The 57,671-nt window shown below is 50.5% G+C and carries 51 protein-coding genes (2 of these 51 only partly in view); 29 read left to right on the top strand and 22 right to left on the bottom strand.

Annotated elements, in window-relative coordinates:
* From PP769_RS09390 to PP769_RS09375, 4 genes are all read right to left on the bottom strand, one after another.
* A protein-coding gene (locus PP769_RS09390; RefSeq protein WP_312646853.1) for a DUF8371 domain-containing protein crosses the window boundary here: on the bottom strand, positions 1 to 1,122 show its 5' portion. 111 nt of this gene lie to the left of the window's left edge; 1,122 of the gene's 1,233 nt are visible here — the first part of the coding sequence; its start codon is at positions 1,120 to 1,122; its stop codon lies beyond the left edge, outside the window.
* 171 nt (positions 1,123 to 1,293) lie between these two features.
* The gene (locus PP769_RS09385) at positions 1,294 to 1,821 is read right to left on the bottom strand and encodes a hypothetical protein (RefSeq protein WP_312646851.1); all 528 of its coding nucleotides are present in this window, start codon (positions 1,819 to 1,821) and stop codon (positions 1,294 to 1,296) included.
* Between the two features lie 59 nt (positions 1,822 to 1,880).
* Entirely contained in the window at positions 1,881 to 2,354 is a 474-nt protein-coding gene (locus PP769_RS09380) for a hypothetical protein (RefSeq protein WP_312646850.1), read from the bottom strand.
* 105 nt (positions 2,355 to 2,459) lie between these two features.
* Positions 2,460 to 3,293, bottom strand: coding sequence for a sensor histidine kinase (locus tag PP769_RS09375; RefSeq protein ID WP_312646849.1), 834 nt, complete (start codon positions 3,291 to 3,293; stop codon positions 2,460 to 2,462).
* Positions 3,294 to 4,131: 838 nt separating this feature from the next.
* Between PP769_RS09375 and ychF the strand changes: the two genes are divergently transcribed.
* The 9 genes from ychF to rbp all read left to right on the top strand — a co-directional run bounded on the left by ychF (position 4,132) and on the right by rbp (position 14,789).
* Positions 4,132 to 5,202, top strand: a complete 1,071-nt coding sequence (gene ychF / locus PP769_RS09370; RefSeq protein ID WP_312646847.1) for a redox-regulated ATPase YchF — start codon at positions 4,132 to 4,134, stop codon at positions 5,200 to 5,202.
* 246 nt (positions 5,203 to 5,448) lie between these two features.
* The gene (locus PP769_RS09365; RefSeq protein WP_312646845.1) at positions 5,449 to 5,805 is read left to right on the top strand and encodes a PepSY domain-containing protein; all 357 of its coding nucleotides are present in this window, start codon (positions 5,449 to 5,451) and stop codon (positions 5,803 to 5,805) included.
* A gap of 103 nt (positions 5,806 to 5,908) precedes the next feature.
* Positions 5,909 to 6,163, top strand: coding sequence for a DUF2231 domain-containing protein (locus PP769_RS09360; RefSeq protein ID WP_312646844.1), 255 nt, complete (start codon positions 5,909 to 5,911; stop codon positions 6,161 to 6,163).
* 51 nt (positions 6,164 to 6,214) lie between these two features.
* A complete protein-coding gene (locus PP769_RS09355; RefSeq protein ID WP_312646843.1) occupies positions 6,215 to 6,892 on the top strand; it encodes a response regulator in 678 nt (225 codons plus the stop codon).
* Positions 6,893 to 6,895: 3 nt separating this feature from the next.
* Positions 6,896 to 8,329, top strand: coding sequence for a sensor histidine kinase (locus tag PP769_RS09350; RefSeq protein ID WP_312646842.1), 1,434 nt, complete (start codon positions 6,896 to 6,898; stop codon positions 8,327 to 8,329).
* A 52-nt stretch (positions 8,330 to 8,381) separates the two neighbouring features.
* Entirely contained in the window at positions 8,382 to 9,584 is a 1,203-nt protein-coding gene (locus PP769_RS09345) for an efflux RND transporter periplasmic adaptor subunit (RefSeq protein WP_312646840.1), read from the top strand.
* A 135-nt stretch (positions 9,585 to 9,719) separates the two neighbouring features.
* Positions 9,720 to 12,836: an efflux RND transporter permease subunit gene (locus PP769_RS09340; RefSeq protein ID WP_312646838.1), complete on the top strand. Its 3,117-nt coding sequence runs from the start codon at positions 9,720 to 9,722 to the stop codon at positions 12,834 to 12,836.
* Positions 12,837 to 12,870: 34 nt separating this feature from the next.
* Positions 12,871 to 14,133: a TolC family protein gene (locus PP769_RS09335; protein ID WP_312646837.1), complete on the top strand. Its 1,263-nt coding sequence runs from the start codon at positions 12,871 to 12,873 to the stop codon at positions 14,131 to 14,133.
* 311 nt (positions 14,134 to 14,444) lie between these two features.
* Positions 14,445 to 14,789 (top strand): RNA-binding regulator, encoded by a 345-nt coding sequence (rbp, locus tag PP769_RS09330; RefSeq protein WP_312646836.1) that lies wholly within the window; start codon positions 14,445 to 14,447, stop codon positions 14,787 to 14,789.
* A gap of 89 nt (positions 14,790 to 14,878) precedes the next feature.
* On the opposite strand, the gene PP769_RS09325 is transcribed toward rbp, so the two are convergent.
* From PP769_RS09325 to PP769_RS09310, 4 genes are all read right to left on the bottom strand, one after another.
* Positions 14,879 to 15,364, bottom strand: a complete 486-nt coding sequence (locus PP769_RS09325) for a hypothetical protein (protein ID WP_312646835.1) — start codon at positions 15,362 to 15,364, stop codon at positions 14,879 to 14,881.
* A 458-nt stretch (positions 15,365 to 15,822) separates the two neighbouring features.
* Positions 15,823 to 18,000: a response regulator gene (locus PP769_RS09320; RefSeq protein ID WP_312646834.1), complete on the bottom strand. Its 2,178-nt coding sequence runs from the start codon at positions 17,998 to 18,000 to the stop codon at positions 15,823 to 15,825.
* A gap of 379 nt (positions 18,001 to 18,379) precedes the next feature.
* Positions 18,380 to 18,574 (bottom strand): hypothetical protein, encoded by a 195-nt coding sequence (locus PP769_RS09315; RefSeq protein WP_312646833.1) that lies wholly within the window; start codon positions 18,572 to 18,574, stop codon positions 18,380 to 18,382.
* A gap of 2 nt (positions 18,575 to 18,576) precedes the next feature.
* Complete coding sequence (locus tag PP769_RS09310) at positions 18,577 to 18,768, bottom strand: cyclic nucleotide-binding domain-containing protein (RefSeq protein ID WP_312646832.1); 192 nt, start codon at positions 18,766 to 18,768, stop codon at positions 18,577 to 18,579.
* 608 nt (positions 18,769 to 19,376) lie between these two features.
* Between PP769_RS09310 and PP769_RS09305 the strand changes: the two genes are divergently transcribed.
* The 3 genes from PP769_RS09305 to PP769_RS09295 all read left to right on the top strand — a co-directional run bounded on the left by PP769_RS09305 (position 19,377) and on the right by PP769_RS09295 (position 22,925).
* A complete protein-coding gene (locus tag PP769_RS09305; protein WP_312646831.1) occupies positions 19,377 to 20,222 on the top strand; it encodes an LOG family protein in 846 nt (281 codons plus the stop codon).
* The gene (locus PP769_RS09300) at positions 20,219 to 21,616 is read left to right on the top strand and encodes an MBL fold metallo-hydrolase RNA specificity domain-containing protein (protein WP_312646830.1); all 1,398 of its coding nucleotides are present in this window, start codon (positions 20,219 to 20,221) and stop codon (positions 21,614 to 21,616) included. The genes PP769_RS09305 and PP769_RS09300 overlap by 4 nt, the downstream gene beginning before the upstream one ends.
* A 181-nt stretch (positions 21,617 to 21,797) precedes the next feature.
* Positions 21,798 to 22,925, top strand: a complete 1,128-nt coding sequence (locus tag PP769_RS09295) for a hypothetical protein (protein WP_312646828.1) — start codon at positions 21,798 to 21,800, stop codon at positions 22,923 to 22,925.
* 177 nt (positions 22,926 to 23,102) lie between these two features.
* On the opposite strand, the gene PP769_RS09290 is transcribed toward PP769_RS09295, so the two are convergent.
* Positions 23,103 to 23,489 (bottom strand): hypothetical protein, encoded by a 387-nt coding sequence (locus PP769_RS09290; protein WP_312646827.1) that lies wholly within the window; start codon positions 23,487 to 23,489, stop codon positions 23,103 to 23,105.
* Between the two features lie 358 nt (positions 23,490 to 23,847).
* On the opposite strand from PP769_RS09290, the gene PP769_RS09285 reads away from it, so the two are divergent.
* The 6 genes from PP769_RS09285 (at position 23,848) to PP769_RS09260 (ending at position 31,980) form a co-directional block, all read left to right on the top strand.
* Positions 23,848 to 25,014, top strand: a complete 1,167-nt coding sequence (locus tag PP769_RS09285) for a mechanosensitive ion channel family protein (protein ID WP_312646826.1) — start codon at positions 23,848 to 23,850, stop codon at positions 25,012 to 25,014.
* Between the two features lie 555 nt (positions 25,015 to 25,569).
* Positions 25,570 to 26,001, top strand: coding sequence for a response regulator (locus tag PP769_RS09280; protein WP_312646825.1), 432 nt, complete (start codon positions 25,570 to 25,572; stop codon positions 25,999 to 26,001).
* Between the two features lie 208 nt (positions 26,002 to 26,209).
* Entirely contained in the window at positions 26,210 to 27,271 is a 1,062-nt protein-coding gene (locus tag PP769_RS09275; protein WP_312646824.1) for a sensor histidine kinase, read from the top strand.
* A complete protein-coding gene (locus tag PP769_RS09270; RefSeq protein WP_312646823.1) occupies positions 27,258 to 29,729 on the top strand; it encodes an ATP-binding protein in 2,472 nt (823 codons plus the stop codon). The genes PP769_RS09275 and PP769_RS09270 overlap by 14 nt, the downstream gene beginning before the upstream one ends.
* A 104-nt stretch (positions 29,730 to 29,833) precedes the next feature.
* Entirely contained in the window at positions 29,834 to 30,328 is a 495-nt protein-coding gene (locus PP769_RS09265; protein ID WP_312646822.1) for a Tll0287-like domain-containing protein, read from the top strand.
* Between the two features lie 110 nt (positions 30,329 to 30,438).
* On the top strand, positions 30,439 to 31,980 hold the full coding sequence (locus PP769_RS09260; RefSeq protein ID WP_312646820.1) for a M28 family peptidase: 1,542 nt from the start codon (positions 30,439 to 30,441) through the stop codon (positions 31,978 to 31,980).
* A gap of 156 nt (positions 31,981 to 32,136) precedes the next feature.
* On the opposite strand, the gene PP769_RS09255 is transcribed toward PP769_RS09260, so the two are convergent.
* Both PP769_RS09255 and PP769_RS09250 read right to left on the bottom strand, forming a co-directional pair.
* Positions 32,137 to 32,775 (bottom strand): YceI family protein, encoded by a 639-nt coding sequence (locus PP769_RS09255; RefSeq protein ID WP_312646819.1) that lies wholly within the window; start codon positions 32,773 to 32,775, stop codon positions 32,137 to 32,139.
* A gap of 112 nt (positions 32,776 to 32,887) precedes the next feature.
* Positions 32,888 to 33,544: a DsbA family protein gene (locus tag PP769_RS09250; protein ID WP_312646818.1), complete on the bottom strand. Its 657-nt coding sequence runs from the start codon at positions 33,542 to 33,544 to the stop codon at positions 32,888 to 32,890.
* 311 nt (positions 33,545 to 33,855) lie between these two features.
* On the opposite strand from PP769_RS09250, the gene PP769_RS09245 reads away from it, so the two are divergent.
* The 3 genes from PP769_RS09245 to mddA all read left to right on the top strand — a co-directional run bounded on the left by PP769_RS09245 (position 33,856) and on the right by mddA (position 37,636).
* Entirely contained in the window at positions 33,856 to 35,793 is a 1,938-nt protein-coding gene (locus tag PP769_RS09245; protein ID WP_312646817.1) for a sigma-54 interaction domain-containing protein, read from the top strand.
* A gap of 419 nt (positions 35,794 to 36,212) precedes the next feature.
* Complete coding sequence (locus PP769_RS09240) at positions 36,213 to 36,782, top strand: OsmC family protein (RefSeq protein ID WP_312646812.1); 570 nt, start codon at positions 36,213 to 36,215, stop codon at positions 36,780 to 36,782.
* 80 nt (positions 36,783 to 36,862) lie between these two features.
* Complete coding sequence (gene mddA, locus PP769_RS09235; RefSeq protein WP_312646811.1) at positions 36,863 to 37,636, top strand: methanethiol S-methyltransferase; 774 nt, start codon at positions 36,863 to 36,865, stop codon at positions 37,634 to 37,636.
* A gap of 336 nt (positions 37,637 to 37,972) precedes the next feature.
* Here mddA and PP769_RS09230 read toward each other — a convergent pair whose 3' ends face one another.
* The gene (locus PP769_RS09230) at positions 37,973 to 38,299 is read right to left on the bottom strand and encodes a cupin domain-containing protein (protein ID WP_312646810.1); all 327 of its coding nucleotides are present in this window, start codon (positions 38,297 to 38,299) and stop codon (positions 37,973 to 37,975) included.
* A 358-nt stretch (positions 38,300 to 38,657) separates the two neighbouring features.
* Positions 38,658 to 39,599, bottom strand: coding sequence for an OmpA family protein (locus PP769_RS09225; RefSeq protein WP_312646809.1), 942 nt, complete (start codon positions 39,597 to 39,599; stop codon positions 38,658 to 38,660).
* A gap of 1,398 nt (positions 39,600 to 40,997) precedes the next feature.
* On the opposite strand from PP769_RS09225, the gene PP769_RS09220 reads away from it, so the two are divergent.
* Entirely contained in the window at positions 40,998 to 41,471 is a 474-nt protein-coding gene (locus PP769_RS09220; RefSeq protein ID WP_312646807.1) for a response regulator, read from the top strand.
* A gap of 314 nt (positions 41,472 to 41,785) precedes the next feature.
* Here the strand turns inward: PP769_RS09220 and PP769_RS09215 are convergent, their stop codons facing one another.
* Positions 41,786 to 42,052: a hypothetical protein gene (locus tag PP769_RS09215; protein ID WP_312646806.1), complete on the bottom strand. Its 267-nt coding sequence runs from the start codon at positions 42,050 to 42,052 to the stop codon at positions 41,786 to 41,788.
* 210 nt (positions 42,053 to 42,262) lie between these two features.
* On the opposite strand from PP769_RS09215, the gene PP769_RS09210 reads away from it, so the two are divergent.
* Positions 42,263 to 42,598 carry a hypothetical protein gene (locus tag PP769_RS09210; RefSeq protein WP_312646805.1) on the top strand — a complete coding sequence of 112 codons (336 nt, stop codon included), beginning with the start codon at positions 42,263 to 42,265 and terminating at the stop codon, positions 42,596 to 42,598.
* Between the two features lie 123 nt (positions 42,599 to 42,721).
* Here PP769_RS09210 and PP769_RS09205 read toward each other — a convergent pair whose 3' ends face one another.
* Together PP769_RS09205 and PP769_RS09200 are read right to left on the bottom strand one after the other, a co-directional pair.
* On the bottom strand, positions 42,722 to 45,376 hold the full coding sequence (locus PP769_RS09205) for a PAS domain-containing hybrid sensor histidine kinase/response regulator (RefSeq protein WP_312646803.1): 2,655 nt from the start codon (positions 45,374 to 45,376) through the stop codon (positions 42,722 to 42,724).
* Positions 45,351 to 46,139, bottom strand: a complete 789-nt coding sequence (locus PP769_RS09200) for a PAS domain-containing protein (protein ID WP_312646802.1) — start codon at positions 46,137 to 46,139, stop codon at positions 45,351 to 45,353. Before PP769_RS09200 ends, PP769_RS09205 begins: the two co-directional genes overlap by 26 nt.
* 247 nt (positions 46,140 to 46,386) lie before the next feature.
* Between PP769_RS09200 and thiD the strand changes: the two genes are divergently transcribed.
* The 5 genes from thiD to PP769_RS09175 all read left to right on the top strand — a co-directional run bounded on the left by thiD (position 46,387) and on the right by PP769_RS09175 (position 49,952).
* Complete coding sequence (gene thiD / locus PP769_RS09195) at positions 46,387 to 47,178, top strand: bifunctional hydroxymethylpyrimidine kinase/phosphomethylpyrimidine kinase (RefSeq protein WP_312646800.1); 792 nt, start codon at positions 46,387 to 46,389, stop codon at positions 47,176 to 47,178.
* On the top strand, positions 47,141 to 47,995 hold the full coding sequence (locus tag PP769_RS09190; RefSeq protein ID WP_312646799.1) for an alpha/beta hydrolase family protein: 855 nt from the start codon (positions 47,141 to 47,143) through the stop codon (positions 47,993 to 47,995). The genes thiD and PP769_RS09190 overlap by 38 nt, the downstream gene beginning before the upstream one ends.
* Positions 47,996 to 48,013: 18 nt before the next feature.
* Positions 48,014 to 48,490, top strand: a complete 477-nt coding sequence (locus PP769_RS09185; protein ID WP_312646798.1) for a hypothetical protein — start codon at positions 48,014 to 48,016, stop codon at positions 48,488 to 48,490.
* A 55-nt stretch (positions 48,491 to 48,545) separates the two neighbouring features.
* The gene (locus PP769_RS09180; RefSeq protein WP_312646797.1) at positions 48,546 to 49,064 is read left to right on the top strand and encodes a gamma carbonic anhydrase family protein; all 519 of its coding nucleotides are present in this window, start codon (positions 48,546 to 48,548) and stop codon (positions 49,062 to 49,064) included.
* A 90-nt stretch (positions 49,065 to 49,154) separates the two neighbouring features.
* Entirely contained in the window at positions 49,155 to 49,952 is a 798-nt protein-coding gene (locus PP769_RS09175; protein ID WP_312646796.1) for a Rossmann-fold NAD(P)-binding domain-containing protein, read from the top strand.
* Positions 49,953 to 49,986: 34 nt separating this feature from the next.
* On the opposite strand, the gene PP769_RS09170 is transcribed toward PP769_RS09175, so the two are convergent.
* Positions 49,987 to 51,447: a CPBP family intramembrane glutamic endopeptidase gene (locus tag PP769_RS09170; protein WP_312646795.1), complete on the bottom strand. Its 1,461-nt coding sequence runs from the start codon at positions 51,445 to 51,447 to the stop codon at positions 49,987 to 49,989.
* Between the two features lie 582 nt (positions 51,448 to 52,029).
* On the opposite strand from PP769_RS09170, the gene PP769_RS09165 reads away from it, so the two are divergent.
* The gene (locus tag PP769_RS09165) at positions 52,030 to 53,508 is read left to right on the top strand and encodes an NAD-dependent malic enzyme (protein ID WP_312647046.1); all 1,479 of its coding nucleotides are present in this window, start codon (positions 52,030 to 52,032) and stop codon (positions 53,506 to 53,508) included.
* 37 nt (positions 53,509 to 53,545) lie between these two features.
* On the opposite strand, the gene PP769_RS09160 is transcribed toward PP769_RS09165, so the two are convergent.
* The 5 genes from PP769_RS09160 to rfbB all read right to left on the bottom strand — a co-directional run.
* A complete protein-coding gene (locus PP769_RS09160; protein WP_312646794.1) occupies positions 53,546 to 54,355 on the bottom strand; it encodes an undecaprenyl-diphosphate phosphatase in 810 nt (269 codons plus the stop codon).
* Positions 54,356 to 54,423: 68 nt separating this feature from the next.
* Positions 54,424 to 55,260, bottom strand: a complete 837-nt coding sequence (gene rfbD, locus PP769_RS09155; protein ID WP_312646793.1) for a dTDP-4-dehydrorhamnose reductase — start codon at positions 55,258 to 55,260, stop codon at positions 54,424 to 54,426.
* Positions 55,257 to 55,811, bottom strand: a complete 555-nt coding sequence (rfbC, locus tag PP769_RS09150; RefSeq protein WP_312646792.1) for a dTDP-4-dehydrorhamnose 3,5-epimerase — start codon at positions 55,809 to 55,811, stop codon at positions 55,257 to 55,259. Before rfbC ends, rfbD begins: the two co-directional genes overlap by 4 nt.
* 6 nt (positions 55,812 to 55,817) lie before the next feature.
* Positions 55,818 to 56,693 (bottom strand): glucose-1-phosphate thymidylyltransferase RfbA, encoded by an 876-nt coding sequence (gene rfbA, locus PP769_RS09145; protein ID WP_312646791.1) that lies wholly within the window; start codon positions 56,691 to 56,693, stop codon positions 55,818 to 55,820.
* A gap of 72 nt (positions 56,694 to 56,765) precedes the next feature.
* Positions 56,766 to 57,671, bottom strand: the 3' portion of a protein-coding gene (gene rfbB / locus PP769_RS09140; RefSeq protein WP_312646790.1) for a dTDP-glucose 4,6-dehydratase. The gene runs 189 nt beyond the window's last position; 906 of the gene's 1,095 nt are visible here — the last part of the coding sequence; the start codon falls outside the window, past its right edge — the gene reads right to left on this strand; it ends in the stop codon at positions 56,766 to 56,768.

Below are 57,671 nucleotides of genomic sequence, written 5' to 3'. Positions count from 1 at the left end.
CTCCATTTTGGTGCGCCCCTGTGGCTTTTTAAAAACGCGGCCTTCCTCATCTTTAAACCACATTATCAAATATATACCGTGATTGGATTTATTGGCAGTAAGGTAGGCTGGCAATTGCTTCTCTAAACCGTGCTTAATATCTCCATGTGCCAATTTAAATTCAACCAGCACACATAGTGGGGTACCATCTTTTGTGGTGAATAAACATTTAAAATCAAGTGACCCAACCCCCTCGGCAGTTTCTCTTTCTACGTGGACTCCCAAGGGGTTCAATGAGATACAAAGCAATACTTGTAAGGTTGGTTGTATGGAAGGTTCCCTTTTTGGTTGTTTAGGGATAGATATCATTTTCCCTTTGATCTTAGTTTTATGTGGATCATTCCAAAAAGCCTGTATCCAGTTTCTATTTTCTATCTGATGCTTGATGATATCTATAATGACTTCCATTACGATTTCATGTAAATCAGCTTCGGTATTTATGTCTTCCCCTTCTTTTTTTCTCACAAATCCAGAAACATGGTTCCATAGGTCATCACCTAAGAATTCTTCGATACCTTCCTCAAAAGCATTTCTCGAATCTAGTAGGATGAGATGCTGATATAAATGGGCTTGAGAATGACCTTTCAGAAAATACGTTTCGACAAAATTCGTTACATCCTCGTATTCCAGGAGACGCACGTCTTTTGAATATTTTTCACTAGCAAATAATTTATTTAGTATTTCCAAAGCCAAAAGTTTGTCTTTGCTATATATGCCTGTTAAATTTTTTTGTTCTATCTTTTCTTGACTTGGATTCCGCCAATCATTCAATCGAAATGGAAACACTATCTGAGCAAAAAAGCAGGGATACTTACCTCGATTGTCTGAAAAAATAGAAAATGGCAAATTTTGAAGTTGCATATTTGCACCTAAAGAAAACATTTTTCCCCATTGAAATATTTGATCTTCAGATGCATCTTCTATTTGATAAAGCTTGATTTCAATAGGCGAATCCCAAGCAGCACTAGTAACAGAATAGGTCTCTGGCACGAATTCTTCCTCATCAAGAGGGAGCACAAAACGCATTACTGTGACGTAATCTTCATCTTTTCCATTTTCTAATACTTTAGAATCGCCTGCCATAGATTCAAAAGGACCTATAGTTATAATTGGAAGACGTAGTCCCCTTCTGTTCCTTCTAGCCATTCTTAGATTAACTCCGTGGAGTTGCCGATTTTATTCTTCTATTGTAAGGCACAACAATAATTAGATGGAAAAGCTAATGTGGTTAGCTTCTAAAGGCTTCACTACCATCTACTTGAGTGGCTGATGTCTGAAGAACTTTCCGGTCTCAGCCCTAATGAGGGTGCTCCTGCCTTCCGCCTGATCACTCACAATATTCCAATAGGCGCCCTGGCTTTTGGTGCCTTGGAGCATGGCGTGGAGGGTCATCATGGCTCTTTTCTTCCCTTTGAGCCCTTTCTTTTTCGCTTCTGCCATCGCCTGGGCACTGTCAATGAAGTCTCCATCCACCGCATCGGTGAAACTCGGCGACACTTCAAGTGTTTGGTCGATTTTGCTGTCCTTCACGTCCACCTTGTAACTCTTCTTGGCCTGAGGTGAATGGAAGAGAAAGCTCCATTTCTCCGCAGTGCCGTCCATATTTCCTGAGACGGTGATGATTTGGACCAGAACCGCGTCCGCCTGCCATTTAACCGCAGATGCTTGCGCTTTCCCGAGCCCGGCCTTTGCGGTTTCCCCACCCGCAAAGGCCGGGGACGAACCAAGGAACAAGGCGATGAGGGTCAGAAGCGGGAACAGGATGCATTGTTTCGATTTCATAGGAGTTTCTCCTTCAAGGGCCTTACTGAGAACACAAGTAAGACCTTCTCGCCATTCCCTCACACCATTGCTTGGGTCGAGCGCGGCCCCAATATCGCGTTGAAGCGTATACAAGTCGCTTCACAGGACGCCCGATGGTGACCCTCTGCGATATCTATCATCGTTCCATCCTGAATCGGCACGCGAGCGTAGAAGTATGGGGCACCCTCATCGTCAGTTGACTCGACCACTGTTGCAGGAGCGATGTCGGTTCGCGCCACAATTCTTTCTTTCTTACTAAACGGGAAGTGCCATGTAATGAAGTCATGTGAGCCGGATTGGAAGGTGACACGAAGGCAATGTTTGCTGTTGGAATATGCGGTGAAACCCACCGCACCAACCCAGAAGAGGGCCATCGCGCCAGTGACGATGATCGGAGAATAGCCGACTGGTGTTCCGTGGCGGATCAACACATATGTCATGGCCCCAACAAGCACCAGGAACATTGCCGAAAAGCCCCAAAGAAACGCGGCGACATTGTTGCGAAAGGTCATAAGCTAGGCTGACTCCCAACTCAAGCCTACACCTGTCTGGGCCACCCCCGTGAGCCGTGAAGGGAACTCATGCTGCGGGGGCCACGCCCAGCTCCGGCATTCGGGTCAGTCCCTGCGCTCCTTTCCCTCTTGCCGGCCTGACTGGGTCATCCCCGATCCATGCACGGCTTCCCGGTATTGTGGAAGACGAAAGGAGAAACAGGCCCCCTGACCAACCACGCTCTCACACCAAATCTGCCCCCCCACCTTCTCGATCAGTTCCTTCGCGACCGCCAAACCGTATCCCGTTGAAGACTCTCCTGCCGTGGGCCTCGGAGTGAGTTGAATCCCGGGTTGGAAGAGTTTGGCCTGGTCTTCCAAACTCAGGCCGGGGCCTTCATCGCGTACACGGCAAATCACCCAATCATCCTGAGGCTCCACTTCGACCCAGATCCGCCTCCCGGGTGGTGAGTACTTCACCGCGTTCGAAAATAAGTTATCCAGCGCAGCGGCCGTCGCCACCCGATCCGTCCACACCGAAGGAACATCCGCAGGGGCTACCGAGAGACACTGAATCTGTTTTTGATCCGCAATGCGTTGATAAAAGATGCGAAACCGCTGGGCCATGATCGGCAGTTCCACCTTTTCGAAGCGTAGCGTCGCATCCCGTCCTGTCTCGGCATTCACCATTTGGCTGACGGTGTGCATCATCAATTGAGTGGCATGCTGCAACGCTTCAAGCCCGGTGCGAACCTGGTCGTCCGGATGTTTCGCCAGCACTAATAAGAGCAATTCGACTGTGCCCCCGACCACGGTGAGAAAGTTATTCAATGCATGGGCGGCAAAATGAACTGCACTTTCACTGACGACCGGCAGTTTTTCCAGGTCATACAATACCTGTTCCAATTCCGCCCTGGCTTTGAGAATACCGGACACAATCTGGTTTTTCTCATTCTGCATGAAGTCTCCTTCCTGCCATGATGAACAATTTTTCCGGAATCAGAGAAACCCTAAGAAGTGTGAGCCTGATCCGCCTTTCCTGCGGAGTGGTGTTTTCCTCAATATCATCAGTTCCATTGGGATTTCATGATGAATGCAGTTGAACCTCTTGTGCAGGACGATAATGAATCAACGGTGCCGCGAGGCTTTTCCGCATTCATTCTCCTGCCCACATCTCAAATCGCAACGACTGCACAGCTTAATTAATTTTTCTTCAACCAACGAATTAAGTCAAGAAAAATCAAGCGGTTGGCTACGCGGCTTTGGAAAGGAGAAAGCCGAAAAGATCCGTTCCTCAATTCCTCATCAATTTCATGAACTGCCCGTTTTGAGGGGACGCTCTGTTCGAATCCGGAGCCGGATGGAAATTTCATGGGCAAACCTGCACCGCAACAGTTGGTTGGCTTACTGTTCATAAAGGACTATCATCCCCTCTCTTCACAGACCCCTTACCATGCGTGTTCTGGCTGGAAAACCCATTGTCCATACGGTCTTCCTAAGATCATGCCGTCCACTGGATCTCTGGACAAACGGCCTGAAGTGGAATTTCAAAAAACGCTATACACCTGTGGCTACATTCAAAAGTTGCCATTCTGAAATCACCGGAACATCCCGGTTTCTCCATGCCTGAATAGATCGGTATACAGTTTTCCGTTTCAACTTCTAGATAGGGTACGGAGAAACGGCAGAAAAATTATTCACCTTTCGAGAAATTTTATGACGAGAGCCCTGAGCGGGTACGTATAGGCCTTTTGGCTCAAGGACCTGCAGGCTTCTAATTTGATACCTTGCATTTCCTATGGAAATTGGCATCGTCGGTCTACCCAACGTCGGCAAATCTACGATTTTTAACGCGTTGACCTCTGGAAACGCGGCCGCATCGAACTATCCGTTTACGACTATCGAGCCCAACGTCGGCGTCGTGGCCGTTCCTGACGCGCGTCTTGGGCGCCTGACCGAGTTGGTCAAACCTAAGAAAACCGTGCCAACTTCCTGCCGTTTCGTCGATATCGCCGGTCTGGTTAAAGGCGCCTCTCAGGGCGAAGGGCTGGGAAATAAATTCCTTGCGAATATTCGGGAAGTCGACGCCATCCTCCACATGGTGCGACTCTTTCAGGATCCCGATGTGGTGCACACCATGGGCGGCGTGGACTATCGTCGTGATATCGAGGTGATTGAAACTGAACTAATGCTTGCGGACCTGGACAGTCTCACCAAACAGTACGACAAGGTCGCCGCCAAGGCGAGGTCCGGAGATAAGGCTTCGAAAGAGGCCCTTGTGGTGCTCGATATTCTGAAAAACGGCCTCGAAGCGGGTAAACCCGCGCGAGCGCTGGGCCTTGAGCCGGAAGTCCTCAAAAACTTTTTCCTGCTCACGACTATGCCCGTGCTCTATGTCGGGAATACCGATGAGAATCCGGATCCGGCCACCCTTGCGGATTTTCATGCCTTCGCAAAGGAGCGCGGCTCGGAATCGGTCGTGATCTGTGGCAAACTTGAAAGCGAAATCGCCCAGCTGTCCGGCGAAGACCGCGAAATTTTCATGAAAGATTTGGGCATGGAGCAGAGCGGCTTGGAGAAGGTCGTTGTTGCCGCTTATAAAACACTCGGGCTCTGCTCGTTCCTCACCTCCGGAGTGCAGGAGGTCCGAGCCTGGACCATTCCTATCGGAGCCAAGGCACCACAGGCCGCCGGCGTCATCCACACCGACTTTGAGAAGGGCTTTATCAAGGCCGACATTTACGCCTTTGCGGACATCGACAGATACAAGTCGGAAGCCGCCCTGCGTGAGAAGGGCCTGATCCGCTCAGAAGGCAAAGATTACATCGTCAAAGACGGCGACGTCTGCCATTTCAAGTTCAACGTCTAGGCCGGATTTTCCCTGCCGCCATATTGGCGCACACTTTCGGATTTAATCGACAACGCATGTTCCCCTGCCAATAGAGGCCTTTCCGCCTTTCCGCATAGGCCGACAGGGGCCTATTTTGGCTCATGTTATTCTCTCTAGATGAAGAATCTTTCATGTCCGCTTCATATGGCCTTCATGTAGACAATCTATGCTGTATTCATGAACAGCCGGTTGCTTCCATTAATTTTTCACCAAGGAGGATGTATCATGAAGCGGTTACACACAATCAGTTTATTGGGCGCCACAGCGTTGTTATTGACTTCCGTTGGATTGGCCATGAGTCAGGATGGCAAAGACAAAGCGGCCGCGGCCAACCTGAGCGCCTCGGTCACCATGGAAGAAGCCATCAAAACTGCGACGACTCAATTTCCAGGGAAGGTGCTGGAAGCCGAGCTGGAAAGTGAAGACGGGAAGGTAATGTATGAGGTCGAAATCGTCAACGCTTCCGGTGAGATTAGGGAGTTTGAGATTGACGCCCAATCGGGAAAAGTTTTGAGCTCTGAACTCGAGGACGAGGACGGGCACGAGAATGGCGCTTCTCACAAGGATCCCGAAAAATCCTAAGAAACCAGCAAGGCCCCATTCGCAAGAGGGCATGGGGCCTTCTCTCGTTTCACCACACTTTCGACATGCAGGGGAAATCATGTTTGAGTTGCCATGACAATCCATGTTAGTTCCTTTCCCCAACGCCTCGCTCTTCACCAGTATGCGATTGGATGCCGCAGGAGTCTGGCTCAAATGTGAGAATTTCCGTGACGGCCCCTTATGGCCTCTCATTCTCGGTTTTCTCGGAGGCGGGGCTGCCGCCATGGCCGGCCATCGGGCAGAGGAAGCGGCTGAGGCCGGAATTGCCGAATCGATGATTGAGACGCACGGGACGCATGCCTTCGTGACTTTGGGATTGTTGGGAGTTCTCCTATAATGTGCCGAAGGACACCCGCCCCTGCCGATTTTAATTTTCAGTGGGAAATCAATGCGTATTCTCTTAGTAGAAGATGATTCAAGTGTGTCCGGGTTTATTGTGAAAGGCTTGCGGGAGGAGCAATATGCTGTGGATCTCGCCACCGACGGTGAGATGGGATTGGCCATGGCCGAGACCACGCACTATGACGTGATCATTCTGGATATTATGCTCCCTAAAATGAACGGCATTGACGTCTGCCGCCGGCTTCGAGCGAAGCGCCACGCGACCCCGATCCTTCTCTTGACCGCACGGGAGGCCATTGAAGATCGAGTGACCGGCCTGGATACCGGCGCAGATGATTATTTGACGAAACCGTTTGCCTTTGCCGAATTATTGGCACGTCTCAGAGCGCTTCTCCGTCGTGGCAGTGGCCTCCCCACACCTCGCCTCACGATTGCGGACCTGGAGCTTGATCCGGTGACCCACCGTGTTTCACGGGCAGGCCAAACCATCATCCTGACCAACAAGGAATATTCACTTTTGGAATATCTCATGAGAAATGTGGGACGGGTATTAACCCGAACAGCCATTACCGAACACGTGTGGGACATTCACTATGAGTCCATCACTAATATTGTGGATGTGCACATTAAAACCTTGCGCAGCAAAATGGATCGGGATTTTTCTCCACAGCTGATCCATACTGTACGAGGGATCGGCTATGTCTTAAAAATACCGGACGCCTAAACTATGCAGGCCTTTCGCACGCGCATACGTCGTGTGGCCTTGGGTTTTATTGTGATCCTCCTAGGCCTCTTCAGCCTGATCCTGTATCTGGGCCTATCCACTATTTTACACCGCCATATCGATGGAGAACTGATGGCACTCGCACAGGAGGAAAGCCTCCGCGTGGACCTGGCGACCGACCATGTTCATGTGTCTCCTCACCGGCAACATGAAGAAGACGAATTGGAAGAATTTGATGACGAAGAAGAGCTACAGGAGGCTATCCGCTACAGTGCCATCCTGGATTCTACCGGCCGAATTCTCTGGCGTGGACAGAGCACGGAGAACCGCCTTCCTGTGACATCCCAACTTATCATGCAGGTCCTCAATGGAGAAACCGTTTTTGAAACCTTTCACAAACCGGATCATCCGCCCATTCGCCGAATCTCTATTCCGCTCGTCATTGAAGACCATGGACGGTTCATTTTACAAACGGAAAAATCCTTGCAATTTGTTCAGGAAACCCTTCAGTGGTTGGCCTGGCTACTCTGTGGCACCTTCGCGATTTCCCTTCTGTTTGCCTTATGGGGAAGCGGACGATTGGCCGATGAAGCCCTGGCTCCCGTCAACGCTTTAAGTCAGACAGCAGAAGCCGTATCCGGGCAGACGCTTTCCACACGCCTCACACTCAGCTCGCCCTACGCCGAATTTCAACGCCTGGCCCACACCTTTAACGGCATGTTGGACCGCTTGCAGCAGGTCTTCGAAGGACAACGTCGCTTCGTGGCCGATGCGGCCCATGAACTGAAAACCCCGTTAACGGCGATGAAAGGCAATTTTGAGGTCAGCTTGCAACGGGCTCGGTCGGCAGAGGAATACCGGGAGACCATTCTCTCCAACCTGGCTGAAGTCGACCGACTCAGCACCATGACCAAATCCCTCCTCACCCTGGCACAATTCGCCGGCGACCGCCCCCCACTCGTATTGCAAACCCTTGACCTCCCGCCTCTTGTTAAAGAAATCGTGACCGAGTTGTCGGTGTTAGCTCATGAAGGGGGTATCCATCTGCAGACCGAGTTTGCGCCTGTCCCTCCTCTCATGGGAGATGCTTCACAGCTCAAACAAGCCCTGATCAATCTCCTGGATAATGCGCTCCGGCATACACCTCCAGATGGAACCATCACCGTCCGAGTCTGGTCTCAGGATAGATCCATCCGGTTATCTGTGGAGGACACCGGGCCGGGAATTGATTCCCAACATCTTCCTCACCTTTTTGGGCGATTCTATCGAATCGACCAGGCACGGGATCGCCAATCAGGAGGAACAGGCCTGGGGTTGGCGATCGTCAAGGAGATTATCGAAGCCCACGGAGGAACTATTCATGCACAGAGTCAAGTAGGACACGGCACCACATTCACAATGACACTCCCAACCTGGGAGGAACCAGGACCGACATGAGCACCATGGTAGTATTTTGTCGTAGGAGATCTTTTGTCCACATGGATCATCCATGAAGAATCTGAATAACAGACACGGGAGTTGTCTTCTTGTTTTTTGTCTTATCGGGCTGTTCACGATGGGATGTTCCGACACCCAGCCACCAACTGACAGCCTACCGGACACAGACGCAACGGCTTCCTCCCCCGATCTCTCTCTTTCTCCTGGACAACCCCTTCACGCGGACCATGTCCCTGAACAAGCGCGGCAACGCATCCGAATTGAAGAAGTTAAAGAACGCCCGACCCCGCATTCGGTTTCGGCTCCGGGACATGTCGCCCTTGATCTCTCCCACGTGGCAAAAGTTTCCTCTCGCATCCCCGGGCAAGTGGATAAGGTTATGGTGCAATTAGGGGATCGGGTGAAAAAAGATCAGCCGCTCGCGGCGGTTGAAAGCATGCGCTTGGATGAATTAGTCCAGGAATACCTGGTGGCCAAATCCAAATTGGATGTGGCCTCCAGCAACTTTAAGCGAACCAAACAACTCCTGGCTGAAAACATTATTTCTCAACGTCGGTTTCTGGAAGACCGTGGACAGCAGATTGAAGCCCAGGCCGTCTATCAACACGTCCGGGAAAAGCTCCTGAACATGGGGCTCAGCCCACAGGAACTCCAACAAATGGAGCATGGGAGCCATTTGGAGGGCCACAAATATTTGCTCCGGGCCCCTCTTAGTGGAACCGTCGTGAATCAAAAAATCGTCCTGGGTCAGGGCGTAGCGGCAGGAGACGAGTTCTTTGAAATTGTGGATACCAGTCAGGTGTGGGTGTTTGCCAATCTGCCAATCGAACATGCCCGTCGTTTCAAGGAAGGCGATCAAGGCGAGGTCCTTCCCCGTGGTGGAGAGCCCATCACGGCCCGGCTCACCTATATTGCTCCGGTCGCAGATGCCACTACCCGCACCATTCGCGTGCGGTTCGACGTTGAGAATTCTAATGGCCGGCTTAAGCCCAATGAATATGTGGACGTGCGGTTGATCGATCAACAACAGCCCGTCTTATCCATTCCTCTATCGGCCTTGACGATGGTAGAGGGCGTGCGCGGCGTGTTCGTTCAACGAGGCGACGGATACGATTTTGTCTTTGTCGAAACCGGCCAGGAAGGCGGGGGACTTGTGGAAATCAAACGGGGCATAAAATTGGGAGAACACGTGGTCACCGAAGGTGTCTTCGACCTGAAAAACGCCATCATGAAACCCTCCGCTCATGAACATTAACCACCATCACCGTGGGTGAAAACGTGGAGCGGGCGCACAAATATGAGTGTTATCTATCAAGGCATGCCTGACGAATCAGGTTCTCTTCTTTCGTATTCCCCGCAAATAGTCAAATGATGGTAACCCTATAATTCCATGGAACGTCTTCTCACACTCTCACTTCGATATCGATTTTTTACCATCGTCGCCTTGCTTTTGGTCAGCGCCTCCGGAATGTGGTCGCTGACCAATCTCACCATCGATGCGGTTCCCGATCTCACCCCTGTCCAGGTGCAGATTCTCACCCGTTCCCCCGCGCTCGGTCCGATTGAGGTGGAACAATTCATCACGTTTCCTGTTGAAACCGCGCTGAACGGGATACCGGGATTGTTGGAAGTGCGTTCGGTTTCACGGTATGGACTCTCAGCAGTGACCGCAATTTTTGAGGAACACCTTGATCTCTATTTTGTCCGGCAACTCGTCAACGAGCGCCTGGCGTTAGCAACTGAGCGCATTCCCGCCGTCTATGGACGCCCGGTGATGGGTCCACTCTCAACCGGCCTGGGTGAAGTCTACCAATTTACACTCAGAGGGGAAGGACACAGTCCCATGTTCTTGAGGACGCTTCTGGAATGGGATATCGGCAGGCGGATCCGGACCGTTCCAGGCGTGGTGGAAGTCAATATTTGGGGCGGAGAGACCAAACAATTTCAAGTGGTCGTCGACCCCAGCAAGCTCCTGGCATTCAATCTCACCTTACAGACGGTGTTTGAAGCACTTGAACAGAACAATGCCCTCGCGGGCGGCGGCTACATAGAACATGAGCGGGAACTTTACCTCATCAAAGGGGAGGCCCTGGCTTCAACGCTTGCCGATTTAGAACAAATCGTCGTGAGTCATGGGCCGGGTGGTGTGCCCATTTTCGTTAGGGATATTGGAGAAGTCAAAGAAGGCGCCGCATTGCGGATAGGCGCGGCCACGCGGATGGGGGAGGGAGAAACGGTCATCGGGATGGTTCAAATGCTGGCAGGCGCCAATGCTCAGCAGGTCGTCGAACGAGTGAAGGAACGGATCAAGGAGATTCAAGCGACGCTTCCGCCGGGTGTCCTGATTGAACCCTATTATGACCGGACCCTTTTTGTTTCCAAAGTCATCAACACCGTCAGAAATAATTTACTCGAAGGAGGTCTGCTGGTCATCGCGATTCTCTTTTCATTTCTAGGAGACGTGCGGGCCGGATTTATTGTGGCCTTGGCCATACCTCTTTCCATGCTGGTGGCGTTTACCGGCATGTATCACGCCGGCATCTCCGGAAATCTGATGAGCCTGGGGGCGATTGACTTTGGACTGCTGGTGGATGGATCGGTCGTCATGATCGATAATATTCTGCGAAAGCTCGGGAAGGTCGCCAGCCAGTCGAAGGAAGACAAACTGGCAACGATTCAGAGTGCGGCACGGGAAGTGTTAAGACCCATTGTGTTTGCGGTCGGCATTATTATCGTCGTGTATCTTCCCATTTTGTCCTTGGTTGGGTTGGAAGGCAAAATGTTTCGGCCCATGGCTATGACCGTCATTTTTGCCCTGGCAGCTTCACTCCTCTTTGCGGTAGGAGGCGTGCCGGTACTGGCCTATTGGTTCGCACGCGCCAGACCGAATCATGAAGAAACCTGGCTCATTCGGCATGCCCGACGACTTTATCAACCCTGGTTAAACCTGTCCTTAAACCGGCCGGCATGGGTCGTGACTCCAGGCATCGTGCTGTTTGCCCTCAGTCTGGTGATTGGATCGCGCTTAGGGATCGAATTTGTTCCTCGATTAGAGGAAGGGGATATGGCCATTCAAGTGTGGCGCCTCCCCAGCGTCTCCATGACTGAATCAGTGCAAACGGCCTTGGAGGTAGAACGGGCCTTGCGGAAATTTCCTGAAGTCGTCCAGGTAGTAACGAGAACCGGAAGTCCGGAAGTGGCCACGGACGTGATGGGCATTGAACTATCTGATGTCTTTGTTGTCCTCAAGCCGGAAGACCACTGGACCACGGCCACCTCTAAAGAGGCGTTGATCGACACATTCAAAACGGCTGTTCTTGAAGCGGTTCCCGGTGTTGGTCTGAGCTTTACGCAACCGATTGAGATGCGATTCAATGAACTCATTGCCGGCACCCGTTCCGACCTCGCTATCAAAATTTTCGGGGAGGATCTTGAGGTCTTACGCCATCAAGGAGATTTGGTGGCACGTGCACTCGAACAGGTGCCCGGCGCTGCCGATGTGAAAGCGGAACAAGTAACCGGCGTCCCCAGGATTCGGGTGATCGTGGACCGTGATCAAATCGGGCGATACGGGTTGAACGCCAAAAACGTGTTAAACATCATTGAAACTGCACGAGTGGGCCAGACGGTTGGAACCGTCTTTCAGGGACAACGCCGCTTTGATCTGATCGTCCGCCTCTCAGACAATGCATCGGCCGGTCCGGTGGCGCTTGGCAATCTCCTGATCCCCACCCCGCATGGGGAACTGGTTCCGTTGTCCCGCGTGGCCACCATCAAAGTCGATGAAGGACCTGCGCAGGTTAGTCGACAGGATATTCAACGCCGGCTGGTAGTCGAAGCCAATATCCGTGGTCGGGATCTGGGTTCCTTCGTCACCGAAGCCCAACAAATGATTCGCGACCGCGTGGCCCTCCCCCCAGGGTACTATCTGGAGTGGGGCGGACAATTTAAACATCTCGAAGAAGCGTCACGCCGACTGGCCGTCGTGGTGCCGATTACCTTACTGCTTATCATCGCCATTCTATCGGTGATTTTTGGAACAATTCGTCCGGCCTTCCTCATATTTTTGAATGTGCCCCTCGCTCTGTCGGGGGGGATTTTTGCCCTTTGGATTCGAGGCCTTCCGTTGAGTATCTCGGCGGTAATCGGTTGCGTGGCCCTTTTCGGAATCGCAGTCTTAAACGGTGTCGTATTGGTAAGCCGTATCCAAAGACTTGAAACCGAGGGGCTTCCGACCCGGGACGCTGTGGCACAGGGAGCCATGGATCGTCTTCGCCCTGTCTTGATGACCGCCCTCGTCGCAAGTCTGGGGTTTTTACCGATGGCCGTCGACACCAGTATGGGAGCGGAGGTCCAACGGCCTCTGGCCACAGTCGTGATCGGCGGTTTGATCACGTCCACGGCCTTGACCCTATTTATTATTCCAGCGTTGTACGGCACCGTCTGCCGTTCCAACCAACAACCAGCCATACCCAATCAGTCTCACACCAGCACCATCTCAACCTGAGCAGGATGGTGTTGTCACAAGAAGGGAACATGTCATGTGGTTCAAACAGATCATTTGCCTCATCATGCTATACGGTCTCTGCTGGCAACCCGTGTTGGCAGCGACTGACACCACACCACAGGCTGCGGCCCCGACCTATAGTCTGCAAGATATTCTGGCCATGGCCTTAGAGAAAAATCCCCTTATGAATGAAAGTGAGGGAGTCATCGAACAAAGGGAAGGAGACAAAATCTCTGCCTCCGCTTATCCCAACCCCACGCTATGGGTTCAGAGTGGACGTGGAACCGTCAGAGATCCTACCGGCATTACCCTCACTGAACGATATGCCACCCTCTATCAGCCTATCGAATGGCCGGGGAAACGGGCGGCACGCCAACAGGCAGCCCAGGCAGGCCTGGACGGAGCCCTGGCCTCAAAAGAAGAAGCCAAACTGAATTTGATTGCCGCAACCAAACAGGCTTTCTATGACCTCTTATTCGCCGAACGTCAAACGGCGACGGCCATCCAAAATGTCCGGACGATGGAAGAAGTCCGAAAAGCCGTGATTCGTCGCGTCGACGCCGGTGAAGCACCCCCTTTTGATTCCGTGAAAATCCAGGTAGAGAGCATGAAAGTTCAAAAAGAAGTCGCCCGGACCAGGGGGGTCGTCCAGTCTATCCAAGCCTCATTAAATAGTCTCACTGCCGGGGCATTGGGGCTTGATTTCTCCATTCAAGGCGATTTCGCCGTCTGGCCTGGAGCCTTACACCTCGATACACTCTCGGAGCAGACTCTGGCGAACCATCCCATCATTACCAAATGGAAAAAACTGATAGCACAAGCGCAGCACACCCACCGTCAGGAGCAACAGGCTCGCGTGCCCGATGTGACACTGAGTGGAGGATACCAACGAGACGCAGGGCGGGAAGCCTATATCGCTGGGGTTTCCATTCCTTTTCCGGTCTGGAATCAACGACAGGGAGATATCGCCCAAGCCAAAGGCGCCTTGCGACAACGGGAAGCGAGCCTCCTTCGGGCCAAGCAGGACCTTCTCAAAGGCATTGCCCAGCAGATCCAACTTTCTCAAGCCGCGGCCGCACAAATTGCCACATACGAAAAGGGACTGCTCAAGCAGGCACAAGAGGCGCTACGTATCGCCCAAGTCAGCTTTAAATTCGGAGAAGCCAGTCTGTTGGATGTGCTGGATGCCCAACGGGTCTTACGGCAAACACAAGTAGACTACGCGCAAGCCAAATACGATCTCTCGATTGCCCTGACCGAACTGGAACGCGTCACCGGCGGAACCGTACAACCCTGAAGTATACCGGGGGTATGCCGGCCATTCCGGATAGCACCATCCGATCTACCCGATAAATAGGTAATAGTGCCATTTTTCCGCTACTATCTTTTACTTCCCTTGTGTGCTACGATTTTTTCAACTCATCGCCCTGGGCTTAGCTTTGAGAGTTCAATCACTCAAGCCCGTAACCGGTGTTGTTTAGCCCGAGAGAATAACTCGGAAGTGTCTGACCTGAGTGGCGTAGAAACAGCGTCCGTGGCCTACCTCTTCCAAATGTTTTACCCTTCTCGAGCATCAGACAATATCATCTTTTTAAAAGGAGGAACCCCATGGGTTCAAAATTGTATGTAGGTGGGTTGCCGTATTCAGCGACTCAAGCAGAATTAACCGACCTGTTTTCGGCACACGGCACCGTCGAATCAGCTAACGTCATTAGCGACAAATTCACCGGCCAATCGCGCGGGTTCGGATTTGTTGAAATGTCTACCGGAGAGGAAGCACAAGCCGCAATTGCAGCATTGAACTCTACGGAGTTTGGTGGCCGCACATTGACGGTGAACGAGGCCAAACCTCAAGCCCCACGAACCGGTGGCGGCGGAGGCGGCCGTGGTGGATTCGGTGGCAGTGGCGGAGGCGGAGGAGATTTTGGAGGAAAACGGCGCAGCCGATTCTAACGATCACTCTCTACGTCCGATAATAAGGGAGAGGTCCACAAGACCTCTCCCTTTTTTTTATTCCATTCCCGGATTCCAGATCCTTACCCTCAGGATCTCACCATGATAACGGCCGACAAAAGCACTCCCAACCCTAACAACAGGGTCAGTCGGCCAAGCAAGGGGGATAACCGAAGCAGGAACTTTTCACCAGCTGATAATTCTGAAGCAGCTTTGCTCTTCAGGGTGCGCACTTTTTGCGCCATTATCCGGTCATGACTGAAGGAAACCATCGCTAACAGGAGCACAAGTATCAGTTTCACGAGGACAACAGATGGCCAGGAGGAAAGGGGAGCCCGGAAATTGATGACATTTCCAAGAAGGACCGACCCCGTCACCACCAGAATGAATAGGGCGCTCCATACGAGGGTTCTGAATCGACGAGCAAGGCTTATAAATCCGCGTTGAGCGGTAGGAGGGTCGGAATCCTGTCTCATGAGAGGCACTGCGACCAGGGAGAGGAACAGCATCCCTCCAATCCAGAAGGTTGCTGCAATCAGATGGGTCCAGACCAGGATAATGTAAAAGATTTTCACCTCAGGGATTGTAGCGGGATTGCTCCATACTCACCACAGCATGAAGAATTTCTGCTCCGCCGGAATATACATGTAGCCATGACAAAGCTGTCTTATCCCTTGCATTTTAACCAATTGCCCGTTTTTCGAGGAAAAAATGGCGGCACGGCCAACCATTTCATTTTCCTGAAGGCAGGCAACGTTCGCTACGTGCTCCACTCGCCTCAATGCCAACTACAAATCCACTCCCGATTGAATACGGTGTGACGGTGGGGCAAGCCGCGATGAGGGAGATGGGGCTGGATTCCTCATGCCAGAATTGCCTAGTGGAAGTGAACTGGCTGGTCTGGAGGACAAGACATTCGTGGCTCCCATTGCGGCCAGATGATTATTTTGAATGAAGTAAAAACTAATAGTAGATAAGGTAGGAAAGAGGGTTGGGACCGCATCCCAGGGTGATGAAATTTACACTCATCGTATTATCGTATGGCTTTCTGAATGGCCTTATACAGACAGGCCGCCGCAGACTCCTTCGTGACATAGGCCGAACCGCCGGCCTCCAGGAGCGCCGGCTCCACTTGATTAGCTTGATGAACTGACAACCCAATCACGATGGTCTTGGGAAAACGAGCTTTAATTTGCCTGGTGGCTTCAATCCCATCCAATTTTGGCATGTTAATATCCATGATCACGACATCGGGCTCATACGCTATTGCCTGCGCTACGGCGGCTTCACCATCCTCCGCTTCGGCCACGACCTCAATATCCGGATACGTTTCCAGTACACCCCGCAAACCTTCCCGCACCACCGCGTGATCTTCGACCAGCAGCACCCGCACCAAATCTATGCTCTTGGTAAGATCACTGACTGCCGCCATAACCGTGGAAGTGCCCTCACTAGAGCAATGGTTATCTTGGACAGGTTCCAGAGGAAGCAGGAGCCTTGCCCGCGTCCCCTGATCGAGAGAGGAATGGAAGTCAAACCGCCCACCCAATGCCTCCATTCGTTCACGAATGCTGAATAAGCCAAATTTCTCTAAATTAAGTGGTGGGACATTGGGGGTCAGAGTGGTTGCCTGATCACATCCTCTCCCTTGATCCACAACTTCAAGATACAGCATATGGTCCTGAAGACGGAGAAATATTTGAGCCCGATCGGTCTGGGCATGCTTCACCACATTCATGAGCAGTTCTCGAACGGATTGAAAAATCAACCCGATTTGACTTTCGGAAAGATTCAAAACTATGCCATCCGGGATATGGGTTTCTACAGTAAGCTGATAGGATTGGAATTTCTCAGCCAGCCAACGCAGCCCCATGGGTAACCCGAACTCGAGGATTGGAGGACTGAGTTCGGCCATCAAGGAGCGCGTATAAAGAATAGATTCATGTAAGACGTCATCGGCTTCTTTCAAGACCTGTCGTATTTTCGTATGTTCTTCAGTTTCCTGTGTGGCCTGGGCCAATTTGAGACGGGTCACGATTAACATTTGCGCCAGATAATCATGGAGTTCAGTGGCAATCTCATTCCTTACTCGCCGTTCAGCAAGACTGAGTTGGGCGGCTAAGGCACGAAGCTTCTGCTGTGATTCCACGAGCTCCCGGGTCCGCTCTTCCACCCGTTGATCGAGTTCCTGCTCGATCCGCTTCCGTTCCGAAATATCCCTCGTAAAGCACCGCGTATAGCGGAATGTTCCGTTTTCCCAACGGACATTCGAATGGATCAACACATCTTTGACCGACCCGTCCTTACAGCGAAGTCTAGAGGGGTAGTCGCACAAGGTTTCACCCCGTAATAACCGCTGCAAAATATCGTTAATGATAGGTTCATCCACATGGAATTCTGTAATACTATGACCAAAATATTCATGTGCCTCATAGCCAAGCATGGTCAGTTCGGCTTTATTCGCCCACAAAATCTTTCCATCCGGGCCGACCTGATGCACACATTCCACAGCATTCTCCAGAAAATCAGCAAGTTCTTCCTCCCGTTGCAGGAGTGTTCGCTGAAGTTCCTCCCGACGCCTCACCTCACTTTCCAGAGCAACGGCTTTTTGTTGTAAAGTGGCAAGAGTTGTATCGGCCTGCATATGGTCACCCGGCCCGGGAACGATGGCATTCTCAGCTGGCCTGACCATCGAATGCGCACTGCAGATCTTCTGAAAGGTATGAGTGTGGGTATGGCTGGAAAAACCACGTATTGGATAAGCACATAAAAGTGAGAAGGAATGTTCGGCTGCAAGCTGATTCCACAGTGACTCCAGATGCAATGCGGCCGCTGCTTCTCCCCTTTCCCAGAGAATGGCCACCATTTCACCAAATACCCGAACACGTCCACTCCCATTTTCGGTGGCTTGTCGAAGCAACTGACCCATGACGGCCTGAAACTTTGCAGAATCGGGCCAACCATGCACCATAAACTGTGACAAGGTGTCAGCCGCATCGAACTCCATATACCGTTCTAGCAAACGATGGCCGTTCAGACGATTGACAAGGGCCTCGCGGTGAGGTGGAGTAGTAAGAAGCAGCACCGACTCTCCCAATGCCAAACCTTCTTCAACGTGACGCCCCAATATTTCTATGAGAAAGGAATCCTGATCGTAAAACTGCACCTCATGCTGGCTTTCGGTCATAATTTTTGAGACATGTGAATACACGGGCTTGCCCTCCAGATAAGTGAAACTTAGCCCTACGATTCCCGAAACCGCACGGAGTCACAGATATAAGAGAAATTTTATCCAAAATACAAGGAAATGTCACTCTTGGAGAAACACCCGTGGCTGGCAGCATGAAAGTACACCACGAATCGGAGGGACGATAAATGTCAATAGTCCCGGGTCAAACAATCTCAGTATTGAGTACTACTCATTCGTCCGCTACAGCTCCCTCGTACCTTTTCGATCCAATTTGAGCGGTTTTGTCTAATTAATTATTTGGGAAAGACGTAGTTTGAGATTTCATGGTTTTGGCACTAAAAATGATCCTTTACCACAATAAGAATAATTTCCTAAGACCACTCTCATTTCCTCCCAGTCGCTATGGCCCCAGAATAGAGGGAAGGCGTGGACTAACATAGAGAGCACCATTTCCCACGCCGTCTACTTCATTCGAACGATCATTCACTAATCCTGCACAGCCTCCACGGAAAAACACCATGTTCCCGGTTTCTTGTTCAGCACCTGGGGATTGGGAGAGCGTTTTCTGCTCAAAACGCTTCAGCCATTCGTCCACGCTTAACCCCTGGACGAGACTACGGTCTCTTCGGTGACTGCCGTCATTTGCACAAGATCTTTTCGTTTGAGGTTAAGGGTCATGCGAACCCCTGTCTCATCGTGTTTCCCGAATCGATCGCCCAACTCCAATAAAAGTCTGGCAAATCGTTGCGGTGCCGGAGTGGACGCAAATTGATCAGCCGCATTCAACACAGCTGTCTTTTCTTTACTGAGCAACTGAACAAGTTGACCGCTTACTCACCAAGATTTTCCAGAAACAAGAGAAAACCCGTGCGATCCAATAGACATAGTTGCGAAGTCTCCAAGGCTTTACAAGTGACCTGATAGACCGGTCGCTCGTAAAAGGCCCGTTTTTCCAGAAGTTGGCCTGAGTCAAAAATACCCACCGACCGCTGTTGCCCCCTGCGATTGTGCCGGGTCAATTCTCCAGCCCCTGGCAAAAAATGTATAGACTCCGGTCACATGCCCGCCACAGAACCCAAATTAGCCGGCCTGATAGATGGCCCTGCGATTAATGAGCCCGAAGGGTTCGTCCACGGAAGGGACAAGTTGGCAGATATCGGAAGATTCCGGATTGGGGCAGGCTGTACATTCGGAGATGGCTAAAGAAGTGGGTGCTTATTTCTTGCGCACTCCGGTACGATCCGAACCATTGGACTATACCCGATTTCTGATCTTATGGGTGTTCCTTCACGTCACTCAAGAAAGAATATGCCACCGAGCCTCTTCAGCAGTTTCAAATTACTTCCTGGGTCTTTATAATCTTCTCTCTGCCCTCTTCGTATAAATTGTATCAGCCTATGACCAATTTCCCCCAATCTGACCCTCCTCCCCTGTCTTCTCCCGCATACAAACGGGCAGACTCCGACCTTGATTTTTTGCAGCGGGACGACCTCAGGGCGGTCCGGCTCCAACTGGAATGGTTTAAACCGGAATTACTCCAACAGGACGAGGGTATCGAATCCACCATTGTGGTGTTCGGCAGTGCCAGGCTTCTGGAACCGGCCGCAGCCAAAGCCAAACTCTTGATCGCGGAAGAAGAGCTGACCGCCTCACCACACGATCCGGAAAAAAAACGGGCCGTGGCCATTGCCAAAAACCAGAAGGCTTATTCTCCCTATTATCAGGAAGCACGTGAATTCGGCCGCCTGGTGTCTTCCAGTTGTCAGATAGACGGACGTCGAAAATTTGTCATCATCACCGGCGGGGGTCCCGGTATCATGGAGGCAGCCAATCGGGGTGCAGCCGATGTAAAAGCCAAATCCATCGGACTGAATATTGCGTTACCACATGAGCAATTACCCAATCCATACATTACTCCTGCACTGTGTTTTCAATTTCGTTACTTTGCCCTTCGAAAAATGCACTTTCTCAATCGAGCCAAAGCCTTGGTGGTCTTTCCCGGCGGATTCGGAACAATGGACGAATTATTTGAGACCCTGACCCTTCTTCAAACAGGAAAAGTACGTGATGTCTCAGTCATACTCATCGGACGACCCTTTTGGGAAGATCTCATCAACTGGGAGAAATTTGTGGAGAATGGCTTGATCGAGGCTGAAGACCTGCAATTGTTTCATTATGCTGAAACCGCAGGGGAAGCCTGGAACATTATCATGGCCGAACATCCACTTGAAGCCCCATCATGAAGATTTCGTTTCATGGAGCCGCCCGATCCGTCACGGGGAGTCGTCATCTCATTCACGCGGGATCCTCCCGCCTGCTTCTGGACTGCGGCATGTTTCAAGGACGGCGAGACCTCGCGGCCACACTGAATCGGCACCTTGGCTTTGATCCAAAATCCCTGACGGCGGTGTGCTTATCCCATGCCCACATCGACCACTCCGGGGCTCTTCCGGTCCTGGCAAAGGAGGGCTTTCGCGGATCGGTCCATATGACGTCGGCCACGGCAGATTTGACAAAAATTTTACTGGAAGATTCCGCCAGAATTCAGCAAAGTGACTGTCGATACGTGAATAAAAAAGAACGACGGAGGGGTCCAACCTGTGTCACACCCTTTTATTCGATAGAGGACGTTCGAATCATCGGCAATCAGTTTCGAGGGTTACGATATGGGACCAACACCTCTGCGGCCCCCAATCTAAAGGTGCAATTTCATGATGCCGGTCATATTCTGGGATCGGCGGGAATCTGGGTTAAGCATCAAAGTCGTGGCAATACCACCTCGGTCCTGTTTTCGGGAGACCTAGGGAGGGCCAACATGCCGATCCTTCGGGATCCGCATCCGCCTCCCTCCTGTGATGTCCTGATCATTGAATCGACGTATGGCGACCGACTGCATGAGGACGACCAGGCCAAACGAACAGCGATCGCGAAAGAACTCGTGACCCATGCGATTCAACATAAAAGCAAAATTATTGTTCCAGCCTTTTCGGTCGGCCGCACTCAAGAAATCATCATGCGCATTAAGGACCTCGTGAACAATGGAGAGGTCGATCCCATTCCAATTTATATCGACTCCCCTCTTGCGTTGAAAGCCACCAAAGTCTTTCTCCAGCACCCGGAATGCTACGACGAAGAAACTTATCAAACCTTTACCTCGACCGGCGATGTCTTTGCCGCGAAATACATCAATTTTATCTCGACGGCTCAAGACAGCAAGCTCCTGAATCGGCGCAGCGGCCCATGCGTCATTATTTCGGCATCGGGCATGTGTGAAGGGGGGCGCGTCGTGCATCATCTCAAGCATACGATTGAGGATGAAGCCAATGTTATCGTCCTGGTAGGATGGCAAGCCGAGCACACCTTAGGACGCAAACTGGCTGAGGAATGGGACACGGTGCCTATTTTTGGAATCCCTACACAACGGCGAGCTCAGATAGTCCGGTTAAATGGATATTCCGCCCATGCGGACCGGGATGATCTCCTCGCCTATGTCCGCGCAATTACCCCACATCCTCGAAAAGCATTTGTTGTGCATGGCGAAGAACGCCAGTCCCTCGCGTTTGCCATGAGACTGAAAGCGGAATTCCCCGGCATGGAAGTGGAAGTCCCACGGGTTGACTCTACTCACGACGTCTAAATCCATGTCCGATTTCAATTGTATACTCTGTGTTCTCCTATACCGTTAATCTGTTGGCCTCTCACGAATGATGTGTATGACTTCTATCGCTCCCCAATCTTCGTTTACCCACACCACCCGTGAGCAACACCTATGGGTTCCGAGTGTGTCAGTCCTCCATTCATCGCCACACACTTGACACATGCCATCCATGATTGCTCCAGGTAATTTTCACATACAAGACGGGAGGTGTATCGCCGTCTTTGCCTATGACGTGGGCGCCTCTATTCACATTGAGGAAGCCGAGCAACGAATTACGGCCATCAAGGAACGAGGGCGGATTAAACGAAAACGGCCGGCACCTGAATACTTTGATTATCACCCCGCACCGCTCCGCATTACGGAAGAACTTCAATCGATCAGTCTCGGAACACACTGCACCCTTCGCACGGTCGAAACCGTCCTCTATGACTTCGGCGCCATCATGGTCACCTATCAGATTCCACTGGCGGGACCGTTTGTATCGTTGCTTCCACTCAGTGAAGCGCTCTATGAAAATGTTCAACTGCTCGAAAACACACTCCGACACGTCCAATCTCTCCTGACCACGTTAGGTTCAGCAATAGAAAAACCGAACATCTCTGAATTTGTCGAGGACTACACGATATTTCATATTTTCTCGACGCAACCCGCTTTGGATCTTTCGCAATTTGTGAACCAACACGGCACCCTTCTGTCTCAAATCCTTCGTTGTGAGGATCAACCGTTGTCAGACCAGGAAATTAAGGATGCCACCACGAGTCAAATTGCCTTTGGAACGCAGGACCTGACTCTCATTGATTGGAATGCCGCGCTGATGATCGGGCAAGAGATGGATGACGTGCTGGCGGTCTTAGAATTTGCCAATGTGGAATTAGTCGAGCGGCGATTTCTCGATCACCAATTAGACGAGGCGCTTGACGACGCGTATGGCGCTCTCACACAGGAAACCCGGCACAGGTTTCGTTGGCCGGGATCATCCGATGCAAATCTTCGCCGAATCGCACGCATGCAAGTCGATAGCGCCATTCTCTTTGAACGGGTGACCAATACCCTGAAATTATTCGGCGATCAATATCTGGCAAGAGTCTCGCGGCTGGCGTCTCAACGCTTTCATTTGCAAAGCTGGGATGCAAGCATTCTTCGCAAGTTAAACACACTGGATAATTTGTATGACAAAATGGCCGGTCAAACCGGCAATCAGCGTATGGAAATCCTTGAATGGATTATCATCATTCTCATTGCAATCTCCATTCTCCTTCCCTTTATCCCGGGTTTCCCAGGATATTAGGCTGCTGGCTTTAACTCAGAGTTCCCCACCCGGCGTTACTCCCAACAAATTTCATGGGCACAACCATCCGACTCAACATTCTCAGTTGAAAAGGGTTGCAAGACAAGACTTCTGAAATTGGATTATTGGGACGCCTCAAGAGAAACCGAAGAGAGTCAAGATTGAAAAGAAAGGCACTTATTCGAGTGAAATTTGGGCATCGATATTCCGGATGATTCTGGCGCGACCGGATTGATCGAGCTGCCCTTCAATCCAGTCCCCCACATGTGCCGGACGATCAATCTGGGTATTTTCATCAAAAGGCAGCCGAGCTTCAATCTGATCATTGACGTGCACAACATAAGCCGCGCCTTCGATTTTAAACACCTGCCCCTGAACCTTTCTTAGATGTTTTTGGGCGGACAACGCTTCCTGTTGAATCTGTCGGTAGCCTTTGGTGCCTTCGACAATTCCACGCCCGATAGCCGCTTGCTGAGCGTCCACAAATTCCTGCTTTCCTACACATCCCATCAGTCCAATAAAGGCCAATGTCACGCTCATCCAGACCTGATGACTTGATGCCATTCCGGCTTTCCTTTCTCCTACTCACTCAGGTACATCATAAACAGTGCCAATACGAATTATCCTATCACATGCGTTCAGAGAGTCCAGGAAATGGGGCCCAGACCGACTGACGTCGGCCACTCCACTTCTATCTCTTTCATACCCACGAAATTTCTTTCCGAATTCACCATGAAAATTGACCTTTACCTCGAATTCTTTTACCCTTCCCGTGAACATGTTCACAACCTAATTGATCCGCATTCATCGATCCGTCCAGCAATGTTATTCAGAGACACGCCCGGCTTCATCCTGCCAGTCAACCTATTCCTTCATTCAAGCAATCTTCAATCTTTTTATTAATGTCAGGAACCTTCGGTTGATGCTTCAAGATTTTTGGCAAGAAATTCTGACGGTCTGGCAGATCGGCATTTTACATACCACCCTGGGTGATATTTTTCTTGCCTTAGGTGTATTTCTGGCATTCTTGTTTGTCCGTCGAATTGTTTTCCGTCTTTTTTCACGTCTCTTGCGACGATTTACCGGACGAACCAAAACGGACATGGACGATCGCATCCTGGAAGCCATTGAACGCCCGCTTGAATTCACGTTTGTCATTATTGGTCTGTACATTTCCGGACAGGTCATCTCCTTGTCGCCCGCGTTGGGTGCGATCTTTGGACAAATCATCCGGTCCTTGATTGCCTTCACGATCTTTTGGGCTATTTTTCGAATACTGGATCCGCTGTCCGCCCTACTGGATCGATCCATCACACTCTTCGGCAGCCAAAGCATGCACGAAACCATTAAGGGGTTTTTCCTCAAGGTCGCAAAGTTCGTGGTGGTCTGCCTAGGCATTGCCGCGGTGTTTCAGGAATGGGGATTCAATGTCGCGGCGGTCCTCGGTAGCTTGGGACTGGTCGGCATGGCAGTCGCCCTCGGCGCTCAGGATTTCATTAAGAATATGTTCGCGGGATTCACGATATTTTTGGACCGGGTCTTTGAAAAAGGCAACTGGATCAAAACGCCTGACGTAGAAGGCACGGTGGAAGAAATTGGATTTCGTGCGACAAAGGTCCGTCAATTCGACAAAGCCCTGGTCACACTTCCCAATTCCAAATTGGCCAATGAAGCGTTAATCAACTACTCCCGCATGACGAACCGGAGAATTCATTGGATGATCGGGATCGAGTATCGCTCGACTCATGACCAAATTCGAAATATTATCCAAGCCATTTCGGCCTATATTTACGAATGTGGTGACTTTGAAACCAATCCCGAAAAGACCAAAACATTTATTTTTCTGGATTCATTCGGTAACTCCAGCATTGACATTAAACTGTATTGTTTTACGAAGACCATTGTGTGGGGTGAGTGGTTGGAAGCCAAAGAACGCTTGGCATACAAAATCAAGGAAATCGTCGAGGGCGAGAAGGCCAGTTTTGCGTTTCCATCGAGTTCCATCTATGTCGAAAGTCTGCCATTCGGCACACCAGAATCTTTCATGCCTCCCCGCTCCCGGGCGCCTTCTTCTCCATCGCCAACATAGCTGGCATATTTTCTGTAGCTGGGCAAGGACTGCCAATTTGTCCGAAGGGCCATATGGTGTCCACTCCTCTATCCTATTTTCACCCGAATCGACTCCATCCCTTTCCACGATTCCTTCCCTAGTCGAGCATACCTGCCTAAATTGGATCTGCCCTTTTAGCAAGGAGACAAAATGAAGGATTCCAGTCTTGCAGCGAATACCACCCGCTGCCAACACATTTTAAAAATGCTCGTTCCCTTTTCGCCCTCAGAGGAAAGAGAATTCTCTAAAATGTTGAAGGATCTTTCTTGGAGACACCGAAATGAACTGAAGGGAGGGAAACTGGACTATTCCCAGCAGTCTTCGGGAATAATATTGGGCACGCCAAGGCGATTTACCCGCTATCCGCGGTTGTCATTCCCAATATGCCAGATTATAAGGCCAAATTAACCCTTTCTCTTATCGGTTGATTACGATAATATTGTGCTTTCAGAAGAGATAAGAACTTTTTTCTTTTCCCTCTGACCAATTGAAAATCCAATCAGGCTACTCACCTAACACCAAAGGAGAAGAGTAATGGCAGAAACAACTGCAGCAATGTTTGGAGGACACAAAACCAACGGCCTGGTTCTCGTCGTGGACGATGAACCCGATGTCCGAAAAGTTGTACGGATGACGCTCGAAAAGGCCGGCTATGATGTCATCGAGGCGGAGGATGGGGAAAAGGCTATTCAGGAAGTACAGAAAGGCGAAAATCCTTTAATGTTGGACGTCATCATTTCCGATATTCGCATGCCAAAAATCAACGGCGTGGAAGCCATTAATTATTTCCAACAGCAATACCCCCGAGTTCCACTCATTGTACTGACGGGATTCCCGGATATGGAAATGGCCACGGGATTTCTCAAGCAGGGGATTGTGGATTATCTCGTAAAACCGGTTGAAAAAGAAAAGCTCCTAAAATCCGTGGCCACCGCCATGGAAAAACGAGATCTCAATCGCCTGTAATCTGACAGAACGAACGTTTCAGATTTCGATTTTCTTCTCGCGGGTAAATGGTTCCCCATGAAGAAGACTATGGTATATCGAGAAAAGCCCTATCCTCAGGATAGGGCTTTCTACCATATGACCGTTGAGACATGGAGAAACTTCTCAAGCTCCCCACCCGACTTTAGCCTTCCATCCTCCTCCACGCCAACAATCAAGGAGGGATTCCATGACGACCGTTGAGCCCCCAATTAACATTGCCATTCTTGGAGCCGGCAAGGGGGGAACGGCCATGTTGGAATCCTTTCTTAATTTACCCCACATCCGTCTCCTGGGTATTGCCGACACAAATCCTCACGCCTTGGGATTTCAACTGGCCAGGCTTCACAATATTCCGACCGTCTCTCACCCTCTGAAACTTATTCAGGAAGACAAGCTGAATCTAATTATTGACGTGACCGGGGATCCCATTCTTCCTTCATACATTACGGAGCACAAACACAGCGGGGCTGAAGTGCTTGGAGGAACCGCTGCCAAAGTTCTCTCAGAGTTGATCCAACATCAAACATTTATCCAAACACAACTGTTTCAATCCGAAAAATTAGCCAGCATGGGAACCTTTGCATCAGGGATTGCCCATGACATCAATAACCCGTTGTATGTCATTTTGGCGATGGCCGAGGAAATTCAAGAGGAAGACAATCTTGATCGCATTCGGCTCCATGCCGCCAGCATCCATGAAGCGGCTCAACGCATACAAGCCATTTCACGAAATATCACGGATTATGTTCGCACCTCCAGCCATCAGGAACTCGAAAGAATCGACCTCCATGCCAGATTGGATGAAGCCTTAAGCATTTCCAGATTTGCGACAAAATTTCGGGAGATCACAGTTCAGAAACATTACCAAAACGGCCTGACCGTCCAGGCGAAACCCGAAGAAATCCTCCAGGTATTCATCAATCTGATTACCAACGCCATTCATGCCATGGAGGAAAAAGGCAGCCTCACCATTACCACCTCACACCGCAATGGAACCGTTCAGGTTGCTATCAGCGATACCGGCTGTGGCATTTCCCCGGAACACCTCCAAAAGATTTTCAATCCCTTCTTTTCAACGAAACCGAAAGGCCAGGGGACGGGCCTCGGACTCTATAACGTCAAAACCATTGTCAAAAAATATCATGGGGATCTTCAAGTCGAAAGCGAATTGGGGAAAGGGACCACCTTCCGATTGTCCTTCCCCGCCATCCCTCCTGTAGAAGGCACGGTGTCCGGTGGACAACCCTGAACCCAAAACCGCCAAAAGAAAAAAAGGATTGACCAAAAAACTGGTTCTCTCCATGCTATTGGTCGGCGCACTGCCTTTGATCATTGGACTCCTCCTGGCTTTCTACCAGGGCACACAGGAAATTCGCGAGGTCAATGGATCCAGCTTTGAAGCTCTCGCAACAGAGACGGCCAGAAAGCTTGATCTGGTCATGGCAGATGAACTGGCTCGCACGGCCTTACTGACAACCGATGTCAAAATCATTGCACGCCTGGAACACATCCGCGATGCCCTCAGTGAGTTGAATCCCCAAGAGCTGGCTCGCACCCTAAACCTAGAACAAGAAGCCTGGAACGCCAAGGATGCCGACATGCTTCAACGAATTCTGAAAGGACCATTTGCCGAGATTCTGCAACAACATGTCGGGGGAACCTTTATGGACCCTGGCCATCCCATTCCGCTGATTACCCGATCTGCCACACGTGCCTTATTTATCACCGATCGTGCAGGACGGGTCATTGCGAGTCTGGATTCCGACATTCCCTACCTTCATCGGGAAGAAGTATGGTGGCAAGGTGCATTCCACAATGGAGTCGGTCAACCGTATATAGGCCAACTGGCGTTTGATTCACGACTGGGAGTCTATACGTTTACTATCGCCCTACCCATCATGGATAGTTTGCGGTATGAAGCCATCGGCGTCCTGCACCGGATTTATGACGCCAAGGAGTTTTTTGCCCCTTCCATCGACATTATTCGATTTGGCAAAACCGGTCATGTCATGCTCATTGACAGCCGCGGCGTCGTCTTGAGTTGCCCGATCCTTCCCACGGGCACCTCAATGAGTGACATCCGACTTATTCCCCTCGTCACCCCCCTGAAGGCCGGATGGACTCCAGCCCCAAGTGATGGCCATGGGGGCACTGCAGCCTCCATCATTGGATTTGCCCCCCTGAGTAATACCAATCAGATTACTAAATTCTCCACCGGCCAGACCTGGCATATGTTTGTCTGGCAGTCATCCGGTGAGGTCTTTGCCCCCATAGAGCATTTTTTTAAATGGACGGCAGCTTTTGGATTACTTGGAGTGGCGCTGCTCGTCACATTGGGATATATAGCGGCCAATCGAATTGCCGCACCCATTCGTCGCCTTCAGGAAGCTGCCCGGCAAATCGGCAGAGGGGAATATCGGGAGCCCATAACATTATCTACCGGCGATGAAATTGAGGAATTGGCCGATGAAGTCAATCGCATGAACCAACAACTGGCTTCACAGTTCGCCGGATTGGAAAGCCAAGTTGAGTTGAAAACCCAGGAAGTGAAATACCTTGAAGAGTCAACCATTAAAATTCTGGATAATGTGCCTGACCCGGTCCTGATGATTGGCCCAGACGAACACATCGAATATGTGAATAAGGCTTCGAAAGAAGCCTTCGCCGTCACTAACGGCGAGATCATCGGCACCCCATTGTTCCAAATTTTCTCCTTGGATCCTGCGACACGAGACCGCCTGAAACAGGAAATGCACGCGGTTCAGGTTTTGGAACCTCCATTTTCAGACAATGCCAAGGCCAATCCGTCCACCGCCTCATTGCAAGATCCCCTGGTTCCCACAAATTGGGCTCAATCGGGCACCAATCGCCAGGAAATTCGGATCAATCAGCGAACGTTCCGGTACCGTTGGTTTGGTGTCCAGGCACGCCCCGGAAGGGGGCCAAGTGCCGGATTGGTATTACGAGATACGACGGAAGAAAGTATCCTCCAGGACCGGGTTATCCAAGGGGAGAAATTGGCAAGCTTGGGCGTTCTCAGTGCCGGGATTGGGCATGAGCTCAATAATCCTTTAGTCGGAGTTATTGGATTAGGTGAAGCGATACAGGAGGAAACCAACCCCGAACAAATTAAAGAATATGCCAGAGGCATCGTTCAACATGGAAAACGTATGGCTTCCGTCGTGCGGGATTTTACCGGTCAATCCGGAAAAAATTTGACTGAAGGGCAAACGCTCATTAACCTCAATGAACTGTTGGAACAATCCGTGACGACGGTCAAGGATCTCTTTCCATCAGCCCCGGTCGAAATCCAAACTCACCTTGGACCCATCCCTTCCATTCAGGGAAAAGCCTTGGAACTTGGACAGGCCTTTACCAACATCATCACCAATGCTTTTCAAGCGATGAAAGAAGGTGGGAAGCTTGTTATTTCAACAGAAGCGTCAGGGCACGATCTGGAAATCCGCATAAAAGACACAGGGCGCGGCATCGCCCCAACACATCTGCCCAGAGTCTTTGACCCTTTTTTTACCACGAGGGGGCAGGGAGAAGGATCGGGCCTTGGACTCACCGTGGCCTATCGAATCATCAATAAATTAGGCGGACACATTCGAATGGAAAGTGAAGAAAACCGGGGAACGACCTGTTTGATCACCTTACCCGTCTCGAATGCCCACCTGACGAAGGAAAGGAGTACGACGTCATGACAAGCCTACGGGGTAGTAGGACCGGCTTATCTATGGTTTTTCTTGCCACTCTCCTCATAGGAACAGGTGTTTCTTCATCTCTTCAAGCAGGTGAATCCAACGCCATGAAAAATCTATCACCGGAGAAAGTTGCAGATTTTATTCATGCTATCGTTGAGGCGGACCGTCACGTCTACACAACGCATATCGTGAAAAGGATGCAGGAGCAAGGCGTCGTCATGGCTCGAGAAGATTGGGAAAACAAAAATGCCATTCCCCTTCCTGCACAGTTTCTCCATATCTCCAGCAAATTGGTTGCGGAATCAGGGCACGGCATTCGATTCCGTTTAATTAGTCTCTGGCCAATTTATCGAAGGAATGGGCCTGCAACAGATTTCGAACGGAAAGCCTTGGAGCAACTTTCGCTCAATTCCGATACGCCTCAACGTGGAATTGTATCCACCGGAAAAAAACGCTTGTTCCAGGCCATTTATGCCGATACAGCGATTAACGATACTTGCACTACTTGCCATAATGCTCACCCCTTAAGCCCCAAGCGTGACTTCAAAAAGGGCGACCTCATGGGGGCCATTGTCATCACCATTCCTTTGGAGGACTAACTTCCGGCACGGATCCGCCACAGGCTCCATTTTTCACGCATTCGAGTATACCCTTCCCCTGTAGCACATATAAGTTCAATCTGCGTTTTGATAAGGAATAGGTAAGAAACTTGTTACGCCTTCCCATTGTCCTATTTTTGATAGGGCTCGTTCTCACGACTCCTGTTTTGGGCTTTGACCACCAGCCCTCCTCTTCTTCATACATACCCCTGGTTTTGGGAAATATCATCCAGGACATTCGCGAACTGAGTCATCCATCGTATCAAGGTCGGCAGGCCGGCACGGATGGTAGCTTGCAATCGGCCGACTATCTGGTTGATCGATTCCGATCTCTCGGCTTACAACCGGCCAACCACGTTTCAGAACACGAACAGGATTTTCATTGGTTGCAACAACGGTTCATGACCGCGGTTCAATTGCTGGAGCCATCGACCCTCACCCTTTCCCTGATCGGCGCGAACCAGACCTCAATGACGATGTCACTAGTTCCAGGTCAGGAGTTTCTTCCGATCTTGGATTCTCCTTCCACCAGAACCACAGCCAAAGTCATCTTTGTGGGATACGGCATTGTCGACCCTGCCAGAGGTATAGATGAATATGGCGGCATGAATGTCGACAATCGCATCGTCCTATTTCTCCGGGGGAAACCTCCATCCTACCCGGGATGGATCACGCATGAGGAAAAAACGGCCATCGCCAAAGAAAGAGGCGCGGTAGGCTATTTGACGGTAACCGGTCCGCTACTTGGTCGTTATGAGGCCCGCAAAGGTCTGGGGCAGGGTCCTTTGGCCATTTATGGGGAAACACCCGAAAACCGCCCCATCCCTGGGGCATGGATACACGGGAAACTTCTTGACCGGGCCTTGAATACAGCCAATGACTCGCTCGAAGCCCTGCAACAGGCCGCCAACGATATCGGAACATTTCATAGCAGACCCCTTCCGCTTCTGGTCCAATTCCATTGGGATAGCCACAGTCAGCTAGGAACGCTGACCAATGTCATCGCCATGTTACCGGGTCGCGATCAGGAGCTACGCAAAGAACTCATTCTCATCGGTGCGCATCGCGACCACTTTGGCCAGCAAGCCGGCTTGCTTTTTCCTGGAGCCGATGACAATGCATCCGGAACATCAGTGATGTTGGAACTGACCAGAATGCTCTCCCAAAGTACCACCTCACCAAAACGGACCGTGCTCTTCGTCTCTTTTGACGGAGAAGAACGAGGCCTACTGGGATCGATGCTCTATGTCAGCCATCCCGCCTTTCCATTGGATCGAACGGTTGCCATGATCAATCTTGATCATCTAGGAGCGGGGGATGGAACACTGACAGTTGGAATCACTCGAATGGATAAGATGCTGGCTCAGCAAGCAGCCGACCGGGCTGGATTAGGCGACCATATTCAAACGTATGGTTATTTCCCCGGGGGCGATCATGTCCCATTTTTTGAGGCCGGGGTGCCGACCGTGACAGTGGTCAGCAACGGCAGGCACCCCCATTTTCATCAACCATCCGATACCCTGGAGTCCATTCAACCTGCAAATTTGGCCATTGCTACCAAATTTCTGTTCTCACTGATTACCCTGTTAGCTGACAAGCCTCAAGCAGCCTGTCACCCTCAGCTTACCGCGAAGGATCTGTGCCCAGGGTGAAGATATCTGGTATTGCAGAATCATTTGAGGAAAATGTTCTGAGCTCACCGATTGAATTATCATGATATAACCTCACCAAAACTTCACTGCTCAGATTTCCTCGTGAATTTTCAAAGGGAACATGCAGACGGTTACCACACATTCCCCCCTCTCACTTTATTCTTTTTCTTGTTTGACTTTTTCGACTGTCTTTTCTTTGATTACTTCAATTTCCAGAATGATGTTGACCTCATCACCCACGAGCATTCCGCCACTATCTAATAATTTGCTGAATTTCATGCCGAAATCCTTTCGGTTCAGCGTGCCGGAAGCGGTAAAGCCACCCCGTGTATTGCCCCAAGGATCCTGAGCGACCCCATTAAACGTTCCGACTAATGTAATCTCTCTGGTGACTCCCAACAAGGTCAAATCTCCAACAGCAGTGTAATCGTCTCCGGTTTTCTTATAACTTTTCATGGTATAGGTCATGGTCGGAAACTTCTGAACGTCAAAAAAATCCGGGCTTCGTAAATGCTCATCCCGTTTCTGATGATCAGTCGTGACCGAGGCGGTCTGAATGACCGCTTCAATGGTTTTAAATTCCTTCTCCTCTGCGTCCATCTCCACAACTCCTGAATACTCTGTAAACCTGCCATTGGTTTTGGACACCACCATATGGGCAACTTGAAATCCAACCCTGGAATGATCATGATCCAGTTTCCATTTAGCCATTTCTGCAACCGAAGCCGTGACAAACCCAAAACCAACGATCAGAACCGTTCCAATCCCAAAACACACTTTGGAAACCTTCCGCATCACATAACCTCCCGTGAAATTTGAAGGCATACTGGTTGTATGGTCTTCGTTCATGAATAAACAACAGCACATGATTTCCGAATCATCCCTCATCCTATACCGAGATAATGATCTATCCGACCGACGGGCTGCCGTTGCCAGAAGCTGGACCATCCAGCCATTGGCCAATGAGTGAAACCATCACACCTATTGGTTGATACCCCTGCGTCAATCTGATGTAGGCATGACCATTTTGACCTAGCAGGGCTGGAAAACCACTCACTCCCAATTGGCGAGCCCGATCAAACTCCTGCCAGACCGATTGTTTCATCGCAGAATCATGAAACCATTCCAGAAACCTGTCCTGGTCAATACCTTGCGTGCCGGCAAGATCCGCCAATATCTCCGGATGGGTGACATCCTGGTTCTTCACATAAAATGCTTCCTGCACAACATTCAAAAACATGAATTCCTTATCCGGAGCCAATTGCCGGATCACCATCATTGCTCGCGATGACGGTTCGGTGTCATACATGAACGAAGGCTCAGGATGAAAATCAAAGTTAAATGGCTGGCCGGTTCGTTCATGGACCGCATGCCAATGACTGAGAATGTAGGCACGCCGTCGCTCATCAAACCGTTCAGTATTGCCAGGGCGCAAACCACCTAACAATATCTCGATCGTGACCCGATCTCGATATCGCCGAACGATCTCATCAATGACTGGTGAAAATCCCCAGCACCACGAACACATGGGATCAACCACATAGATAAGCGATTGCACCATCATGTCTACCATCTGGCTTCCTCGGTGACCTGCCCAGACATACCCGACAAGGCAATACCCTACAAATAAAATCAACCTACTTTACCACACCGGATAGATGGAACTTATCAATTTTCCCTCAAGGTGTCTTTTAAATTTCATGTAGGTTTATGTGTGTCTGAAACAACACCTGGGAACTCTATTCCCTTCCGACCCTCATCAACCGCCCTACCTTTGTATGCTGTAAAAATCCAGCATCCTCAAACCTATAATAGCCCAATCTTTACACCTTAAAAACTAATGGATCATAATAGGGTTCTTATTTGGGAAACGCTATGCCAGGATCCCATCACAATCCGTTAGCGAACCTCAACGAAGAGACTGCACTCCGAACTATCCTGGAGGGTACCGCCACCGTCACGGGGGAACGATTTTTTGAAGCCCTGGTGGAAAACCTGGCCAAAGCCCTGCACACCCATGCCGCCTGGGTCACAGAATATTTTCCTGATTCCCGACGAATGAAAGCTCTGGCGTTTTATTTAGATGGCTCGTTCCTCAAAAATTGGGAAATGAATATTACCGGAACTCCCTGCGAGCACGTTATCGAGCAAGCCCGACTCATTCATTTTCCAGACAACTTATTGAATCTCTTTCCGATTGATCCGGAGATCATCGGCATGAAGGCAGCCAGCTATATGGGTCTCCCGCTTGTCGACTCGATCGGAACTATCCTTGGGCATCTGGCAGTGATGGATACCAGACCCATGCCGGCGGAACCGCGGGTGCAGACGATTGTTCGAATTTTTGCATCAAGAGCGAGCGCCGAACTCCAGCGCATCCAAGCAGAATCCGCGACACGTGAACGTGAACAAAAGTTGCGGCGATTGGTCGACAGTGCCATGGATGCCATTATTGAATTGGATGAAGATCTTCGAGTCACCCGAATCAATCCGGCTGCCGAGAAGGTATTTCAATGTAAAGCCGCCCAGTTGTTTGGTAAGCATTTTTCCCACTCCCTTGCCCAAAAGGACTCTGAAAAATTACGGCTTCTTATCCAAGATCTCAACACGAAACCTGCAGGCCAGCGATCTCTCTGGATTACCGGTGGCTTCAAGGCCCTCCGCCCGGACGGCTCGGAATTTCCCGCAGAAGCCACGCTTTCCCAATTTCATATAGAGGGAAGGGTCTACTACACCCTGATTCTTCGTAATGTGAATGAACGCCTGGAAGCGGAACAAAAAATCCGGGCCCTCACGATTGAAAAAGAATTTCTCAAAGAAGAATTACATGAGCTCCAACATTTTGGGGAAATTTTGGGGAATAGCCCCGCCTTGGTGCACGTCATTCGAGACATCCAACAGGTGGCAGATACCGAAGCCACCGTGCTCATTACGGGCGAAACCGGAACAGGCAAGGAAGTGATGGCTCGCGCCATCCATGCTAACAGCCGGCGGCGGGATCATCCATTTATCAAAGTGAACTGCGCCGCAATTCCTGCGACCCTAATTGAAAGTGAATTTTTTGGACATGAACAGGGTGCCTTTACCGGAGCTACAAAAAAACGGGAGGGGCGATTTTCACTAGCCGACGGGGGGACCATTTTTCTGGATGAAATCGGCGAACTACCTTTGGATCTTCAAGGAAAACTGTTGCGCGTACTTCAGGAAGGGGAGTTCGAACCGGTCGGGAGTTCCCACACCAAAAAAGTGAAGGTTCGGATCCTGGCGGCCACAAACCGCGACTTACAGAAGGAAGCCCAGGAAGGAAGATTTCGTGAAGATCTCTACTATCGACTCAATGTCTTTCCCATTCATCTCCCACCACTTCGAACCCGAGGCGAGGATGTGGTCCTGCTGGCTGCCTCATTTGTTCAGCACTTTGCCCACCGGATGGGTCGTACGGTGGCTCCACTATCTCCGGATGCGCTGGGACGCCTCAGGGCCTACCATTGGCCGGGAAATGTTCGAGAATTGCAAAACGTGATTGAACGGGCAGTTATCACTTCGCAAAATGGCCAATTGAATCTTGACCGTGCCCTCCCCGAGGCTAAAGGAAATTCCAATTCGACTCATGAAAGCCTTAAACAAGAGTCTCCCACTTGCATTCGAACCATTCAGGAAATTCAAGATTTTGAGCGTCAAAACATTTTACTGGCCCTTGAACAACGCGGGTGGAAAGTATCCGGAGAAAAAGGAGCCGCTAAGCTGCTGGGCATGAATGCTTCAACGCTCGCATCTCGTATACGAGCCCTCGGGATTATCCGCGCGAAATAATTCCTGTTCGATTTCTTCCCGTCATTTTTCAAATCTTCTCCCTTCCCCCTTCAGGATTTCTTCATACTCAGTGCTCTGTTGTCTTTGCGAATTTTCGCAAATTTGTTTTATGAAATTTCGAAATTCAGCAAATTTCGTGAGCGAATTTTTCCCCTCCTGACATTACAAAACATTGTTTTTATGTATTTTATCAAAATTTTTCAGGCTGGCACCTCCCCTGCAAAATATCTACGACATGAAAGACATCACATATCAAGCAGGTTCTTAACGGAGCAGGCAGGAACATCATGACGAGTCAGGATGAGCGAGAATTAAACTCTCAGACGCCAGCTGAAAAGCGGAACCTTCAGGAGATGTGCCGTCAGGCGGATCAACTTTTTTTTCATATGCTGTTTCACACTCAACCAGGAGGATGTGCCATGTCATCAATCGCTACAACATCAACCATCAATGGGGTCAACGTCGAACAATTAGGGGCCAATATCCATGCCATTCAAGGCGAACCTGGTCTGGCCAAATTTCAGTTCCGGGCCACCAACAACTGGGTCAATGGGGGGCACAATCGCACCACGATCAAGGAGTTTTACGGAGTGGGCAAGGAAGATACGACCCGAACCGAACCGTTTGTGCTTGATGCCGATGAACCGCCCGTCTTGTTAGGAGAAGATCAGGGAGCCAACCCGGTGGAGTGTGTGTTGCATGCCCTGGCGTCCTGCTTAACCACGTCGATGGTCTATCATGCGGCCGCTCAAGGCATCAAAATCGACTCAGTGGAATCCAGGTTAGAGGGCGACCTGGATTTTCGCGGGTTTCTGGGGTTGTCCAAAGACGTTCGACCGGGCTATCAAAATCTCCGGGTTCATTTCACCGTCAAAAGTGACGCCCCAGCCGAGACACTTCGGGAATTGACGAATTATTCACCGGTATTCGACATTGTATCCAATCCCGTTCCGGTGGCCATTTCAGTGAATACGAAAGGGACTAACTGACAAGAGACATAGCTGATTGCCTCAAGCCCAACCTGAAGCAGCCGGCCCCTACATGTCCGAATCAAAAAGGAGCTACGATCATGAAACGTCTAGCATTTTTTATCTATGGCACCCTGTGCTACCTATCTTTTCTAGGCATCTTTTTATATACCGTAGGCTTTCTGGGAAATTTTGGCGTCTCCAATACCATTGATGGCCAACCCGGGGTTCCAGTCTGGCAGGCTCTGGCCATCAATTCGTTTCTGTTGGGGATTTTTGCGGTCCAGCATAGCGTCATGGCCCGGCAGACCTTTAAACAATGGTGGACACAATATATTCCCAAACCCATTGAACGTAGCACCTATGTGTTCTGTACCAACATTGCACTGGCTCTCTTGTTTTATGCCTGGCAACCCATGGGAGGCTGGATTTGGCATATTCAAGACCCAGTCGGGCAGGGTCTGCTGTATGGCCTGTTTGCGGCGGGTTGGGGATTAATTCTCATCGCCACATTCCTCATCAATCATTTTGATTTGTTCGGTATGCGGCAGGTCTGGCTCTATCTGCGAAAACAAGAGTACACACCATTACCGTTTAAAACCCCGGCCCTGTATCGGCAGGTACGCCATCCTCTCTATGTCGGTTGGCTCTTGGCCTTCTGGGCCACTCCCACAATGACGGTTGCCCATCTGGTCTTTTCGGTGACGACAACCATCTATATCCTGATGGCCATTCAATGGGAAGAGAAGGATTTGGTGGCTTTCCATGGAGAGGCGTATACAGATTATCAAGAACGAGTACCCAAACTTATTCCACGGCTATTCGGAGGGAGCATCGTGGGGAAACCTCAAACCTCAGGGACGATGGCTACATGAAGGCCAAAAGCACACCCTCCGCTGCGTGAAAAACCCACGCAGCGGAGGGCTTCATCTCTTTACCGGTGAAGGGAAGACAACCATGCGCACATTGAAAACCGGGATATTCCAGAAATCTTTACAGGAACCTATCTGGATAAAAAAGTTTGGATGGTATGGAGTGGTCTTTTTCTTGGTCAAAGGAGCATTCTGGCTTATCGCCCCTTTCATTATTCTTGCATTCAACTGAATATTCTCGCCCATTTACCGGGGCACCGACTCATGAGCACGCTGAACATTGAACCTGACACAGAGGAACGTATGCCCGGGGACTAAGCTTGCGCTCCGGCAAAAGGCTCAGTCCCTCCAATACACTGCAAGCCAGATCGTATCTTGTTGGGGATCGGTCCATTCCACACGATGCCTGGTATGGGCGGAAAGATAAAGCGTATCCCCGGGACCAAGCATCATTTCAGGTTGTCCCTCAATTTTGAGTGTAGCTTTTCCTGCCAGTACCACAACACATTCATGCTCGGCCTGGTCATACCAAAAGTCTGGTGGAGACGCCTGGCCCCGTGACACTATCCGTTCAATTCGTACGGAACGACTCCTCAATACCTCACTCGTCAATTCGTGATCAAAGTGTTCCGGAATATTGGCGAACAGATTTTGACATAGTTCCATTCCCTGCACCTTTCTTGACAAACCGGTCATATAAAATGAAGCCCATAGAAAGGTCCCGGCCTTATGGCATTCTCTTTTTTAGGCCTGGCTGACTGCCATAAGTGCATTGAGGCGAGCTCTGTTCATGGGGAAAAATCTGGAGTCAGTTATCTGTAATGGGGATAGACCGAAGGATGAATCAGCGGCTGGATACGGAAGATATAAGGCTCAAACAGAAGAATCAGCAGACTTCCGATAATTCTAAATGGGGGAGTATAAACAATGGACAAGACAGGCTCCCTATGAAGAATTGACTCCTCAGTTCTCCATTCCAGACGCCCCCCCAAGACACCTTTCTAGCCAAATTGACTTAAAACTCTTACTGCACGACAAAATGCCCACGTCGGTTTTCCTGCCAGCACTCTTCATTCTGATCGGTGCAAAACGGCTTCTCTTTTCCGTAACTCACAACCTGCAGATTTTCACTGGGGACGCCCAAATCCACTAAATATTCCCTCACTGCATTGGCTCGTCGCTCACCAAGCACCATATTATAACTTTCCGTGCCACGCTGATCACAATGTCCTTCGATCACAATCTTGTTATTCGCCAAGCCGGAAGCCAGTGCTTGGGCATTTTCTTTCAGAACGGAGATCGCATCCGCCCGAATAGAAAATCGGTCATAATCGAAATAAATATCTCCTAAAGATTTGAGCAGAGCTTCCGTCTTCTTTTCAATCACTTCGGGCAGCGCTGGGGATTGCTGGGCCGATTTGTCCGCCTCGGGTTCCACCCGAGCGATCATTTGTTCCGGCGGAGCCGCGTCTTCCCGAATTACCGGTCTTGCCGGCATTTCCGGTTCAAGCGCAATCGGCGGGATCCCAACCTCTTGTGATTCTTGAGGAAAAGCCTGGCCTGGCGTGGTTGGTATAGGAGACGGAGGAATCACGGGTTCAGCGATCAGAGGAGCTTCAAGAGGCGAAGAGGCAGCAGGTTCGACGACTGTCGTTCGAGGAGTGGCAAAAATATCAGCAGTAGCCGAAGGCCGAATAACCGCGCGGGCAGGCTCTTCAACAGGAATGTCCATAGGCGGAACCCCAATGAACGTTTCAGCTTGCACGGGTGACTGAACAGCCGCCTCAACAGGTGGTGCCTCAGGTTCAACCTTTGCCACCTGGGGCTTAGCAGGAGGTTCAGTCACACTAACAACGGTCGTTTGTAGTTTGGAACTACACCCCGCCATTATCGCAATCAGGCATCCGCCCAATAGGCCAAATTTCCCTACTCTCCTTACATTCGAAAAAGACAATACTTCGATCATGTTTTTACCTCCACCATTTCCCTTTCTTGACTGACGGATGCTTCGGCTACATCCCATTCAATTTGATTCCCCATGCCCTTCAAGAATTACTGTAAGTAAGGACTCTGTCTTTCCTCATAATAATCTTATTTCAAAACTGTATGCAGTCCCTTCGAATTGTGTCAAGAACTCAAATGTGGCATTCCTGACCACTACTCCAGTCTCCTCACTTAAGAAGGTCTTTGGGTAGGATCAGGGTCAAGGATCCTGCGTGGAAAGCTACCTGAAAATCCTTCGTAAAACAACCTTTTTACCTGATCTTTTTCACCTTCAATGAATCAAGCCTTGCCCTGTCGAACATTTCTTTATGCTGCATCACGATAGCTTGGTGGCTTCCCCAACTATGAATACTGTTTTGTTTATCCGGAACATCTATCAAATATTCCGTATCCATTTCGTCAGGATTTTTTCAGAGAATGGCATTTACCAACTATTGGCAACATGAGACCGGAATACCAAAGCGTTTGTAGAGCTTTAAATTTCTCCAAGATGGCCACCAAAGAAGGTTCCCCGAAGGGCGAGCCTCTATCGAATTTTCAGTGCAACGTCGAAACAGCACTCCAAGCAAAACGCCTGAGTTCATAATGAGGTAGACTGTCAGCCCAAATTCGAGACTATTTTGAGCCAGCTCAATCCTAATGTAAGAACGGAACTTTTTGATTCATGTTCATGACTCACCGCTCGTCGGTCACTCATTCATCCATTTCCAGAACTGTGAAATTTTTTCTCATATTTTTCCCTTTTCAATATATGAGTGCCGGAACTCCTCTACTTCTGGCGTTCATAGTATGCTTTTCCCAAGCTCCAGCAGGCCTACTAAATGCTTCCCTTCAGTGAGGCGACGGATGAATGTCATCCATTGATTGATAAATTAAACGATCGTAAAGTCCATGACTGGTTCTTACCCGTACGCCCCGGTATTTCTGAAGGAAGTCGACTGCGTCCTGTAGGGTTTCACCTGCATGACTTTTAACAAATCCTATACCAAGGCAATTTGCAACCATTTGAAAATACTGAATTTTTATAAAAAAAATTACATGGAACACCCTTTGCATTTAAATTCCTCGACTATGGCAACTCGCCAATAATATGGGGCAAGTAAATTTTTGAATTTGCCGTTTCATTAACTAGCTCAATGATATGGAGACCAGCGTGGTTCGGATGTCCTATTAATTAATTTGAAACATGGCAAAACTGGAATTGAGCGCCACTTTATGAGCCTCGGCGGAGGGACTGGTTTCAGGGGAACTACGATTTCGACCGCACCCGAAGTCTGGTCTCCTCATCAGCCACCTTCTCAAAAGTCCCTCCGCCACCCTTTGAGAGAGATCATTTCGACACCAATAATTGTAAAACATCATGAAAATTTTAGGCGTGTATCAGCATTCACCAAAATCCGGCCCTCCCAAGGTTCCCATCAAAGACCGAATCCTGTTAGTTGATGATGATCGACATCATCGAACCTGCCTGAAAGAATTTTTAGAGCTTCGGGGGTATATGTGTTCAGAAGCAGGAAATGGTATGGAAGGGCTTGAAATTTTGCGGAATGAGTCCGTCTCCATCATCATTACCGACAACAACATGCCCCAGATGGATGGACTTGATTTCATTGAGCAAGTCAATCATAAATATTCACAGGAAATTCTCTCCATTTTTCTGATAACTGCCGAATTATCCCACATTGTCCGTCTTCGCGCATTTAAAAACGGAGTTAATCGGGTCTTTGAAAAGCCCCTGGATTTCCAAGAACTCTGTAATGCCGTAGACTGGGTCACGAAATTTGACATCCATCAATCAACGACCAACAAATACTCCTCCGCAAGATACCTCTAAGGCTTTTTCCCCTTCGAGATGTAGTCGCACCGTCTGAGTTCCACCAGAAGGATCAAGGACTCTTTTCGGGCCCCAAAATGCACTGTTCAGATTATTCCTCATAGAATGCCCTTGGCGCAGCTTTTTTTAAAAAATCGCACCCCCACTTTTCAAAGCTTGAGAAACCCTGTTCAATCTTCCCATTCGTCACCGACTCGTCGGCCACCTTCAACATGATGTTGCTGATTTCGGAAAACAGTTGCGCATTGATTATAATTCCATCCCTTTCCTCTTAGCTTTTGACGCCTGCCATCCGGCCCTCGGGACGGACGCTCTTAATCTTCCCGCGGGCCTTGTCTGAGCCCCGCGAGTTGGCCCGCTCTTCCGTGGCTCGCGTCCGTCCCCTCCAATGCGGCCGGACGGGGCGTCCGTTTGCATAGTGCGTCTCGAGGAGCGCGACCGCTGTTTGGGTCCTTTTCCCGAAACAAAAGGACCTCGGCCACCGGGACGAAACCCGGCTCAAATAGAGCCACGCGAACCCCGGTGAGCAACCCAGTATGGCTACCATTTCGCAATGGGAGCACCTGTTCACGCAAATTCATTGACTTAAAACAATTTGACAAAGCCTTGTCTCTTTCTGTTTTCCACCAGACTTATGTCATTTTTTATTGATGAACCCAACCTTCTGGTCTATTCGCATTTCGAGCTTCATGAAATCTTGCCCTCCAGAATTTTTTCGGCAATAATTCCCCGGTTGTCACCCTCATAGAAAACTTCATTCAATAAAACTTTCGAAGACCAAGGAGAGACGTATGAAATCCTGGATTTTCCAAGTGGCAATCGTGGGAAGCGTTATCGCTATGGGTGGGTTGTCGGCTTCTGCCGGGGAAAAGGAAGGATCTCAACTGACGATTACCTCCCCGCGCAATGGCGAAATCGTCGGATCGACCGTTGAACTCACGTATACGTTACAAAAGGGCACCAAAGGCGACCATATACATGCCTATGTTGATGGCCAATACCAAAAAGGATTCAAAGGCACCCTCAAAGGACTGCCTCCGGGCAAGCATCTGATCACGGTCAAGGTGGCCGATCATGACCATGAACTTCTTGACACGACTGATTCAATCGAGGTTGAAGTGAAATAACCACACACCTGCTGAGGAGAATCGCCTGCGGTGGCACGTGGCTGAAAGGTCGGCCGATCTCTCACAAACCATTCAAGAGCGCGGAACAACGACCATAATGGTGGATTAATGTCAGATGACCCGTCAGGAATGAACCGTGGGATCCGGAGTAGTACCTTCCCCCAGGATGTCCCGGAGCGCAAGAGCCAGAGACAGTCCGTTGACCGGCTTCATCAAGAAGGCCCGAATGCCGAGTTGCTTGGCTTTTTCTTGAGTCATGGTGTGGCTAAACCCCGTGCACAACAGAATGGGAATATCCGCTCGAATACCTAACAACGCACGAGATAAGGCCTCCCCGCTCATCGTCGGCATGGTTTGATCCGTCACGACCACATCAAAATCCGAGGGATGTGCCCGAAACAGATCTAATGCTTCATACGGATTGACCCTTGCCACAACGGCATAGCCTAAATGGCTGAGAAATTGTGTCCCCCAGCGCGTCAGCATTTCCTCATCATCCACAAATAAGACCCTTCCGGAACCGGTCGGCCAGGCAGTGACTTCCTCAGGTTTTTCGGGTGCAATCACATCCAAACGCGGCAGGAGTACCGTGAAGGTCGTCCCCTCTCCCGGACAACTGGACACCGCAATCCCACCCCCATGGTTATGGACAATCCCATGGACAACCGCCAGCCCGAGTCCCGTGCCCTCCCCGGCCGGTTTTGTGGTAAAAAATGGCTCAAAAATTCTCTCGACCATTTCGAGCGGAATGCCCTTTCCTGAGTCACGAATCACCACCTGAAGGTAGGACCCGGCTTTGCATAGGCCCAGGCCCGGCATGCCTTCCTCAGGAATACACTCCTGGCCTAAGGCTATTTCCAACAGACCGCCCTCTTCCCGCATGGCATATTCTGCATTGGCACACAGATTCATAATTACTTGTTGCATTTGCGTCCGGTCACCATAAATCACCGTGGATTCGAGATCCAACGACGTTCGAATTTCAATCGAGGAAGGAAAGCTGGCACGGACCATTTTCAGAACATCCCGAATGACCAATCGCAGATCAACGGCCTCTTTATCCTTTTCCGAGCGCCGGCTAAAGGCTAAAATCTGTTTCACAAGATCACGGGCCCGATTCCCGGCGGCCACCACTTCGTTTAAATATGATTTTAAGCGTTCATCCTGTGTGGCATAGGCCATCGCCAATTCGGAATATCCCAGGATCGCACCCAAAATATTATTAAAGTCATGGGCAATGCCCCCGGCCAATGTGCCAATTGCCTCCATTTTTTGGGTATGCCGCAATTGCATCTCACTCAATAATAAAGCCTCTTCAGTCCGTTTCCGCTCTGTAATATCCTCACAAGACAGTAACCACACCCGAGGCCCTGACTGCTTCTCAATGGCCTGAATCGTCTCTTTCACCCAAATGATGGTCCCATCCTTTTTCACTTTCCGAAAGTCAGGAAGAATCCCTTTGGTGGATTCACGCAACCCCTTCTCCAGACCTGATTGAAACAGTCCACGATCCTCCTCATAGACCACGGAGAATGCAGAGGTGCCCAGCAATTCCTCAACCCGATACCCCAACACTTGAGCCCCATATTGATTGACGGAGAGAATGATCCCCTGACTATTCACCGTAAAATAAATTAAGGGAGTCTGATCGTAGAGCTCACGATACTTGTCCTGGCTGTTTTGGACTTCTTCCTGTGCCCGCTTGCGCTCCAGTTCCGCTCCTGCGCGTGCGGCAAAAATCTTCAAAAGATTTTGCCCTTGAGAGGAAAGAACATGCGGATTCGTATCCAAAAGCGCTAGATTTCCCACGACCTCATTCTTGGAATTAAACAGAGGCGTTCCATAATACGCCTCAACTCTCAAAGTTTGAATCGCTTCACTGCCAGGAAAGAGTTGTTGAACACCGGAAGGCTGGTCCACAGAGGTACCCCCAAGTACGAGTTCGCAAGGTCCCCCCAGACAATCATACACCGTTGAGGGCTCAAAATGGTCGTGGTTCCAAAAAGCCAATGTCCGGGCTTTGCTGGCATTTGCCTCAATCCGCTCTGACAAAAACACCATAGGCACCTGAAGCGCTTTCGCCAATTCACCGACAAGGACTTCGAAGAAATCTGGAGAGCCGGGGATCACATTGCCTTTAACAATTGCCTCCAGCGCATCTTCCCATTGTTTTCTCTGTGTAATATCTCGCGAGATGACGACAGCACGCAGTTCCCCAAGTGCCGTTTGAAAGGCTCGCCCGGTGCTTTCAAACCAGTGGTACTCCCCATTCTGATGCCGATAGCGGTAGACCGAACGGCCGGAACCATGGGTCTTCATGCCTTGACAAAACTCCCCCACCACCCTGTCTCGATCCTCAGGATGAACCGGGGCAAAGACACTCGTACCAAGTAGATCTTGGGAGCTGTACCCGAGAGATTCTTTGAAATTTGGACTCACATAGAGGAACCGTCCTTCTGCATCGGTTTCCGTGATCAGATCATAGGCATTTTCCATAATGGCCCGGAAGCGTTTTTCTCGTTCCTGAATGATGAGCTCAGCGGCTTTTCGGAACGTAATATCGCGAGCAAAACCCAAGACCCCGTTCTGACCATCCGGTAACGATCCAAACGAGTCTTTGGTCACTAAAAACGTTCGGGACACAGGATGCTGCTCCTGAACTTCGACCTCAAATGTCTGAGTTCCCGCAGATTGCATCACATGGTCATCCCCCTCGACAAACAACGCATGCGGCTGGGTGCCAAATATTTCCTCATCGGTTTTTTCCGATGACCTCATGGATGGCCTTTCCCATAATCTCCGCGCCCGAGGGATTCACCAGGAGGTAACGACCATCCTGGTCCTTGACGTAGACCACATCACTCATTTCTTCGAGGACCGCATCCAACAGAGCGTGGTTCCGCCTTGATATGTCATCCGCCAACTTGCGCTCCGTGATATCGCGTATGGTTCCTCCTCCTCGAAGTAACCGGCCATCGGCATCAAAGGTTCCCTCTCCGGTGGCCTCAAACCAACGATAACCTTTTGATTTAGTGCGTAACCGGGACTCCACATGATAGGGAATCCTTTTTTCAATATGATTGGTTAAGGCCTCGAACACTCGCTCCCGATCGTCAGGGTGTAACCGTTGCTCCCAACTCCCCATTACTCCAGGGAACTCGGATTCCTCATACCCCAACATCGCGATAAACTGAGGGGAGTACCACACCGGACACTCTGGAGAGTACCAGGGAATATCCGGACGAATTTCAGCGACCCACAATCCCTCACGAGACCCCTGGGAGGCCAGAATGAACCGCTCCACTTGCTGTCGGAGAGCATGCAATTCCTCTTGCAGATCAGGTTGTGGGGTACCTGGGGATATCTTGGATTGGCGAGTCTCGGGCAATCGGGTATTATGGCTCGACGCTTCCGATTTCGAAGATAATTGTCCGGGTGACCCTTGGGAAGATCCAAGGGAAAGCGTCAGATCTCCCAGGCGCTTTCGATGAATTTCTTCATCGGAAGGAGGAGAAGACTTTGAAGGATGTGGAGATTCCATACAGCATCTATCCTTGAACAGCCCGGAATGCCCAGCTCCTCAAGGAGTGACTCTATAATCAAACACCATGAAATATTTTTCCTATAATGTCAAGAAAAATTACGCAAAGACACCTGATCCTCAGACGTAAGCTGGAACAGCAGGATTTCCATGCTCACCAATCACTGGAATGCGGCATCCCTGGATCATCAGAATATGACATGCTAAACTCACCGTTCGTCCGCACACTCTTCATTCGCTGACACTCATGAAAAACGCTGTTTGCACCATCGCCGGCTCTGATTGTAGTGGAGGGGCCGGTATACAAGCCGATCTCAAAGCCATGTCCGCGAACGGAGTGTTCGGGATGTCGGTGGTGACGTCCATTACCGCACAAAATACGTGCGGCGTTTCTGATGTTTTTCATTTGCCTATCTCGATTATTACCGCACAACTCGATGCGCTCTTTTCCGATATTCCTGTCACCGTGATTAAAACCGGGATGTTGGCGACCTCCGACATCATCACAACCGTCAGTCGGCATCTGGCCAAACAACCTCTCGAGCACCTGGTTGTTGATCCGGTTATGGTGGCGAAAGGAGGATTTCCACTCCTGGAACAAGAAGCGATGGCCACACTGAAAACCGAATTGCTTCCTCAGGCTTCCCTTCTGACCCCAAATATTGCCGAAGCCGAGATGTTATCCGGCCTCTCCATTAAGACTCTGGCCCATGCCAGAGAGGCTGCGAAAGTCATTCATCAATTCGGCTGCCAACATGTCCTGATCAAGGGCGGGCACCTGCTGGAACAGCCGGGAACCGACTTACTCTTCGACGGCAGGTTTTTCCGCATGTTTAAGGGAGAATTTATTCAGACGAATACGACTCACGGAACCGGTTGTACCCTGGCCTCTGCCATTGCCGCCAACCTGGCCAAGGGGAAACCCATCTCCGACGCGATTGAGGCCGCGAAACACTATACGACTGAGGCCATTCGTCACGGCCTTCCTCTTGGCCGGGGAAATGGCCCGACCGACCACTTCTACTTTCTGCAAGCTTAGCCAACCCGTGGAGACCGCATCGCCCACAGACAGCTGGGATGGGAGGACTGAAGCTCCTGTCAGCTTTACCGGCTCATCCGGCATCGTGACAACAGGGATTTTCGCTCAACCGGCAGCCTCCACAAATCGAGCGGTAATCCTTTGTCATGGATTTCCCTCCGATAAAAACAGTCGAACCAACCGGCGGCTGACGGACCTTCTCATTCCTCAATCCATCGCGACGCTTCGATTCGATTGGTATGGCATGGGTGACTCACCGGAGCCCCTGTCACACCTCCGCATTCAAAAATGTGAGGAGCAACTGGATGCGGCCGTCAGCTTTCTCACAGAAAGATCCATGAAGGCTCTCGGACTCATTGGATCCAGCTTTGGTGGATTCATGGCCATCCTTTCTGCCCCTCGGTATCCTCTCCTCCAGGCCCTGGGCCTGAAGTGCCCCGTGGTTGATTTTTCGGAAGTGCTTCGCCTGGAATTGGGAGCAGACGCCATGGACCGATGGAAACGCACCGACCACATACCCGACGTCTTCGGTGGCGATCTTCCGACACCTTTGCCGTATGCCTTTTTCGAGGAATGTCTCACCTATAACGGTTACAACTCAGCTTCGCGCATTCAAGCCCCCACACTGATTGTGCATGGGGATCAAGACGAAATCATTCCCGTCCATCAGATTGATCAATTACTGACGTCTCTGAGCGTGCCCAAGGATTTTCGCCTCATTCCCGGTGCAAACCATCAATTCGGACGGCCTGAAGATTTTCGTCTCATGACCACCCATTTGGCCAAGTGGATGATCGCTCATCTGCCTCTCTCGTGAGGTGGCCGGACCCGATGCATGCCTGACCCGCCACACACCAACCGGGAATTATCCCAAGGGCAACTCGAAACCATTCGTATGCTCTATCCGTTATTTAAAAACGAGGTGCTCCGGCGGCGGGAATACATGAGCCGGTTGTCGGTATTCCACAATACCATATTAGTGTTCTTGATCATGATCATCGCGGTGGTGTCCCCTGGACACCCCGACTCCACCATGCGATGGTTAACGATTTCCGGTGTGGTCATTTTGTCAGGATTTGTGATCTATCTGATCCTTCAACAAGCCACTCGACACCGAATGGCCAAACAACAATTAATTGAACTCGAGAGGGGAATGGGACTGTACGAAGAGGACGGGATGTTTTCGGGAAAAACCACGTATCCCAAACATTGGCAAACCGATTGGCTCTCAGACCGAAGCGTGGCGGCGTACCTCACCATCCTCATTGTTCTTACCGGACTGGCAATCGGCGCCATGCTCATTCGCCTCTAACCTTCACCTCACGTCCTCACATGGAGATACGCTATTCGGCGAAAGGACCGCGCTCATGTTAAGAACCTATCGAGGGATTGCCCCAACTGTCGCAACCAGCGCGTTTATCGAAGACACGGCCGTCGTCATCGGGGATGTGGCCATCGGATCGGAATCGAGCGTCTGGTTTCATGCCGTCGTACGCGGGGACGTGCATTCTATCCGTATTGGCCATCGGACCAATATTCAAGACCTCTGCCTGTTGCACGTCACCCATGACACCCATCCCCTGACTCTTGGCGATGACATCACCGTGGGCCATCATGTGGTCCTCCATGGATGCACGGTACATGATCGGGTGCTGATTGGTATGGGCACTATTATCATGGATGGAGCCGTGATCGAAGAAGACTGTGTCATTGGTGCTGGAGCCTTAATTACGAGGAATATCCACATCCCTTCGAGGAGCCTGGTCATGGGGTCTCCGGCTAAAGTGAAACGCCTGTTGACGGATGCTGAAGTGCAGTGGATCAAAGAATCTGCCGCAAACTACATCCGATACGCCCAACAATATGTCTCAGAACAGAATGAATAATGTCGGAATTCCAGCAAGCCCCAATCAGGGTAAGCCCTGGCTTTTGAAAAATTTCTCTTCCCAATCACACATTCGGATAAGACCTCTTCCTTGAGCCATAATTCCCTTTACCATGATCCACTCGTCATTCTTGGCACGGGCTATACCGGTCGACGAATCTATCACCAGGCTTGTGAAGCAGGATGGATCGTTTTCGCGACAAGCCGAATGCCGGATGTCCATCTCTCGGATATTTCACCTGCACATCGAATTCATTTTGACCTGACCCGGCCTGAAACCTGGCGATCCATTCCCAGCCCGGCCCATCTCATCTGGTGTTTTCCTGCAACGCCATTGAATGTGGTTCAGAAATTCTTCAGCAGCCGTCCCAAGGAGTCCGGTAGAATTCTGGTGATGGGAAGCACATCCGCCTATGGCACGAACTGCGAAGCCGTCACGGAACAGACTCCGGTCAACATGGACCTTCCTCGGGTCCAAGGAGAAGAATATCTCCGGACACAACTGGGCGCTGTGGTCATTCGACTGGCAGGATTATACGGGCCAGGCCGTCATGTGTTGGATTGGATGAGAAAAGGCAGGATTCGCAATACTCCAAAATGGGTCAATCTCCTCCATGTAGAAGATGCGGCAGGCATCTGTTTGCGAGCCCTGGAACGGGCTCAGAACGGGACCACGTATCTGGCTAGCGATGGGACCCCACGGACCTGGTCGGAGATTTTCTCAATTGCGTCAGAAAAGTGGAGCATGCCCATTCCCCCACTCACGCCTCCTCGGGAAGGCGGCAAACAGGTCTCCATTCACAAACTCCTCACTACCCTTCACTATACCATTCGATTTCCTGATCTCTATCAGGCCTTGGACGACATTGAACGGCATCCATCATCATGACAACACCTCACAACAAACAGCTCCCTGATCATTGTTAGCGGAAAAATGAGACCAGAGAATACACCACCACCCCGTTATTGACGGCATGCGCCACCATGCCGGGAATCACACTCCCGGTTCGTTCGTAGGCCCATGCCCACAACAACCCACTCCAGAAAACCGTCAGAAACGCGATCAGCCCATAGCCATGGGCCAAGGCGAAAATCAATCCACTTGCGACCATGGAGAGGGGAAAACTGAATTTGGTTCGAAGGGTCGTATAGAGAATTCCCCGGAAAATGAGTTCTTCGAAAAAGGGCGCCAGAAGAACAAAGTCGATTGTGGTTTTGATGAGTTCCATCCTCGTTCCCCAAATCAGCTGCGGGACAAACCATTCTGTCCAATGGACCGAAGATTGAAACGCATCCCCCCCGAGCATAATCAGCCAGTCCCCAACAAGGCCAAGCGTCACCAACATCACGATCAATGGCAGACCGGATTTCAAACGTTGCCACACATTCGAACAGCCCACCACCTGTAGCAACGATTGTTTCCTGGTTCGGCACAACAGCATAGCGGTCAGGACGACGGGAGGAAGATACAGTAAAGCAATCCCGAAATCTTCAATAATTTCTATGCCATCAGGCATCACCGCCACCAGCCCCATCAACAGAATCGTCAGGGCACCTCCACGGGCTAAAACCGCGATACCCTCCCGGAAGGTCCAGGGAATGCGCCAGGCAGCGAAGTCGGTTTGGGACTGGGAACTCCGGCCTTTCAAGCGAACGAAACCCAGACGAAGAAAGAACACCACCCCAAACCCAATCACCACAACCTCACCCATCAATAACACGCGCCATCTCCATAATGGGGGGTCGGTCAACTGATACTCTTGTAATTGCAGATTTTCCTGTAAATCTTGATCACCGGCCTGAACGGCTATTCGTCGCGCAAGATGAAAGTAAAACCAATTTGCGGGGACCTCCTCGGCTAACTGCGCCTGCAAGAAGACATACTCAGCAGGTGACGTTTGGCTCTGCCCATATCCCACTTCCAACAATCGACGAAAAAGAGCAGGCGAATTGTGCTCCATACTCCAACTCATCACAAACTGCTTGAATTGGTCGGTCAACCCGGCTTCGCCATAGAGCATGCCCAAATACAATTTATCCAATGGTGAGGATTGATCATCCACCCTTTCTTCATACCAAAGTTGGATTTGCCCCAGCGTCTCCCCGTCCTGTCCCCCCAAATGGTACATCACCTGTTCAAACGAGGAGAGTTCAGGCAGGCGAGATTCAAAACCCAACATCCGACTGGCGATCCGCTCAAGATCACGGCTTGCAGGTGATGCCAGGCGCACATCATCGGAAAGCGTCACCGCCCAAAAGAGCAATCCCAGCCCCCCTGCGCAGAACAACAGACACAGGCCGGTCAGCCAACCGGAGAATTGAATTTCTTCTTGAAGGGCCGGGCGGGTATCTGGGAGGAGCTCGACTGTATTATCTGATTCCATAAGAGAGGGTTCACAAATACAAAAAAGTTACTTATTTTAACTACCAGAGAAGATACCATGATCGGCACCCTGCCAAAACAAACCATACCGCACCCGCCACGGATACACTTCATACCTCCCGTCCTGGGAGTATGACATAGGCTACTAGCTATCTCACTGACCTACTCTATTGTTATTCACAATTATATCGGCCTTTTGGCATGGCCGAGACGCGGAGCTCAATCCAGAATTATGGCGGGCGTTGTCTGAGCAACCCGGGTTGCGCCGCCGCTAGGTTTGGCGCGCATCGAAAGGTTTCGCACGGACCACGCCCCGGGCTGCGCGTTTTTGGGCCCTATTGCCGAATGTAAGGTCACGCCCTACGGAGCGCGCGCTGTAATTTTGGCTCACCTCCCCGGAGGAACCCCGTCCTTATTCCTTCATTCCTTAAACGAGCTCCCACCAATAGTAATGGCCTTGTTCAGTCTCCCGCACATACCCCTAACTTGAATAATCCGATACAATATAAGAAAAAGGTCTGGAGCTTATGGGTAACGCGATCAAAATTGATCCATTGCGCAACTGAAGAGGAGGGACTCCTTGGTGTGGAATTTTTTTAAGCGACAGCAAAATGGGCAAAGTTCCTCACAAGATATCGGCCCCTATTCCAATTACCGGATGGCCGTGCGATTAGAATTGACTCAACGCACCGGCGTCTTTGCCCAATTAGCCACCGCCATCGCAGAAGAGGGTGCCAGCTTGGGCGCGTACGATATGGTCTCGGCCACTCGCACCAAAGTGATCCGGGATATTACTCTGGATGTCCAGAGTGAAGAACATGGCGAACGGGTCATGAAACGCCTGAATTCGTTAGCGGATGTTCGGGTCATCGCCTCATCGGATCGGATTTTCCTCATGCATTTAGGCGGGAAAATCCGGGTGGAAAGCAAGTTCCCGGTCAAAACCCGAAATACTCTGTCCATGGTCTATACGCCTGGAGTCGGGCGCGTCGTCAAAGCTATTGCCGCGGATGAAAAAAAAGCCTATTCCTTTACGACGAAAAGTAACAGCATTGCTGTCGTGACAGACGGATCGGCCATATTGGGCTTAGGAAATCTCGGCCCTCTCGCGGCCTTACCGGTCATGGAAGGCAAAGCCATGTTGTTCCATCAATTTGCCGGTATTGATGCCTGGCCTCTCTGTCTCAAAACCCAGGACTCAGAAGAGATTATCCGGACGGTGCTCGCCATCTCTCCGTCATTTGGGGGCATTAACCTGGAAGACATTAGTGCCCCCCGATGCTTTGACATTGAGCGACGACTGCAAGCCGAACTGGATATTCCGGTCATGCATGATGACCAGCATGGAACGGCTGTGGTCATTTTGGGTGCGCTTCTCAATGCCTTAAAAGTCACACGCCGAACCATCAATGAAATTACCGTTGTGGTGCTCGGATTGGGAGCCGCAGGCACGGCCTGCTGTGAATTACTTTTAGGAGCCGGAGTCAGCAGGATCAAGGGATGCGACAAGCAGGGGCTGGTGTTGGATCGCCCGGTGGAAGAAATTCTGCCACATCGCCATACGCTTCGCAGCATCATTCAGTATGATCAGCCAACCGGAACCCTTCAGGACGCCCTGAAAGACGCCCATGTGGTGATTGGTCTTTCCACAGCCAACATTTTAAAGCCCGAAGACTTAGCACTCATGGCCAAGGATCCCATTGTGTTTGCCTTAGCCAATCCTGACCCTGAAATCCTGCCGGAGGCTGCCATTCCCCACTGTCGCGTCTATGCCAGCGGGCGATCGGATTATCCCAATCAATGCAACAATCTCTTGTCATTTCCCGGCATCTTTCGTGGAGCCCTTGATGTGCAATCCAAAACGATTAATGAACCGATGCTCATTGCTGCGGCTCATGCCCTCTCCAAGATGATTCCTGACTCCGCACTCAGTGAGGAATATATCATTCCCAGCGTGTTCGACAAACAGGTGGTACCCAAGGTCGCTAAGGCGGTCTCTCAGGCTGCTATCGACTCCGGCGTGGCACGCCGAACAAAGAAGGACATGGAAGAGGAGATGTAAGCACAGCGAATGACAGAGGGTAAGGAGACAGCAGGATCTATTTCAAAGAATCCCAAAGAAGGATGCTTATTCCGAGTGGCCACAGATAATAAGCGAATAAATGGAAGTGATCCTGTCTAACGAGTTTAATAATCAACGAAATAGATCCATACCCCACCAAAGCCGCGACGACCATTCCGACGAGATAAACGCCTATCGGGTCATGAATCTGATCCATTCCTTTCCCAATTTCTAGGATCGTTGCCCCCACAATAGCAGGCATGGAAATCAGAAGAGAAAACCGGGCCGATAATTCCCGATCCAACCCCAACAACACTCCGCTGGCTATGGTTGATCCGGACCGGGAAATCCCGGGAAAGACCGCCACACCTTGTACCATGCCAATCGCCAGGGCATCCCGAATGCTCATGTCCTGAATACCCCTGGCACGACTTCTCCCGTGCCCCAACCAGAGAATCACACCGGTAACCAACAACATCACAGCCACGATGGAGGGCTGAACCAGCGTTTCAAGACCGATCGATCGAATACCTAATCCAATGATCGCCGTAGGGATCGACGCGATCAGAACATAATGAATGGTGCGTCGCTCAAATCCTTGAAACAGGCTGCCTTGGGTTGTTGTCCATCCAACATAACCCAAACCCAAGGTGAGGAGATCCTGACGGAAATACACCAGGATCGCAGTCACCGTCGCGAGATGCAACATGATGTCATACAACAAATTGGTCTCACTAAAATGACCAAACCAGTGTTGAGCCAGAACTAAATGTCCGGATGAGGATACCGGAAGGAATTCCGTGAGTCCTTGAATGACCGCAAGCACCACCGCCTCGATGTAACCCATCGTTTAGGAATGCCTTTCTGATAGCTGATGATCAGGGAAAAGATGATTCACAGAACGAATGACGACCCCTAGCCTTTCCACTGACTGGCAAAATCGCGAACGCCCTCTTCCCAGGGCGGTAACTTAATCAAAGGGTCCTGTAAAGAAGTCAGCACCGCATAGGATGGCCGCCGGGCCGGGCGAGGAAATTGAGCAGTCGCTATCGGCACAACCGAGGTTTGAATATCCAACGCCTGATAGAGTGTTTGGGCCAATTCATACCAACTCGTTCCGCCGGTACCGGCCATATGATAGGTCCCAAACGCATCGGTCTCACCCAATTGGAATACCGCCTGGGCAAGATGAGGGGCAAAGGTCGGTGACCCATACTGGTCGCTGACGACTTTCACGACCTCTCGGCCCGCCATTCGACAAATCGTACTGGGGAAGTTCTTCCCTACAGTGTGGTATAGCCAAGCTGTCCGCACAATATAATGTCGTGGGTTCGCGACCCGCACAGCCTCTTCACCGGCTAATTTACTATGCCCATAGACGCCTAAAGGATTCGTACGATCAAATTCATGATAGGGCCGATTCTGCCGACCATCAAACACATAATCGGTGGAAAAATGAATAAGAGTCATTCCCAAGTCATTCGTCACCACGGCAAGATTTCTTGGGCCCAGGGCATTGCCCCGGTATGCGGCATCCTGCTTAACTTCTGCTTCGTCCACCTGCGTAAATGCGGCCGCATTGATGACGATGTGTGGTCGGAGTTGATCAAGGGCTTTCCTGACTTCCTCGAACTGTGTGATATCCAAATCCTGGAGGTCCCAGGCCGTGACCTCGTGGTCGGCATATTGCCGTTGGAGCGCCTGCCCTAATTGCCCTTGAGCCCCTGTGATTAAAATTCGACTCTGCCTCATGGTTGATAATCCGGAAGCTGGTCGGACAGTTCGTCAAGTCCCTGCCCGGCAGCATCCTTTGCAGAGAGAAGTGGCTGTTCGATCGGCCATTGAATGCCAATACGGGGATCATTCCATCGAATGGTCACTTCACCGCCAGGGGCGTAGACATCCGTACATTTATACTCGACTTCCGCCACTTCGCTGAGAACACAAAATCCATGGGCAAACCCCATGGGAACATAAATTTGTCTGAAATCCTCTGCCGATAAGGTCACCCCCACCCATGAGGCAAAGGTCGGAGACCCCTTTCGAATGTCGACTGCGACATCAAAAATTTCCCCACGGATCACTCGAATGAGCTTCCCTTGTGGAGAAGTCATTTGAAAATGGAGCCCACGAAGGGTCCCGAGAACCGACGATGAGCAATTATCCTGGACAAATGGAGGCAGAATCCCTGCCTCCTGATACTTGTGTATATGATACGTTTCTAAAAACCATCCGCGTTGGTCCCGGTACACATCTGGCTCCACAATCAGAACCTCCGGGAGCCGGGTTGGGAGAAATTTCATAACCGGTTACTCCTGCCGCTGATTGACCAAATGCAACAAGTATTGTCCGTACCCGTTGTCTTTCATTTTCGTGGCTAAACGGAACACGTCACCTGCCTGAATGTACCCCATTTTGTATGCGATTTCTTCCGGACAGGAAACCATCAGGCCCTGTCGTTCTTGTAAAACTTGAATATAATGGGCGGCTTGCATGAGAGATTCGTGAGTCCCCGTATCCAGCCAGGCAATGCCACGCCCAAGCACCCCCACCTGTAGCGATCCGGCTTCTAAATAGGTTCTATTCACATCCGTAATTTCTAGTTCATTTCTTGCCGAAGGCTTGAGAGAATCGGCGATACTCACGACCCGATTGTCATAAAAATATAACCCGGTTACGGCATAGGGCGACTTGGGACAGGAGGGCTTTTCCTCCAGGCTGGTGGCTTGGCCGTGATCATTAAAGGTCACCACACCGTATCGTTCGGGATCCCGTACCTGGTAGGCAAAAACTTGAGCCCCTGTGACCTGAGAGGCCGCTTCCTGAAGATAGCGAGACAGCCCATGCCCATAGAAAATATTATCCCCAAGAATGAGCGCCACCCGATCCTTTCCAATAAACTCACGCCCAATCACAAAGGCTTGCGCAATGCCTTCGGGACGGGGTTGCACTTGGTAGCAGATCGTTAACCCGAGATGACTGCCATCACCTAACAACCGGACGAACCCTTCCTGCTCATGCGGAGTGGTGATCACCAAAATATCCCGGATTCCAGCCAGCATGAGAGTCGACAATGGATAATAGATCATCGGTTTATCAAAAACCGGCATGAGTTGTTTGCTGACGGCGTGGGTTAAGGGATAGAGTCGGGTTCCCGACCCACCCGCTAGGATGATTCCCTTCATCGTATCCCTTTGCATCCCAATATCTTTATCATTCTCATGTTACCTTGCCAAAAAAAGAGAACGTTTCCACACCTATATCGATGGGACAGAGGCTAACCCGAGTCGTTCCCGTTGATAGGAGTTCGTGGTCACAGCGTGACACCATTGACGATTGGCAGCATACCATTCAATCGTCTGCTGCAACCCAGACTCGAAAGAGTGGCGTGGGCTCCACCCCAATTGCGAGTGAACTTTGGTGGTATCAATGCCATAACGAAAATCATGCCCGGGACGGTCAGCCACAAATACTTTCAGGTCTGCGTATCGTGTGATACCCCGTTGAGACAGAAAAGGATTGGAACCACCCGGGGCGACCTCTTCCAAGATCCGGCATAGGGCGTCCACGACATCAAGGTTCGATCGTTCCGATCGCCCGCCCAGGTTATATTTTTCTCCAGGCGTTCCTTCCTGAAGGACCAGGAGTAGGCCTTCACAATGGTCTTCCACAAACAACCAGTCCCGTATATTCTGCCCGTTCCCATAAATCGGAAGAGGCTTCCCTTCCAAGGCATTCAGGACCATGAGAGGAATAAGCTTTTCGGGAAATTGATAAGGCCCATAGTTATTGGAACAATTAGTCATCAGGATTGGAAGACCATACGTGTGATGAAAAGCCCGCACCAAATGATCGGCGCTGGCTTTCGACGCCGCATAGGGTGAATTGGGGGCATAAGGGGTCTCTTCGGAGAACAACCCTGTCGGCCCCAACGTCCCATATACTTCATCAGTTGAAACATGCAGGAACCGAAAACGTTGGCGATGATCAGGATGTCCCTGATTCAGAAATCGCCGGACCACGTCTAATAAGACCAGGGTACCCGTGACATTGGTATGAATAAAGGGATAGGGGTCGTCAATAGACCGGTCCACATGCGATTCAGCGGCAAAATTCAGTAACCACCTGGGAGAAAATGAACCCATAATCCTGGTCATCTCACC

The sequence above is a fragment of the Candidatus Nitrospira allomarina genome (assembly GCF_032050975.1).
In the GTDB taxonomy this organism is placed as follows: Bacteria; Nitrospirota; Nitrospiria; order Nitrospirales; family UBA8639; genus Nitrospira_E; species Nitrospira_E allomarina.
Note: the sequence above shows the minus strand (reverse complement) of the source record. Positions and strands in the feature narration are given on the sequence as shown.

Excerpts from the sequence above, each read along its gene's own strand:
- PP769_RS09385 (WP_312646851.1), bottom strand. The coding sequence starts at position 1,821 with ATGAAATCGAAACAATGCATCCTGTTCCCGCTTCTGACCCTCATCGCC.
- PP769_RS09380 (WP_312646850.1), bottom strand. The coding sequence starts at position 2,354 with ATGACCTTTCGCAACAATGTCGCCGCGTTTCTTTGGGGCTTTTCGGCA.
- PP769_RS09375 (WP_312646849.1), bottom strand. The coding sequence starts at position 3,293 with ATGCAGAATGAGAAAAACCAGATTGTGTCCGGTATTCTCAAAGCCAGG.
- ychF (WP_312646847.1), top strand. The coding sequence starts at position 4,132 with ATGGAAATTGGCATCGTCGGTCTACCCAACGTCGGCAAATCTACGATT.
- PP769_RS09365 (WP_312646845.1), top strand. The coding sequence starts at position 5,449 with ATGAAGCGGTTACACACAATCAGTTTATTGGGCGCCACAGCGTTGTTA.
- PP769_RS09360 (WP_312646844.1), top strand. The coding sequence starts at position 5,909 with ATGTTAGTTCCTTTCCCCAACGCCTCGCTCTTCACCAGTATGCGATTG.
- PP769_RS09355 (WP_312646843.1), top strand. The coding sequence starts at position 6,215 with ATGCGTATTCTCTTAGTAGAAGATGATTCAAGTGTGTCCGGGTTTATT.
- PP769_RS09350 (WP_312646842.1), top strand. The coding sequence starts at position 6,896 with ATGCAGGCCTTTCGCACGCGCATACGTCGTGTGGCCTTGGGTTTTATT.
- PP769_RS09345 (WP_312646840.1), top strand. The coding sequence starts at position 8,382 with ATGAAGAATCTGAATAACAGACACGGGAGTTGTCTTCTTGTTTTTTGT.
- PP769_RS09340 (WP_312646838.1), top strand. The coding sequence starts at position 9,720 with ATGGAACGTCTTCTCACACTCTCACTTCGATATCGATTTTTTACCATC.
- PP769_RS09335 (WP_312646837.1), top strand. The coding sequence starts at position 12,871 with ATGTGGTTCAAACAGATCATTTGCCTCATCATGCTATACGGTCTCTGC.
- rbp (WP_312646836.1), top strand. The coding sequence starts at position 14,445 with ATGGGTTCAAAATTGTATGTAGGTGGGTTGCCGTATTCAGCGACTCAA.
- PP769_RS09305 (WP_312646831.1), top strand. The coding sequence starts at position 19,377 with ATGACCAATTTCCCCCAATCTGACCCTCCTCCCCTGTCTTCTCCCGCA.
- PP769_RS09300 (WP_312646830.1), top strand. The coding sequence starts at position 20,219 with ATGAAGATTTCGTTTCATGGAGCCGCCCGATCCGTCACGGGGAGTCGT.
- PP769_RS09295 (WP_312646828.1), top strand. The coding sequence starts at position 21,798 with ATGCCATCCATGATTGCTCCAGGTAATTTTCACATACAAGACGGGAGG.
- PP769_RS09290 (WP_312646827.1), bottom strand. The coding sequence starts at position 23,489 with ATGGCATCAAGTCATCAGGTCTGGATGAGCGTGACATTGGCCTTTATT.
- PP769_RS09285 (WP_312646826.1), top strand. The coding sequence starts at position 23,848 with ATGCTTCAAGATTTTTGGCAAGAAATTCTGACGGTCTGGCAGATCGGC.
- PP769_RS09280 (WP_312646825.1), top strand. The coding sequence starts at position 25,570 with ATGGCAGAAACAACTGCAGCAATGTTTGGAGGACACAAAACCAACGGC.
- PP769_RS09275 (WP_312646824.1), top strand. The coding sequence starts at position 26,210 with ATGACGACCGTTGAGCCCCCAATTAACATTGCCATTCTTGGAGCCGGC.
- PP769_RS09265 (WP_312646822.1), top strand. The coding sequence starts at position 29,834 with ATGAAAAATCTATCACCGGAGAAAGTTGCAGATTTTATTCATGCTATC.
- PP769_RS09255 (WP_312646819.1), bottom strand. The coding sequence starts at position 32,775 with ATGCGGAAGGTTTCCAAAGTGTGTTTTGGGATTGGAACGGTTCTGATC.
- PP769_RS09250 (WP_312646818.1), bottom strand. The coding sequence starts at position 33,544 with ATGATGGTGCAATCGCTTATCTATGTGGTTGATCCCATGTGTTCGTGG.
- PP769_RS09245 (WP_312646817.1), top strand. The coding sequence starts at position 33,856 with ATGCCAGGATCCCATCACAATCCGTTAGCGAACCTCAACGAAGAGACT.
- PP769_RS09240 (WP_312646812.1), top strand. The coding sequence starts at position 36,213 with ATGTCATCAATCGCTACAACATCAACCATCAATGGGGTCAACGTCGAA.
- mddA (WP_312646811.1), top strand. The coding sequence starts at position 36,863 with ATGAAACGTCTAGCATTTTTTATCTATGGCACCCTGTGCTACCTATCT.
- PP769_RS09230 (WP_312646810.1), bottom strand. The coding sequence starts at position 38,299 with ATGGAACTATGTCAAAATCTGTTCGCCAATATTCCGGAACACTTTGAT.
- PP769_RS09225 (WP_312646809.1), bottom strand. The coding sequence starts at position 39,599 with ATGATCGAAGTATTGTCTTTTTCGAATGTAAGGAGAGTAGGGAAATTT.
- PP769_RS09220 (WP_312646807.1), top strand. The coding sequence starts at position 40,998 with ATGAAAATTTTAGGCGTGTATCAGCATTCACCAAAATCCGGCCCTCCC.
- PP769_RS09215 (WP_312646806.1), bottom strand. The coding sequence starts at position 42,052 with ATGAATTTGCGTGAACAGGTGCTCCCATTGCGAAATGGTAGCCATACT.
- PP769_RS09210 (WP_312646805.1), top strand. The coding sequence starts at position 42,263 with ATGAAATCCTGGATTTTCCAAGTGGCAATCGTGGGAAGCGTTATCGCT.
- PP769_RS09205 (WP_312646803.1), bottom strand. The coding sequence starts at position 45,376 with ATGAGGTCATCGGAAAAAACCGATGAGGAAATATTTGGCACCCAGCCG.
- PP769_RS09200 (WP_312646802.1), bottom strand. The coding sequence starts at position 46,139 with ATGGAATCTCCACATCCTTCAAAGTCTTCTCCTCCTTCCGATGAAGAA.
- thiD (WP_312646800.1), top strand. The coding sequence starts at position 46,387 with ATGAAAAACGCTGTTTGCACCATCGCCGGCTCTGATTGTAGTGGAGGG.
- PP769_RS09190 (WP_312646799.1), top strand. The coding sequence starts at position 47,141 with ATGGCCCGACCGACCACTTCTACTTTCTGCAAGCTTAGCCAACCCGTG.
- PP769_RS09185 (WP_312646798.1), top strand. The coding sequence starts at position 48,014 with ATGCCTGACCCGCCACACACCAACCGGGAATTATCCCAAGGGCAACTC.
- PP769_RS09180 (WP_312646797.1), top strand. The coding sequence starts at position 48,546 with ATGTTAAGAACCTATCGAGGGATTGCCCCAACTGTCGCAACCAGCGCG.
- PP769_RS09170 (WP_312646795.1), bottom strand. The coding sequence starts at position 51,447 with ATGGAATCAGATAATACAGTCGAGCTCCTCCCAGATACCCGCCCGGCC.
- PP769_RS09160 (WP_312646794.1), bottom strand. The coding sequence starts at position 54,355 with ATGGGTTACATCGAGGCGGTGGTGCTTGCGGTCATTCAAGGACTCACG.
- rfbD (WP_312646793.1), bottom strand. The coding sequence starts at position 55,260 with ATGAGGCAGAGTCGAATTTTAATCACAGGGGCTCAAGGGCAATTAGGG.
- rfbC (WP_312646792.1), bottom strand. The coding sequence starts at position 55,811 with ATGAAATTTCTCCCAACCCGGCTCCCGGAGGTTCTGATTGTGGAGCCA.
- rfbA (WP_312646791.1), bottom strand. The coding sequence starts at position 56,693 with ATGAAGGGAATCATCCTAGCGGGTGGGTCGGGAACCCGACTCTATCCC.